The organism is Snodgrassella sp. CFCC 13594, assembly GCF_001590725.1.
In the GTDB taxonomy this organism is placed as follows: domain Bacteria; phylum Pseudomonadota; class Gammaproteobacteria; order Burkholderiales; family Neisseriaceae; genus Snodgrassella.
Genome location: NZ_LQXR01000013.1, coordinates 1 through 57,671, shown reverse-complemented (window position 1 = coordinate 57,671; position 57,671 = coordinate 1). Strand labels below are relative to the sequence as shown.

The window sequence follows — 57,671 nt, the reverse complement described above, 5'->3', positions numbered from 1 at the left end:
AGCCACGCGACACATTGGGCCATGGGGGGCAGCGCACTCAATGCATTAAGGTGTGCGCCTTCTGTGGCCACTTGCTTTTGAATGGCTTGCTCAGACCAATTCATGTGGATAAGCAAATTAAGCCAGCCTTGGTCATCATTTGTGTTGCCTGAAAGGCGAACCAGTGCGTGCAGCAGTAAACAAGAAACCCATTCGTGCCGCAGAGGATCGGCGCTATTTTGTCTGGTTGGGCGCAGTTTACCTTGAAATAAGACACTGGCTTTGCCCCAATCGTGCAACAACGCCGCCACAGCAGTCAGAGATTTGATTAAAGGCAAATGAGGCCAATCATTTTCCCAGTCATTCTTGATTAAATTTACGCGCGTGGTGTTCACGGGAACCCACCCTTCGCTGTTGAAGCGACGCCGATTTCCCACTACCCAAAGCAATTCGCTGCGTTTGCGACTGCGAATCCAGTGGCAAGAAACAGCGGTGTTTTTGGTCACATTTTTGAGCAAAAGGCGCTTCACCGCCATCACACCCTCTTGTGTCATCACGCTTTGCCATGTGTTGTCACCAATGCGGTTGGCAAAGGCATCCAAAACACGGCGGGTGCGGGCCAATGCTTTTTTTTCGCACTGGCTGATGAACGTTACCATCATAATTCACCATCCTTGGTGATTATGTCTGGCCTAGCCTGTTTTTTCACTTGTTCAAACATCCAGTCCAAAGCTTGGTGTTCGGTGAATTTTTGCAGAATTTGTTGGCGAAATTCTTGTTCTTTCATGCCTTCTTGAGCACAGACAAAGGCCCATGGCAAGACGATGGCATCTTTTACCAAGTCGGCCACGTCAAACACCAGCGCACCTCGCGAGTTTTGCCGTGCATGACTGCAAAGCCATGAGGTATGCCCAATACCCAAAGGGTAGTAGCGGCTAAGCCATAGGCTAAATAATTGCCGTGATTGAGAAAATTATTGGCCAAGTCGCCTTCGTCGGGGTTGCGGTTGAAGTTGATGTCGTTGCAGCGTTGCGCCGCCGCTTTGTATAGCAATTTGGTGGTAGCGGCTTCAGCCAGCAATAAATCGCCCACCTTTTGGGTGGTAGGGATTTTGCGTTCAAACTGGCTTAAGGCCGCCTGAATATCGGCATCATCAGGATAAAAGCCTTCGCCTTGCAAATCACGATCAGCCGCCCAAACACGGCGGATATAGGCAATACGGGCCAATTGGAACTGCTTGGCCACTGCCAAACGGTGCTCGGGTTCAAACCAAAATGACAGCCAGCCTTGTACGTATTCGGTGGGGCGGTATTCACTTTGAGGGTTCAGCCATTCGATTTCGCTGCCAGCAAAGAGCGGGGTGCTGCCGCCGCCGCAAAAGCCCACAAGCACTCCGGCACTGGCGAGCATGCGCATGGCTGCCTGAGTAATGGAAGTGCCTGTGCCCAGAAGGATGACAGTGGTGTTGGCAATGGGAATATTCCAGTATTGATTTTCGTTTTTGGCTTCGGTGAGATAAAGCACTCGCCCATCTTTTTGCATCACGCGGCAGTGTTCCAAGTAAAAAAGATTGGCACGCTTGGAATGCAGAATGGCTTTTAAATCGGTGAGCTGCTCCATGTTTTCCCTTTTTTTAATGCCGCTACTGGTTATTGTTTTATCACAATGGTTTAACAGCCATTTGATTTAGCTTAAACATTGCTGCATTGGGTGGTGATGGGTGAAATCATAAGGTAAGTGTGTAGAAAAATCAGCAGCGGATGCCGCTGATTTTGTGTGCGCATTAAGTTACCTGAATGCTGATGTATGCCAAAGCAAGGTTGCAATGCACCTTTTAATCGAGATGAGCAGCGATAGACCAAATAATGATTCATTGCGTCAGCTGTTTCGATCGCTGCGGTATGTTGAACGTAGTTAATTACCATCATCAACATGGCATTTTTTTTTCGGGGGTATTTGATTCCTGATTGCCTTGCCCCATTCAAACCCAGGGCTGATCATGGGCAAGAAATGACCATTTGTTTGCTGAGTGTTGATTGGTGCAATAGCTGATCATGGCTAATTGTAACGTTGATAAGAGTGGCTACATTCACTTGAATGAATGGATACACACGAGGTCGTGATCTTAAAATGGGTTGCGCCAATTGGCAGCGCGGCAGAAGGCCTAGTAGTCTGAACCTGAGTAATAGGATTGAATTTGCTTCAGTATATTTCGGCTGTGGATGCCTTCAGGCAGCCTGAAATCAATCAATAGTCGGGTTAGGCGTAGTGCTTGCTGTTGTGCTCGAGTGGAGCTGAGTGCATGTTGGTTGAGTGCGGTTAATGTCTCACCATGTATGGCTACGCCCGATTCTGCTGAGTTGGGTGGCAAAGAAGCTACGGTATTGAGTGAGATGGGCGGGTGTTCTGCCCGCATCCAATACTGAGTATCGGCATCGATGGCTTGGCCTTGTCCATCTTGACTGATGTCAGGGGCGATGCCTAATGCGTGCAGTAAAGTCCACTCGAAATAGCGTAATGGTGCCCATTGATGGTGCACTGGGGTTTGGCTAATGCTGCGCATCACCTCAAACAAGGCAGTATAGAGGGTAGGCATGGGGTCTTCTCGGGCAGTGAGCTTCTGCACCAGTTCATTGACATATAGGCCGCTGAATAATGCTTGTCCTTGCGGCTGCGGCCAGCCGCCCAACCATTCGGCACGATGCAGGGTTTTTAATTCAGCGCTGCCAAACCAGGATACTAATAGTGGCGTGAACGGGACCAATACACCACGTAGTTCACTTTGGCGTTTGCGCGCGCTGCGCGCAATCATGGCGACGCGGCCGTGGTCGCGGGTAAATAGTTCAACCAGCAAACTGCTTTCGCGCCAAGGGCTGGTGCTGAGTAGGAAAGCAGGTTGGTGGTTAATGCGTTGGTTATGGGTGGTCATGCGGGTGGGCTGTCAGCAAACAATAGCGTCATTATACTGAAACGTCGGGCGTGTTTATGCTTGCTGCCTGAATGTTTGTAAAAAGAACAGGATGGCAGGCAACACGATTTCAGGTTGTTCTTTGAGTACTTCATGAGCGGCGAAAGGCACATTCATGCAGTGGGTGTCTGGTGTGCAGGCTGCCAGCGCCATTAAATCGGGATTGGACAGAAGAAAATCATGTTCTCCGCGGATGGCCAATACAGGTGTTTGTATGCGTTGGATGTTTGCATTGGGGTAGCCAGTGTTGCTGCCGTCCAACCATAGGGTTTTTAAGCTGTCGATGAGGCGGCGCAAATTGGCGTCTGGGTTGGTGTTGAGGTAGTGATCACATTGTTCGGCCATGTGTTGACGCACCGTTGCTTCATCTATGGCTTCGTACATCGGTCGAATGGTGGTGAGATTGTCGATGTGCCAATGGGCACCTATCGTGATGACTTTTTCAATATTGTTGCTGCTGGTTGCCAAGCGATAGGCAACAATGCCGCCATCACTGAATCCCAGCACGCTATAGTGTTGAATATTGAGGAGGCCCAGAATTTTCGCTACGTCATCGGCCATTTGTGCATAGGTGAGTGGAATGGTGCCCAATGTGGATTGTCCTTGGCCACGGCTGTCTATGGCCACAATACGGAATAGCGGTATTAATGTAGGCAAAATAGCCGCGAAATCTTGGCTGGAGCCTAAACCACCATGTAATAAAACCAAGGTAGGGGCGCTGTCATTGCCGAGTATTTGGTAATGTAAGCGGGCGGTGTTGTAGTCGATAAAGCCATTCATCAGGGATGTCCTAGCTGGGAATAATGGTTAATTTTTCTATGCTCTGCTTCAGTATAGGTGCTAGGGACGGATGGCGCACTTGCTAATCTACCATCCATGGGATTTCTCTGCGCTTTACACATAAAAGATTACGGTATTATGAGGTCGTCTATCCGAATTGACCGCGCAAAGAAAAAAGTGGACAATTTTACCTATAACAAAGACTTAGCTTTCAGGCAGCTTGATGGATTGACGGGCTGCCTGAAATCGTTACCAGCCACACACCTGATGACATCATTGGAAAGTTAAAATACACATGAAAGCACCGGAGTTATTGTTGCCTGCGGGCGGTTTGGAGCGCATGCGCGCTGCTTTTGATTATGGCGCTGATGCTGTTTATGCCGGTACTCCGCGCTATTCACTGCGGGCGCGCAACAATGAGTTTGCTCGCTTGCCTGAATTGGAAACCGGCATTAATGAAGCACATGCGCGTGGAAAGAAATTCTTTTTGGCCAGCAATATTTTGCCACACAATGCCAAATTGAAAACGTATCTGGCTGATATGGAGCCGATTATTGCCATGAAACCGGATGCGCTGATTATGGCTGATCCGGGATTAATCATGAAAGTGCGTGAAAAATGGCCGGAAGTGCCCATTCATTTATCGGTTCAGGCCAATACCACCAATGCTTGGGGAGTGCAATTCTGGCAAAAAATCGGTGTTCAACGCATTATTCTATCGCGCGAATTGAGCATGGATGAAATTGCCGAAATTCGCCAACAATGTCCGGATATGGAGTTGGAAGTGTTTGTGCACGGCGCATTGTGTATTGCGTATTCAGGCCGCTGTTTGTTATCGGGCTATTTTAATCACCGCGATCCCAATCAAGGAACGTGTACCAATGCGTGTCGCTGGGATTACAAAGTACACAATGCCGAAGAAAGTGATGCTGGCGATGCTCAGCTGTTGCAAGGCTTTGATTTTCATCAGGCACAAGCGCAGGCCGATCAAGGCTTTCAAGGACTCAATGGGCAGGAGCGGCACCCCTTGGCCAATAAGGTATATTTGATTGAAGAGGCCAATCGTCCCGGTGAAATGATGCCAATTATGGAAGACGAACATGGCACCTACATCATGAATTCCCGAGATTTACGGGCCATCGAACAGGTCGCCAAATTGGCTGAAATTGGCGTTGATTCATTGAAAATTGAAGGCCGAACTAAGTCTGTGTATTACGTGGCGCGCACGGCACAAGCCTATCGTCATGCGATTGACGATGCGGTGGCTGGCAAACCTTTTGATTATGGTTTATTGGCTGAATTGGAAGGGTTGGCCAATCGGGGTTACACCACTGGCTTTTTGGAGCGCCATCAGACACAAGATTATCAAAATTATTTGGCTGGGCATTCTTTGGCCAAGCAAAGTCAGTATGTGGGCAAGGTCTTGACCGTAGATGCAGCAGGTTGGGCCACTATTGAAGTGAAGAATAAATTCTCAGTGGGCGACCAATTGGAAATTATTCATCCTACCGGGAACCAAGTGATTGAGTTGTCGGGCATGCGCCGTAAAGGGGAAACGGTGGTGGTCGCACCCGGTAATGGCATTGAAGTGCAAATTCCAGAAATGCAAGGTAAAGAACATGCTTTGATTGCGCGTATTTTACCGCAAGCTGCTTAATTGATTTCTTGAAAAAAGGCTGCCTGAATGATTCAGGCAGCCTTTTTTTTCATCGAGAATGCAAGCTGAATATAGAAATCATCTTTCATATTATTGATTGATGCCATTGCACTCAGGTGTGATGGTCGCAATCAGTGGATGATTTCAACTTTATCCACGTCAATGTCTTTGGCACGATAGCGGTGCGTATCCACTTCCCCCCATACTCGAATTTTTTGACCAATGTTGGCGGCTTTACCATGAGGCCAGCGTTTATCATCGATGTCGACCACAATCGTGCCGCTGGCGTCTTTTAATTCATAATGTTCGTGTTTGATTTTTTTGGTTAAAACACCTTCCAACGTCACGTGGCTATCGTTTGGCAATGCTTGAGCAGCTGCGATGCTGATGGGTGTTGTCGGATGTGTAGATTGTGCTTGCGCAAATGCACTGAAACCCAAAATGAGACTGGTTAACATCAAGCCGTGTTTGGCAACAGAAGTTTTGAACATAAGTAATTCTTCTCTATAAGTAAAAAATAATAATCTATCTAGGGTTGACGAGATAATCGTCTTTTAAATGTGGCTGATATACCCTAGCCATTGCGGACATGGTAGCTGAAAATCAACTATTCATACAGCATGAACGTTCAGGTTCGTATGAAAAAAGCATTTTACTCAGCAGAATTGTAGCTGCGGTTATTCAGCATCAAGCTTTGTAAAAATGGGTGAGACCAGCTTAATATGCCGTTGCGTTGAAGTGGTTTAATAGGAGCACGGAAAAGAGAGAGTATTTGTGGCAATGAGGGTGCTATGGGAGTGGAATAATCGTGTGGTATGACGTCATGTGCTATGAAAAAATATTCCGTAACGGTTCACATGAATACTGATTCTAAAAAAGACAGTATAAATGAAATCGTTACGGAACAGGTTTTGCTCATGTATTGATCTCTATAAATCTATTGATTTACAGGCTGTAATACATTTCAAATTCAAGTGGGTGTGGCGCCATGCGGATTTTGCGGACATCGTCTTCTTTCAGTTCGATGTAGCTTTCAATCCAATCTTGGCTGAATACGCCACCGCGAGTCAAGAACTCGTGATCTGCTTTCAATGCTTCCAGGGCTTCTTCCAGAGAGGCGCATACGGTTGGTACCAAAGCATCTTCTTCTGGCGGCAAGTCATACAGGTTTTTGTCTGCAGGGTCTCCCGGGTGAATTTTGTTTTGGATGCCATCCAAGCCAGCCATCATCAAAGCAGCAAAGGCCAGATATGAGTTGGCAGTTGGATCCGGGAAACGGCATTCGATGCGTCGAGCTTTGGCGCTGGGCACATGCGGAATGCGGATAGAAGCCGAACGGTTTTTGGCAGAATAAGCCAATTTAGTTGGTGCCTCGAAATGAGGAACCAAGCGTTTGTATGAATTGGTGGAAGGGTTGGTTAATGCATTTAATGCTTTAGCGTGTTTGATGATGCCACCGATGTAGTACAACGCAGTGTCTGACAAACCAGCGTAGCCATCACCAGCAAACAAGTTTTGACCATCTTTCCAAATTGACTGATGCACGTGCATGCCTGAGCCATTGTCGCCCAAAATGGGTTTGGGCATGAAAGTGGCAGTTTTGCCAAAACTGTGGGCTACATTTTGAACAACGTATTTCATATCCTGAGTCCAGTCAGCGCGACGGGTCAGAGTATTGAAGCGGGTACCGATTTCCATTTGGCCTGCAGTGGCCACTTCATGGTGGTGTACTTCTACAGGAATGCCGATTTCTTCCAACACCAGGGTGCAAGCAGAGCGCAGATCTTGTCCTGAATCCACAGGTGCTACGGGGAAGTAACCGCCTTTAACACCTGGGCGGTGACCAGTATTTTGACCATCGTAAGATTCGCCGCTTGACCAAGCTGCTTCTTCAGAATGAATTTTGTAGCGGGTGCCGCCCATGCCTGTTTCCCATTCCACGCCATCAAAAACGAAGAATTCGGGCTCTGGGCCAAAATAAGCAGTATCACCAATGCCAGATGCTTTTAAATAGGCTTCGGCACGTTTGGCGATAGAGCGAGGATCGCGGTCATAGCCTTGGCCATTGGCAGGATCAATTACGTCACAAGTTAATACCACTGTGGCTTCGTCGTAGAAGGGATCCAAAAACGCGGTGTCGGCATCGGGCTTCAAGGTCATGTCGGAAGCCTGAATGCCTTTCCAACCGGCAATAGACGAACCATCAAACGCTTGGCCGTTTTCAAACCACTCTTCTGGATCTTCTAATAAGATACGAGCAGGTACAGAAACGTGTTGCTGTTTGCCTTTGGTATCGGTGAAACGCAAGTCAAGGAATTTGACTTCGTTTTCTTCAATCATGCTGACTACATCTTTAATGGACATAGATAGACTCCCGTTATGGATATAAAGAGAAAAATGACGCTCTCAGTAAAGGTCTCGCTGATTCTGCCACAATCAAAAGCCGAAAAGAATGCGGCGATGCAAAAAAATCAAATTTATTTGACATGAATATATTAATATATTGATATTTATATTAAATCTTTCATTTCTCTGTTTTTTATATCGAGATTTATGATGTATAAAAACATAATGACGGTAGTACCCATAAATACCTTAGATTATGAGCATGGATGGAGTCTTGCAGACAGATTATGGCTAAGATATGTTTGAGTTTGCTGATCTTCCCAAGCCAATTGGCTTCAGGCCAGGCAAAAAATGTCGTCAGTGTTTGAAATAAAGTGCCAGAGAATTTGCCGATAACAAAAGGAGTCCGCATAATATGGCTCACTTTGTTGCTATTTTGAGATAAGCAAATTTATGAGCTTTTATGCGGTTTTTGGTCACCCGATTGCACACAGCCGTTCCCCACAAATTCATCGGCTGTTTGCTCAACAAGAAGGGCGCGATTTGGTGTATCAAGCTATTTTGGCGCCGTTGGATGATTTTCCCGGTGCTGTTAGGTCATTTTTGGCTGCTGGCGGTGTGGGTGCCAATGTGACGGTGCCGTTCAAAGCACAGGCTTTTGCCATGGCTGATCAATGCACGACTCGGGCACAGGCCGCACACGCGGTGAACACGCTGTTTTGGCACGAAGGTACTTTGCTTGGAGACAATACTGATGGCGTGGGGTTGATTCGCGACATCACTCAATTGCAAGGCATGGACTTACGCGGGAAACGGATTTTGTTATTGGGCGCCGGAGGCGCCGCTCAAGGGGTATTGACCCCTTTGTGGGCGCAACACCCAAAAAGTTTAACTGTGGCCAATCGCACGCTACATAACGCGAAGGTATTACAGGATGCCTTTCCCAGTATTGATTTACGGATATCCACTTTGGGCGACCTAGACGATGATTATGATGTGGTGATTAATGCCACTTCAGGCAGCCTACAAGGCATTGATTTGCCGGTGGCAACCTCTGTTTTGGGCAGGGCGGAGTTCGTTTACGACATGATGTATGCGCCTCAATTAACCCCATTTTTACAAGCGGCACGTCAAGCAGGTTGCCTGAAAGTGGCGGATGGATTGGGCATGCTGGTTGCGCAAGCAGCCGCATCTTATGCCTTGTGGCATGGCTTTGAACCTGATGTGGCCATGGTGGTGGATGCCGTGCGCGCCAATATGGAGCAGGCATGAGTGTGCTGAAATGGGCGTTCGCAGTGCTGCTGTCGGCACTGTTGATCTTCAACGCCTATGTGTATGGCAGTATTTTGGTCTATCGCGCCGTGGCTCCGCACCAAACCATGTTCATGCTGATGCGGATGCACCAATTCAAAACTGAGCGACCAGACGTGGTGTTAAATTACCAGTGGGTTCCCTACAATCGAATCTCCGCCAATCTGAAAAAAGCACTGATCGCCTCCGAGGATGCTCGTTTTGCGGAACACGATGGCTTTGACTGGAATGGAATCCGCACCGCCATTCAAAAAAATAAACGCAATGGGCATGTGGAAGCGGGCGGTTCAACAATTAGCCAGCAGTTGGCCAAAAATCTATTTCTCACCGAAAGCCGTAACTATTTTCGAAAATTGGAAGAAGCTTTGATTACGGCGCTTTTGGAAGCCACTACCGATAAAGACCGTATTTATGCCTTGTATCTCAATGTGATTGAATGGGATTATGGCGTTTTTGGCGCCGAAGCAGCCAGCCAAACGCTCTTCCATCGCGCGGCTGCTCAATTGTCCCCACAGCAAAGTGCACAACTGGCGGCTCGAGTGCCTCGGCCATTGTATTATGCTGAGCACCCCAAAGATCGAGCCATGCGCCACAAAACCAATGTGATTTTGCGGCGCATGGGCTCGGCTGAATTGCCGGATAGTGATTAGCTGGTTTCCTTTACTGCACACCCACAACCTTCATTCCAAACTGATTTGGGCATGGTTAAGCCATTCCTTGATAGCAAGTTTGTGAACCATAATTTATAACGTCGTGTATTTTTCTTGGGTTTTGCACGTTAATCGATTCAGGCAGCCACAAATACATTTTATCTGCCTGAATCGGTTTTCAATCATTATTCAATTGGTGTCATGCTCGTCGACGAAGCTCTTCGAGTTCATCCAGCAATTCTAGAATTAAAGCGGTGGCGCTGGCACTGGCATTGAAGTCACGGTGGATTCGGTAGGCGCGCCGTACCTGAGCCAGATGATAGCCTGAATAATGAGCCTGATGTGGCTCGCCAGATATGGTAATCACATTCTCTTGAATTAAGCTCAATACCCAATCGCTTTGGTCGCCGCAGGCGCGCACCAATTCATTGAAACTCAATTCAACATCCTGATCGTATTGACTCATATTGTGCTCCTTTGATTGTGTTTATGCCTGTTGTTGCGGTTGAAACGAGGCATAGTGCGCAGCCAGCGCAGCCCAAGCGGCTTTGTCGTCATCACTATGGCAAGGAGGGAGGATGATATTGACCAATAAATACAAATCACCCGCTTCCTTGGCCGGAATACCTTTGCCTTTCAGGCGGATTTTTTGACCATTATGGCTGTTGGCCGGTAAGTTGACAGCCAAAGAGCCACTGGGCGTATCAACTTCTATTTTACCGCCTAAGGCGGCTGTCCACGGAGCCACGTTGACACGCTGATACACATCTTTGCGGTTTTGCACAAACAGCATTTCACTGTTGTGAAACTTAATTTTTAAATACAAATCACCTGTTTTGCCGCCGTTCAATCCCGGCAAACCTTGTCCTGACAAGCGGATTTGTTGTTCTTCGGCGATGCTCGGGGAATTTTGACATTCAGCGTTTTGCGTTCATAAGCCATCTGCCCTTGGGTATTCAAAGTAGGCATATCCAAGCTTAGATTACGTTGACCTCCCTGATAGGCTGTCTGAATATCAATGCTCAATTCTGCATGTTGATCTTCGCCTGGAATCGGACCTTGTTGACGCTGTTGGCGAAAGCCGCCTTGCTGATTCGCATTGCCAAACGCTGAAAAAATATCATCAAAACGGAAGTCTCCACTACCAAAGGCACCTCCTTGACCAAAATGACTGGAGTCAAAACCATATTGTTGGCTGTGAAAGCCCTCACGATTGCCACCTGGCTGGCCTTGACCACCACGCCCATACGGATTGGCGAGAAGAGCATCATATTCGGCGCGTTTTTCCGAATCGTGTAAGGTTTCATAAGCCAAGTTGATTTCGCTGGTTTTCTCATCCGCATCGGCGTCTTTACACACATCCGGGTGATATTTTCGCACCAGTTTTCGGTACGCTTTTTTAATGTCATCTGCACTGGCGTTTTTTGTTACACCCAGTACTTGATAATAATTGCGCTCTGCCATGAATAATCCTTCAAGATAAATGACATGAAATTCATATTAATTATGCAGGCAATTCCGAAAAATTAAAGGATTAATTGAGAATAGATGCTGCGGCAATCCTGTTTTGTGTCGATATGATGGATTGTCTTTGTCAAGGACTAATGGGGTGGCAATGAGCAGGTTGCCTGATGAAAGACTCAGCACTTTCCATTCTCTTGACCATAATCAAGTGTTATTCAGCCTGCACAAATGAATGGCATAGCGCTTGATATCGTCAATTTGTGTTTGTTTTTATTCGAATTAACTTAAAAAATTTTCTTTTTATTTCAAATTTGTTAATTTTAATGTTTTCTTATTGCCATAAATGATCATGGTGTTTTTGCTCAAAACCATTGCCGAAAGAGTAGGACGCTGGTACGATTTATTGAGAATACAGCATGTTGCAATGCAATATGCTGCAGGTGAGGCAGTGAGTACAAGCAATCCAACTGCCTTTATGGGCTAGTTGCCTGAATTCATAAAAAATTTGGTGGGTGTTTGAAATGGAATTTCGAATGTGAAATTTAGTTTCGGATGTGAAACCAATATTATTTGTTGGATTTGGCCGGGCCACTTTAATGACAACAATGACACTTAATCAGAACCCGAGGATGTCGCTATGTCTCATGAATTTCAAGATGTCGATCCCATTGAAACCCAAGAGTGGTTGGATGCGTTAAGTTCCGTGATTCAGCAGGAAGGGCCAGAGCGCGCTCATTACCTGTTGGAAAATCTGGTGCGGTATACCCGCCGTCGTGGCATACATATGCCCTTTGACTCCACCACAGCCTATTTGAACACCATTCCCGTAGGTAAGGAAAAAAAATCACCCGGTAATCATGAATTGGAACACCGTATCCGTTCTATTATTCGCTGGAATGCGGCGGCGCTGGTTTTGAATGCGGGTAAGAAAAATTTGGAATTGGGTGGCCATATTGCTTCGTTCCAATCTTGTGCTACTTTGTACGACGTTGGTTTCAATCATTTTTGGCATGGGAAAACCGACGAAAATGAAGGTGATTTGGTCTTTTTCCAAGGGCATAGTGCGCCTGGTTTTTATGCCCGCGCTTATGTGGAAGGTCGCTTAACCGAAGAACAAATGGATAACTTCCGCCAAGAAGTTCATGGCGCAGGATTGTCCTCATACCCGCATCCATGGCTCATGCCCGATTTCTGGCAATTTCCTACTGTGTCTATGGGTTTGGGCCCGTTGCAAGGCATCTATCAGGCTCGATTGCTGAAATATTTGGAATCTCGTGGTCTGACCAAAACCAAAGGCCGCAAAGTGTGGGTATTTTGCGGTGATGGTGAAATGGATGAGCCGGAAAGTTTGGGTGCCATCTCTCTGGCAGCACGTGATGGTTTGGATAATTTGATTTTCGTCATCAATTGTAATTTGCAACGTCTGGATGGCCCGGTTCGCGGCAATGGTAAAATCATTCAAGAATTGGAAGGTGATTTCCGCGGTTCTGGTTGGAATGTATTGAAGGTGATTTGGGGCAGTCGTTGGGATGCCTTGTTGGCTCAAGATACCGACAATCTACTCAAGCAGCGTATGGAAGAGTGTGTCGATGGGGATTACCAGACATATAAATCTCGCGATGGCGCATATGTACGCGAACATTTCTTCAATACCCCGGAATTGAAGGCCATGGTTGCCAATATGTCTGATGAAGAGGTATGGGCGCTTAATCGTGGTGGTCATGATCCACATAAGGTGTATGCCGCTTATTATGAAGCCGTGAATAATGCGCAAGGCCGCCCAACTGTGGTTTTGGCCAAACATTAAAGGGTATGGCATGGGTGCTTCTGGTGAAGGCCAAAATACAGCGCACCAAGCCAAAAAAATGGATGTGGCTTCTCTGAAAAAATTCCGCGACCGCTTCAGCATCCCAGTTACTGATGAGGAAATGGAACACCACTTGCCATTCTTCCGTCCTGCCGAAGACAGTGAAGAAATGAAATACCTGAAAGCGCGTCGTGCAGAATTGGGTGGCTTCTTGCCCGCACGTCATCCAAGTCTAGAAACTTTACCCATTCCAGAGCTGAGTGCCTTTGACGCACAACTCAAAGACAGTGGGGATAGGCAGTTTTCAACCACCATGGCATTTGTGCGTATTTTGAGCACGTTGCTGAAAGACAAACAATTGGGTAAGCGTATTGTGCCGATTGTGCCAGATGAAAGCCGCACTTTTGGTATGGAAGGGCTGTTCCGTCAATACGGGATTTGGAACCCGAAAGGCCAGATTTACACACCCCAGGATCATGACCAGTTGATGTTCTACAAGGAATCCAAAGACGGTCAGATTTTCCAAGAAGGCATCAACGAACCAGGTGCGATGAGTTCTTGGATTGCCGCAGCCACCAGCTACTCCAATAACGATTGTCCGCTGATTCCATTCTTTATCTATTACTCCATGTTTGGCTTCCAGCGCGTGGGTGATTTGGCTTGGGCTGCAGGTGATCAGCGTGCCCGTGGCTTCATGCTGGGTGGCACAGCAGGTCGTACGACGCTGAATGGAGAAGGCCTACAGCATCAAGATGGGCACAGCCATGTTCAGGCTGATTTGATTCCCAACTGTATTTCTTACGACCCTACTTTTGCTTATGAAGTCGCTGTCATTATTCAGGATGGCCTGCGCCGCATGTATGTAGATCACGAAGATGTGTTCTATTATCTGACTTTGATGAACGAAAACTATACCCATCCTGCATTGCCAGAGCGCGAAGGTATTGTTGAGCAAATTCTCAAAGGCATGTATTTGTTTAAAGCTGGCGAAGCGGGCAGCCTGAAAGTGCAGTTGATGGGTTCAGGCGTGATTTTCCAAGAAATTTTGGCCGCTGCAGAATTATTGAAGAAAGATTATGGCGTTGATGCCGACATCTGGAGTGTGCCTTCGTTCAATATGTTGCGACGTGAGGGCATCGAAGTGGAACGCTACAATCGCTTGCACCCGAATGACACCCAAAAAGTGGCTTATGTCACTGAATTGTTGCAAGGTCATGAAGGTCCTGTCATTGCCTCAACCGATTATGTACGTGATTTTGCCGAACGCATCCGTGCGTTTGTACCAAATGACTACATTGTTTTGGGTACCGATGGTTTTGGTCGCAGCGATTCTCGCGATAATCTGCGCGATTTCTTTGAGGTTGATCGTTACCATATTGCCGTGGCGGCCTTGAATGGTTTGGCTGACCAAGGCAAATTGAACAAACAAGTGGTTCAGGATGCCATTAATAAATACGCTATTAATGCGGAAGTGGATCCGAGCTGGAAACGCTGATGTCAGGGCTGCCTGAATCCTTCAGGCAGCCTGTGTGTGCATTTGTCTTTCGCTAACGATGATCAGCAAACAACGGTTTGCTGCTAAAGGACAGAATGATGAGTCAAATCGTAGAAATCAAAGTACCGGACATCGGCGGTCATACCGATGTGGATGTGATTGATGTGGCGGTGAAACCCGGAGATACCATTGCCGTGGACGATACCTTAATCACTTTGGAAACCGACAAAGCCACTATGGACGTGCCGGCTGATGCGGCAGGGGTGGTTAAAGAAGTAAAGGTGAAAGTAGGCGATAAAGTATCGGAGGGGACGGTGATTGTTACCGTGGAAACCGATGCAGCCAGCGCACCTGTTAAGGAAACGGCAGCACCTTCAGCCGAGGCGGCACCGGCCGCATCCATACCAGCGCCTGCTGCTGGCGGGAGTGTAACGTCAATTAACGTGCCGGATATTGGTGGCCATACCGATGTGGATGTGATTGCTGTTGAGGTGAAGCCAGGTGATACCATTGCGGTGGACGACACTCTAATTACTTTGGAAACCGATAAAGCCACTATGGATGTGCCGGCTACGGTGGCTGGTGTGATTAAAGCCGTTCATGTCAAAGTGGGCGACAAAGTATCAGAAGGTACACTCATTGTGGATGTGGCCAACAGTGGCGATGTTGCGCCGGTGGTGTCGAGCAAACCAGAACCTCAGGCTGAAGTGGTGCATGAGGATTTGCCTACCGCCGAAAACAATGAATTGCGTGCGGAAATCAAGAGCCATGTCACTCAAGCATTTGGTGCTACGCCGATTAATGAAGCAGGTTTTGCCAAGGCCCATGCTGGTCCTTCTGTGCGAAAACTGGCGCGTGAATTGGGTGTGGATTTGAGCCTGATTGCGGGCAGTGGTCCCAAAAATCGCATTACGCCAGATGATTTAAAAGGCTTTGTTAAAGGTGCTATGCAGAAATTGTCTTCTTCGCCTGCTGGTGCTGCTTCACTGGGCGGGGGCTTGGATTTGTTGCCATGGCCGAAGATTGATTTCAGTAAATTTGGTGAAGTCGAAGTTCAGCCGCTAAGCCGAATTAAAAAGATTTCTGGCCAAAATCTGGCCCGTAATTGGGTGATGATTCCGCATGTAACGCATCAAAATGATGCCGACATGACTGATCTGGAAGCCTTCCGCAAGCAGCTAAATAAAGAATGGGAACGCGCGGGTATTAAAGTGTCACCGTTGGCCTTTATCATCAAAGCCAGCGTAAAAGCGTTGCAGGATTATCCAGAATTTAACTCTTCTTTGGATGGTGATAATCTGATATTGAAGAAATACATCAATATTGGTTTCGCTGCAGACACGCCCAATGGATTGGTTGTGCCGGTGATCAAAGATGCCGATAAAAAAGGGCTAAAAGAAATCACCCAAGAGTTGGCGGCATTGAGCCAAAAGGCCCGTGATGGCAAGCTCAAACCACAAGAAATGCAAGGCGCATGCTTTACCATTTCTTCTTTGGGCGGCATTGGTGGCACCGGCTTCACGCCGATTGTGAATGCGCCAGAAGTGGCTATTTTGGGTGTGTGTAAATCACAGATCAAGCCTGTATGGAACGGTACTGAATTCGTGCCGCGATTGATGTGTCCACTGTCGCTGTCGTTCGATCATCGTGTGATTGATGGTGCCTCAGGCATGCGCTTCTTGGTTCACATTAGCCAATTACTGGCGGACTTCCGTCGCGTGCTGTTGTAACTGGGTAACAGGCTGCCTGAACATTTCAGGCAGCCTGCATGTTCCATGATTTAGCACGGCGCCTGCTGTGTGGGTGCTGAAGGGTAAAACCATGAGCTTAATAGAATTGAAAGTGCCAGATATTGGCGGCCACGAAAACGTGGACATCATCGCGGTGGAAATCAAACCAGGTGACACGGTGGCTGTTGATGATACCTTGATTACCTTGGAAACCGATAAAGCCACCATGGATGTGCCGGCTGAAGTGGCTGGGGTTGTGAAAGAGGTGTCGGTGAAGGTGGGCGACAAAATTTCCGAAGGCGGTCTGATTGCGGTGGTTGAAGCGGCTGATGCAGGGGCAGAGCCCGCACCCAGCAATGAAAAACCAGCCGCGCCAGCGCCGGCACCCGCTGCCGCACAATTCAGTGGCAGTAGCGATGCTGAATATGATGTGGTGGTGCTGGGCGGTGGCCCTGGCGGCTATTCTGCGGCCTTTGCGGCCGCTGATTTGGGTTTGAAAACCGCTGTGGTGGAACGCTACGCCACTTTGGGTGGCGTGTGCTTGAATGTGGGTTGTATTCCTTCCAAAGCGTTGTTGCACAATGCAGCAGTGATTGACGAAGTAAAGCATTTGGCTGCCAACGGCATTAAATATCCAGAACCAGAAGTCGATATCAATCTTTTGCGCGATTACAAAGATGGGGTGATTGCCAAAATGACTGGTGGTTTGGCCGGTATGGCGAAAGCGCGCAAAGTGGATGTGGTGCGCGGTAATGGTTTGTTTGTTGATCCGCATCACCTGGCCGTGTCTTTGACGCAGGGTGCGGGTTGCGAGGAAACCGGTGAGCGCAAAACCATTGCATTTAAACAGGCCATTATTGCGGCAGGTAGTCGTGTGGTGCATTTGCCGTTTATCCCCGAAGATCCGCGCATCGTGGATTCCACTGGGGCGCTGACCTTGCCGTTTGTCCCAGAAAAAATGTTGATTATCGGCGGCGGCATTATTGGTTTGGAAATGGGGACGGTGTATAGCACTTTGGGTGCCCGTTTGGACGTAGTCGAAATGTTGGATGGTTTGATGCAAGGCGCCGACCGCGATTTGGTCAAAGTATGGCAAAAAATCAACGCCCATCGCTTTGACCAAATCATGACCAGTACCAAAACCACGGCAGTGGATGCCCGCGAAGACGGGATTTATGTCACTTTTGAAGGCGATAATGCCCCTGCTGAGCCACAGCGTTATGATTTGGTGTTGGTGGCAGCGGGTCGTGCGCCCAATGGCAAGCTGATTGATGCGGATAAAGCTGGCGTGGCGGTGACGGATCGGGGCTTTATCGAAGTGGATAAGCAAATGCGCACCAATGTGCCGCATATTTATGCCATCGGCGATATTGTGGGTCAGCCTATGTTGGCACACAAAGCTGTGCATGAAGGGCATGTGGCGGCCGAAAATTGTGCCGGCCATAAAGCGTATTTTGATGCACGCGTGATCCCAGGTGTGGCATATACGGACCCTGAAGTTGCTTGGGTGGGTGTTACTGAAGATCAGCCAAAAAAGACGGTATTAAAATCACCAAAGCAGTGTTTCCATGGGCGGCTTCAGGCCGAGCCGTGGCCAATGGCCGCAGTGAAGGCATGACAAAGCTGATTTTTGATGCCGAAAGCGGCTTGATTATCGGCGGGGCCATTGTGGGTACGAATGCTGGTGATATGATTGGTGAAATCTGTCTGGCGATTGAAATGGGTTGTGATGCCGATGATATTGGCCGCACTATTCATCCACACCCCACGCTGGGCGAAAGCATCGGCATGGCTGCAGAAGTGGCCATGGGTGTGTGCACAGATTTGCCTCCAGTGCGTAAAAAGTAATGAACGCTGGTGGTACCAAGGCTGCCTGAATATATTCAGGCAGCCTTTTTATTGGGCAAAATCGCTGGCTTTTCTTTGTGGAAATACGGCAAGATATTTGTCTGTTTATAAATATTAGTCGCTGTTGAGTGTTTACGTTAGAATGTTGCGGTGCGCAAATAAGCAAAGGGCGTTGCTCTTAGGCTGCGCTTCATTTTGTTTGAGGTGTTTCAGATATGGCCATTGCCGAAAAACGTTCGTTAACTCCTTGGATCGTGGGCACGCTGGTGTTGGTGGTGTCGGTGTTTTTACTGGTTAAGCTCAAACCCATACTCACGCCATTTGTGATCGCCGGTATTCTTGCTTATATTTTGAATCCCATGGTGGATAAGTTGCAAAAATGGCGTGTTATTCGCCCGATTGGCGCCATGCTGGTGATGCTGCTGAGTTTGGGAGTGCTAACAGCCTTGTTGCTGACCATTGTGCCGATGCTGATGGATCAAGTGAGTAATTTATCCGATCGACTGCCTACATTTATCCGTTGGGTGCACAAGCAAGTTGTCCCTTGGGTGAATGAAACCTTTCATGTGCGCATCCTTTGGAATGCAGACTACATGGCCGACTATCTGACCAAATGGGCGCAGCTGCACAACAGCAGCATCAAGGAAGCGGCGTCGAAGGTGGCACCTGTGATTGTGCGCCAAAGTAGCGGCATGTTGATGTTGGCGTCCAATTTGGTGTTGTTGCCGTTCTTGCTGTATTACTTTCTATTGGACTGGCCGCGTTGGACCAGTGGTCTTCGTAAGTTGATGCCACGCCGGGTGCTGCCCACGTATGTGCGTATTGCTGGCAATATGGACCGCGTACTCAGTGAGTTTTTACGTGGTCAGCTGATGGTGATGATTATCATGGGCTTGGTATATGGCGGTGGCTTGATGCTGGTGGGCTTGGAATCTGGGTTTGCCATCGGTATGGTGGCAGGCTTATTGGTATTTGTGCCTTATTTGGGGGCATTCACAGGATTGTTGTTGGCGACCATAGCGGCACTTCTGCAATTTGATGGCTGGAGTGGATTGCTGATGGTTTGGGGGGTATTTGCGGTCGGGCAGTTTTTAGAAAGCTTTTTTGTGACGCCGAAAATTGTGGGTGACCGCATCGGTTTGTCCCCTTTCTGGGTGATTTTCGCTTTAATGGCTTTTGGTCAATTATTGGGCTTTGTGGGCATGTTGTTGGCTTTGCCTTTGGCGGCAATTACCTTGGTATTGGTGCGAGAAGGGATGCAGGCTTATGTGGGCAGCCATTATTATCAAATTGAGCCCCAGCCAGACACGACAACGGTATTGATTGAATCTGAACCCAGTAAACGAATGGATTAAACATTGCCGAATGAGATGTTCAGTGAACAGCATCGTTATCTGCTGAATGTCTTGGGAGAAGATTGCAGGCAGTCAGTGTGTTGGTCAATGAAATGAGGATGGTGTTTCAATAATGGTGATGCCGATACTGTAGGTATGGGCAGAATCAATCAAAGTGAGAAAAATAAAGGAGAATACATGCGTTTACAGAATAAAGTGGCGGTGATTACGGGGGCGGCCAGTGGTATTGGTTTGGCGACAGCAGAAAAATTTTCTGCTGAAGGCGCTAGTGTCGTGATATGTGACATCAATCAAGCCATATTGATGCTGCAGTTGAAAGCATTCTTCACCAAGGTGGAGTAGCAACCGGATATCGAGTGGATGTAACCCAAAAGGAGCAGATTATTGCCATGCGCGATGATGTACTGGCTCAGCAGGGACGCATTGATGTTTTGGTGAATAATGCGGGCATCGTGATGGACGCACAATTGATGAAAATGACCGATGATCAGTTTGATGAGGTAGTGGCCATTAACCTCAAAGGCACCTATAACATGACCCGAGCTCTGGTGGATACAATGGTTGCGCAAGGCCAAGGCGTGATTCTCAATGCAAGTTCTGTAGTGGGCTTGTATGGCAATTTTGGGCAAACCAATTATGCGGCCACCAAATTTGGGGTTATCGGATTTGTGAAAACATGGTCGCGCGAGTTGGGCAAAAAAGGCATCCGCTGCAATGCTGTGTGTCCTGGTTTTGTGGCTACATCGATTTTGAAAGACATGCCGGAAAAAGTGTTGGCAGCGATGGCCGATAAAGTGCCCATGAAACGCTTGGCTGATCCTGCTGAAATTGCCAACGTATATGCTTTTCTTGCCAGTGATGAAGCCAGTTATATTAATGGTGCCGCCATTGAGGTGACCGGTGGCTTGACCCTGTAAACCGAGACTGATAAATTTTCAGGCAGCCTTAGGGCTGCCTGAATGTTTGGGCTGATTCCCAACCCAATGAAATTGAGAAACCATGATGAATGACGATGATCAACAGGTCGTATTGGCGAAATTGAATGCGTGGGCGGCGCAGACGTTATTGCAAACCTTATCCATACAATTCGTGGCAGTGGGTGAGGATTATTTAGTGGCAACTATGCCAGTGGGTCCACAGGTTCATCAGCCGCACGGTATTTTACATGGCGGTGCCAGTGTGGCCTTGGGCGAGAGTGTGGCCTCAACCTTGTCGAATTGGCTGGTTATGGATGAGGGTAAATCAGCAGTGGGTGTTAATATACAAGCCAATCATTTACGTCCGATGCAATCTGGCATAGCGACTTGTAAAGCGGTGATCAAACGCAAAGGGCGCACCATGCATTATTGTGAAATGTCGGTTGTGGACGAGGCAGGGCGGTTGGTATGTGCCATGAGTATGAATAATATGGTGCTGTCACAGCGTTGATGGGTACTGTCGCGAACTGGGTCAATTGCGCGTGAAATCGCTTATAAAGCTTGCATTTGCCTATCGAAGCCTTTAAAATTCTCCGTTTCGTCATTTAGATTAGATTTGTTTTAGGAGACATCTATGGCCAATAGCGCACAAGCCCGTAAGCGCGCTCGTCAGGCACTCAAACTACGTGCCCATAACGCCAGCCTGCGTACTGCTTTTCGCACTGCCGTTAAAAAAGTTTTGAAATCTGTGGAAGCTGGTGATAAAGCCGCTGCCCAAACTGTGTACCGTGATACGGTAAAAGTATTGGATCGGATTGCCGATAAAGGCGTGTTCCATAAGAATAAAGCAGCACGTCATAAAAGCCGTTTGTCTGCCAAAATCAAGGCAATGGCATAATTCACGTATCTGCATAACAGGACATTATCTTGATTGCCAAGATCACCAGGCTGTTCCCTTTGTGGGCAGCCTTAATTGCTTTTTGGGCCTACCAAATGCCGACAGGGTTTGTTGGGTTTAAACCCCATGTGGCCCAATTTTTGATGCTGATCATGTTTACCATGGGCGTTACGCTTCGGGTACAGGATTTTACTCGAGTGTTGCAGCGTCCTGCGCCCATTATCGCTGGACTGGGGCTCCATTATTTAATCATGCCCTTGGCTGCGTGGGCGATTGCTCATGTATTGGGCATGTCGCCAGAGTTACAGGCTGGTATGGTGCTGGTGGGTAGTGTGGCCAGTGGTACGGCGTCGAATGTGATGGTATTTTTGTCTAAAGGCGATGTGGCTTTGTCGGTTACCATCAGCGCGTGTTCGACCTTGATTGGTGTGGTGGCTACGCCGTTGTTGGCGAGGCTGTATATTTCTGCTGATATTCAGGTGCCAGTGATGGGCTTGCTGGTCGAAATTCTGGAAATTGTGGCTTTGCCGATTATGGTGGGCTTATTGGTCAATCACTTTTGCCATGCTGCAGTGGAGAAATTGACACACTATCTGCCGCTGTTATCTATGGTGTGTATTCTTACGGTGTTGGGTACGGTGGTCGCACTGAGCCATGATTCCATTACTTCAGTAGGCTATGTGGTGGTGATTGGGGTGATGCTGCACAACTTGATTGGATTACTGGGCGGCTATTGGGGTGGCCGCTTACTTGGCTTCGATAAATCGGTGTGCCGTACTTTGGCGCTGGAAGTGGGCATGCAAAATTCGGGTTTGGCAGCCACATTGGGCACCAAATTTTTTACGCCCATGGCGGCACTTCCCGGTGCCATTTTTTCAGTTTGGCACAATATTTCGGGCTCTCTGCTGGCAGGTTATTGGTCAGGTAAGCCCATTGACAACATAGATAAAAAAAACGCCGCGGTCTTTCTAAGAATGGCATCATCAACAAACGAGCCCCCCGCGGGCTCTTTTTTTCAGGCAGCCTGAGCGGGATTGTTCAATCTTCCGGTAGCCAATCTGACTCGCTGAATTCTGTTGCGCTATCTTGGTTTGGCCAGGCCGCTGCTAAAGCCGTTTGGCTAACTTCTAAATCAAATCCTCGGTAGGCTAAAAAATTCAAGCATTTGTGTTTTTCGAGAAGATTGGTTGGCGCTAGGTGGTATTTTTTACGCAGTACTTGAATGGCCGCCTGGATTTGCTCTGGCTGGCTAGGTAGATATGTTTGGATCAATGCGTCGTCCAAGCCTTTTTGCTTGAGGGCTTGCCTTATTCGGCGGCTACCGTGTTGATTTTTTTTGCTGTGAACATAACTTTCTGCATAGCGGCTGTCTGATTGCCAGTGTTTTTCGGCCAGTTCGTCTAAAAGCACCGTCAACACTTCAGTATTGTCCGCATAAGGCTGCAGCTTGCGCGCCAGTTCTGCTCGGCTTATTTCTTGGCGCGCCAATGTATTTAATGCTCTCTGGCGCAAGCTGATTTCTTTTTTCATGAGCGAATTTGCACATTGCCGTGTGCAGTTAAACCATCATAAATTTGTGGTAAGTGATCAATCACAATATCCGGTTTGGTTTCGGCTTTGCTGCTTAATGCATTCATGTCACCGTATCCCCAAGTGACACCGCAGCTGAGTGCGCCCGCGGCTTTGGCCGCTAAAATATCATTGACTGAGTCACCGACCATCAAAAGCGCATGAATGGGCACGCCCAATACGTCGGCAGCATGCTGCACCGGAAGAGGCGCTGGCTTTTTTTCAGGCAACGTGTCACCGCCGATGATGAGGCTGAATTCGTTGACTAAGCCCAATTGTTGTAGCAATTCGGTGGCCAAACGCTCATTTTTGTTGGTGATCACAGCCAAAGGCAAACCCCGGGTCTTGAACAAGGCCAACGCGGTTTCTACTTGTGGGTAGGGACGGGTATGGGTGGTCAAATGTGAACGGTAATACTCAATAAAGGCCACAAATCCCTTCGACCATTCGGCTTCATCCACCTCTCCATCGCGTGAGCCACTCAATGCTCGGTGTACCATGCGCCCAATCCCATCGCCCACAAATTGGGCCATTGCTGGCTCTGGTAATGCCGGTAAATCAAATAGGCCGCGAACATGGTTCGCAGCGGCACACAAATCTGCCAATGAATCGACCAGCGTGCCATCCAGATCAAAAGCAATGGCGTGAATATCATTCCATTTCATCTTGTTTCCTTGCTTGCTTCGTGAGCCATGGGCTTATTTTATCATGTTGCTATGGTCATCATGCTTCTCTTACTGAAACGATAGCTGCTTGATGTCCAGTGCCGACTCATTTGAATAGAGCCATTACTTGTCTGGTAGATTGCAAGATGGATTCAATAGTATTGAAGTTGCTGGCCTGTCTATTGATCATGGTTGTGGTCAGTGGCTCAAAAGGTTGCCTGAAAGTGGCCATTCTTTTTCTCAAAAACATTTTCACTTTGTGTTTTTTGATGTAAATTAAAGTTAATGTGATGCTGCTGGTGGTCGAGGCTGGTTACATATTTATAAAAGGAGAAACTCATGCAACAAATACGCACCTGGCTAATCTGGGCTGTGGTGGTTCTGGTGGGTGTGGCCTCATTTGCCGCACTGGCCATCAATCGCGGCGAATCCGTAAATGCCATCTGGATGATTACGGCTGCCATCTCGGTTTATGCCATTGCTTATCGTTTTTATAGTTTATACATTGCACAGAAAGTGATGCAGCTTGACCCAAGGCGCATGACGCCAGCCGAACGTCACAATGATGGTCTGGATTATGTCCCCACGCACAAAGGCGTTTTATTTGGTCATCATTTTGCTGCTATTGCCGGCGCTGGGCCATTGGTGGGGCCAGTTTTGGCTGCGCAAATGGGTTATTTGCCCGGCACATTATGGATTATTTTTGGCGTGGTATTTGCCGGTGCAGTACAAGACATGATGGTGTTGTTCGTTTCGATGCGCCGCGATGGCAAGTCGCTTGGCGACATCATTAAACAAGAAATGGGCCCAGTTGCAGGCGTGATTGCTTCCATTGGTATTCTGATGATTATGGTCATCATTATGGCGGTGTTGGCTTTGATTGTGGTGAAAGCATTGACGAACAGCCCTTGGGGCACATTTACCATTGCCATGACCATTCCCATCGCTTTGTTTATGGGGATTTACACGCGCTACATCCGCCCAGGTAAAATTGGTGAAATATCCATTGTGGGCTTTGTGTTGCTGATGGCGTCGATTTATTTTGGTGGCAAAGTGGCTCAATCCGATTGGGCACCTTGGTTTACCCTGACCGGCGTGCAGCTAACATGGGCGCTGGTGATTTACGGTTTTGTGGCGGCTACTTTACCAGTATGGTTGTTGCTCACACCGCGGGATTATCTGTCGACATTCCTGAAAATCGGCACCATTGTGGGCTTAGCGCTGGGAATATTGATTGTGGGCCCTTCTTTGGAAATGCCCGCCATGACCAAATTTATTGATGGTACTGGCCCCGTGTTTTCAGGCGATTTATTTCCATTCTTGTTCATCACCATCGCTTGCGGTGCTGTGTCTGGTTTCCATGCACTGATTTCTTCCGGCACCACACCCAAGATGATTGAAAATGAACGTGATGTGCGCATGATTGGCTATGGTGGCATGCTGATGGAAAGTTTTGTGGCCATCATGGCATTGGCAGCCGCTGCGACGTTGGATCCGGGTATTTATTTTGCTATGAACAGCCCCGCAGCCATATTGGGTACTGATGTTAACCAAGCAGCGCAGGTCATTACGCAAATGGGGTTTGCCGTAACGCCCGATGCCATCAATCAAATGGCTGCAGATGTGGGCGAAACCACTATTCTGTCACGAGCAGGCGGTGCGCCTACTTTGGCCGTAGGTATGGCACACATCATGCACCAATTTTTGGGTGGCAAAGCAATGATGGCGTTTTGGTACCACTTTGCGTTGTTGTTTGAAGCCTTGTTTATCTTAACCGCTGTGGATGCGGGTACGCGTGTGTGCCGCTTCATGATTCAAGACTTAATTGGTATTTTCATCAAACCTTTTGCCAATACTGAGTCTTTGCCAGCCAATTTAATCGGTACTTTTTTAGCAGTGGCCTTATGGGGTTACTTCCTGTATGTGGGCGTAACTGATCCTTTGGGTGGGATTAATTCGTTGTGGCCGCTATTTGGCATTGGTAACCAGATGCTGGCGGGTGTCGCCTTGATTACCGTAGCGGTGGTCTTGGTGAAGATGAAACGCGAACGTTTTGTATGGGTGGCTTTGGCGCCGGCATTGGGTTTGTTGTTTGTGACCGTCACAGCAGGCTTGGAAAAAATCTTTCACAGTAAACCGAGTATTGGTTTTCTGGCCCATGCGCAGAAATACCAAACGGCGATGGCTAATGGGGAAGTTTTGGCACCCGCTAAATCCGTTGGTCAAATGCAGCAGATTGTATTGAATGATTATGTGAATGCTGGATTGACAGTTTTGTTCTTGGTGGTGGTGGTGGTAGTGGGCGTGTATGGTTGGCAGGTGGCTGCTAAAGCACGTAAAACTGGTTTTCCCACGGCTCGTGAGGTGCCGCCCGTGTACCGCGATGAGCAGCCAGCCGTAGTCGCTAATAGTGAGTCTACCCATGGTTAATTGGAGGCCGCGTGTGCAGCACTGGTTATCTTTGCTGCGGCAAACCAGCCATTTGATGGTAGGTGTGCCCGATTACGATAATTACGTGAGTCAGCAACGTCGCCACAATCCGCACGCACCGGTGATGAGTAAGCGCCAATTTTTGGATTATTGCGAAAATCGGCGTTTAAATGGGAAGGGTGGCTCCCGGTGTTGCTGAGTGTGACCCAACAAAAAACCTGCTTTAAAAGCAGGTTTTTTTTGTTTCAGACAACTTTGAATGTTTTATCAGCAAAGCTGATCATTCAGTAGGGCGGTGTCACTCTTGAACATCTGTCTTTTGGTGAATCACTCAAGTGCTGGAAGACCATATATTCACTCAAATTGATCATGCAGTAACGTTCACCATCACAGGCTGCCTGAAACGGTATACGTTGTCATTAGCCTTGTAGGCTTTTTAAACGCTGAGCGGCATCTAAAGCGTAGTAGGTAAGAATGCCATCAGCACCAGCCCGTTTGAATGCCAATAAACTCTCCAAAATGACTTTATCGGCATCTAGCCAGCCATTTTGAATGGCGGCTTGCAGCATGGCGTATTCTCCTGATACTTGATACGCATAAGTGGGTATGCCAAATTCATCTTTAACACGGCGGATGATGTCCAGATAAGGCAACCCTGGTTTAATCATCACCATGTCAGCGCCTTCTTCAATATCCAGTGCCACTTCATGTAGGGCTTCATCACTATTTGCTGGGTCCATTTGGTAGGTGGCTTTATTGCCTTTACCTAAATTGCCAGCGCTGCCAACGGCACTGCGGAATGGGCCGTAAAATGCCGAAGCGTATTTGGCTGAATAAGACATAATGCGGGTATTGATAAACCCGTTGCTTTCCAACGCATCGCGAATGGCGCCAATGCGGCCATCCATCATGTCACTGGGCGAAAGGATATCCACGCCAGCTTCGGCGTGTGAAAGAGATTGCTTGATGATGGCCTCAATGGTTTCATCATTCATGATGTAGCCATTTTCATCTGGTAAACCATCTTGGCCGTGTGTGGTGTATGGATCGAGCGCTTGGTCGGCCATGACGCCCAATTCAGGGAAGTGGGTTTTCAGGGCGCGGATGGCACGTTGAATAATCCCGTTTTCATCCCAAGCAGCGCGGCCATCAGCAGTTTTGACACTGGCATCGGGTACGCCAAATAAATCCAATACAGGTACGCCTAAAGACAAAGCCTGCTCGGCAACTTTCAATAATTCATCGATGGAAAGACGCTCTACGCCGGGCATAGACGGTACAGGCAAACGGCCTTTTTCTTCGTGCACAAATACCGGCAAGATAAAATCATCGGCAGTGAGTGTGTTTTCACGCATTAACCGGCGGGAAAAATCGTCATGGCGCATGCGACGCATGCGACTGCGGGGCATACTGCGAGTAGGGAAATTCATCATGATGTCCTGTGTTAAGCGGTGATGTCGTGGATGGTGGCACCATCGGCAGCATATGCTGCGTTGGTAATAGTCAATAAAGCGCTATTTTAGCGCTTTTGTTTACTGATTTGTGGCCAGGGTTTGTGGGCAGATTTTCAGGCAGCCAATGTTTAGCGCGCGATCTGCGTGGCAACCGCTTGTAGGCCTTGGCCCAGAGATTGCACCATGGCGGCATAGCCATCCCCTTGCTGCGGAGTGTGTACATCAAAATTGTTGCCGCCGCGCTCATTACCCTGCCATTGGCTGTGTCCCGCAATCTGCGTGTAACCATCGTAATGGCCTTGGAAGGCATCAATGTAAATGGTGATCGTGGCGCGTGCCGCAGAAGGCGTAATCGTGTAAGCATAACGGCCATTTTGACGATTGAGTTCATTGGCCAGCGACTTGGCTAAGTCCGCCCGCAAATCATGTGCCCATAGATGGCTTTGCGCCATGTGTATTTGGGTGGATGAGGTTTGATACAACAGGTTATCGGTATTGATACCATCTGCCAGTTCCACGACCACAGCTGCTTGCGGTTTGGTGGCTGCTGGCAGCTGAAACACGCTGTTTGGCAAGCGGTAATATTCAGTTGGCGAGGCAGCACACGCCGTTAATCCCAGCATCAACGTGCAGGTTGCGATGCGAGTATAAACAGAGACAGACATTATCGGCTTCCTTTGGGTATGGGGTCGTGGCCTTGTCGATTGAAAATCAGCGCATTGGGTTGCTGCTGTAAAGTGCGCAAGGTGGGCTGAGCGGCTTTCAATGTGTGGTCTATGCTTTGCAAGGTAGACTGAATATTGCCATACAGGGGCGACTGTGGTGATACGCCTTGCAAAGTTTGGCGCAGTTCAGCCAGTGTTTTCGCCAGTTCATCGGGCAAGCGTTGGGTCTTGTCTTGAGCCAGTAATTTATTGGCACTACCCAAGGTAGCTTGCAACTGCGCCAAGGTACCATTCAATTCACGCACTGACTGATCCAAAGGCAGTTTATTGATTTTGCTGAGCAAGTCGGAGAGTTGATCTTGGATGTGTCCCAATCCACTGCTGCGGGTTGCGATAACCGTTTGATTTTGGTAAGTGGTGCTGGGTCGCAAGGTCGGCGTGCCTGGCGTTGCCTGAGCCAGTTGCACATACAAATTGCCCGTGATCAGGTTGTCACTTTCTAAGGAGGCACTCAAACCGGCGTTTAAGGCTGCCTGAATGTCGCGTCGCCAAATGGCATCATCTTGGGGGTTGGCGTTGATTTCCATGCGCGCTGGCTCAATGCGGATGCGTACCGGTATCCAGCCTTTGCTGAAGAGTTGATGGCTGTCATTGTGCGCGAAGTAGGGAACATCGGCCACTGAGCCGATATTGATGCCCTGATATTCAACTGGTGCGCCAGAACGCAACCCGCGCACAGATTGCTTAAAAAAGGCCACATAGTACAGCGCGCGTGTGCTGGGTTGGCTTTGTAAATCCACATAGCTGTTGTATAGCGTGAATTCAGCATCACTGGAAACCGCACTGCCTTTACCTGCAGCTGGCTCCTTAAATACGATGGCGCCTGAGAGCAGCGCAGGAATGGGCGCAGAATCGATGTGTACACCCCCGCCAGAGGCCTCTATGCGCAAGCCGGTTTGCAACCAAAATTGAACATTTTTGCCAACTAATTGGTTGTAAGGGCTGTTGATATAAATTTGGTAATGAACGGTTTTGTTGGCGGGATTGAAATCGGCCTTTTCGATTTGGCCCACACTGATGTCGCCATACAGAACAGGGCTGCCGGCTACCAGCAGTTTGTCACTGCTGCCAATCAAGCGCAAACGCAAGCCATTCTGTCCAATTGCCGAGGCAGGCGGCAGGTCTGCTACCTGAAAAGTATCTGCCGTTTCTTGGCTGTGCCCAGGCGTGAAGGCAATATAAGAACCAGAAACCAAGGTATTGAGGCCCGTAATCCCACTTTGGTCGATACGGGGTTTAACCACCCAAAATTGAGTGTCTTTGCGTATCATGTCTTTTACATCGGCATTAAGCTGTGCAGTGATGGCCACGCCCTGCTCATTGGCGCGAATTTTAATGGCCGTCACTTTACCTACCGTCACATTCAACACTTTAATTACGGTATTGTTGATTTCAATGCCATCGGCATTGTTCATGTATAGGGTAATTTCAGGCCCAGTATTGCGAATGTGCTGGAACAGCAACCAAGCGCCAGTTAACAAGGCCAACAATGGAATCAACCACACCACCGAGCTGAAAGGTGTGGTGGTTTTGACGGTGGCTTTGGGTGCGGTTTCGGGATGACTCATGATTGGCCTGCAGTAGGTGAAGACGGGTGGGATGATGATGTCCGCATTTTATCCCACATCAAGCGGGGATCGAAATACAAAGCGGATAACATAGTGAGTAGAACCACCAAGCAAAAATACACGCTGGCTGCGCCCGGCGCAACTTTAGCTAGTGGTGTACGGAAAGCAGCCATCAAGATGATGACCACGAAAATATCAATCATCGACCAGCGGCCAACCGATTCGGTAAAACGATACAGCCGCGTTAAACTGGGTAAGCTCAATAAAGGGCGGAAACCAGCAGAATAAATCAAGATCAACATGGCCAGGATCTTCAGAATTGGAATGGCCATGCTGGCGCTGAAAATAATCATGGCAATGACTTTATCGCCACTTTGCCACATGTATTCGATACCGCTAAAAATAGTATTGGCCTGGGTGCCCAAGGGGTTGCTGGTTATCATCATTGGTAGCACGTTGGCTGGAATATACAACATGATGGCGGCCAGCAAACACGCCATACTGACCCGTAAGCTCAATGGTCGCCGGGCATACAATAGTGAGCCACATACCGTGCAAATTTTGCGGTTGGCCGGCTGTTCATAAAGGCATGAGCTACAACTGATGGTGTGTGCAGTGGGAACCAGTGTTGTGGGGTTGCGGCCGGCCAAACGCTGGATTTCATAATAAATCCAATGTTCTGGTACGCTTTGGGCCGTGCGAATCAGTAGAATAGCCAAAATAAAGGTAAGGTAAAACGCGGGGCCGAAAATCACCTGGGCATAGCTGATGATTTTGATGTAGGCCACCAGCGTTGAAATGAAAAAAACATCCACCATCATCCAACCGCGCAAACGGACCATTACTCTAGTGGCATACAGCATTCCCGGTAATGCTTGCTCGGCTTTTAAACCACCATACACATACAAACACAATAAGGTAAATAATACGGGTGTCCCAAATGTCAGCATAAACATCACTTCGGCCAAAAAACCGAAATCTTGGGCAATTAGTACCCGCATCATGCCAGGGATGGTGAGCGTGACATGCAGCCCAGCCAAATCAATTTGAATGTATTGGGTTAAAGCCACGACCACCAACATCATGAGTGAACCGGTTGCATAGGCCAATGGGCCGTTGATGGCGTTGCGCTCAATCCGAACCAAATGTTGGTTGCAGCGCGTACAATGCGCTTCCTCGCCGGGTTGTAATGCCGGCACTGACTGGCGTAGGCCACAGCAGGGGCAATCCACAGGGTGTTGAGGTAAGTGGTAGCCGCTGGTGTTGTCTGCCAGGCGGTTGAGAATGAGCGATTTCATGGTATCTATTTTGTTTCAGGCAGCCTGAATATACGCAATTCAAATGGGTTGGGCAATATTGGCTAAAAGATGGTTGCTAGAATGGCATGGAAACCTTGGGTAATACAGATTGCGTGATTTTCTCAAATCACAGCGATGAGAGATTGAATATTTTGAATCGCCCATTTTTTCTAATTTCATTTTTGGCACAAATTTGGAACAGCCTGTTTTTTACGAAAATGACAAACAAAAAAATACAGCCCTAACGGGCTGTATTTAATGTGTTTCTTTGGTCGGAGTGAAAGGATTCGAACCTTCGACCCCTTGCACCCCATGCAAGTGCGCTACCAGACTGCGCCACACTCCGACTCGGAAAGACGCAGATTATAGAAGAAGCATTCCTATTTAGCAAGTGCACTTTCAAGGCTGCGCAACAGCTTTTGCAGTTGGGCGCGCGCATCTTCGGCATCAATGGCGGGATTGCCATCGGCATCGGTTTGGTTGCGAGTGAAGCCATTGATGTAAGGTGCAAAGCTATCCCGCAATTGACGCACTTTAATCACGTCTAAGCGCGTATAACGATTGCCACCATAGCCAATAACGGCACCATGAGCATGCTGCCAAGCGGCAAATTGCTCGGCACTGATGTCGGCCAATTGGCACAGTTCATCCAGTGTGAAATAGCGTTTGGCCGGGATGGGCGGCAGTTCGTTATGCGTGTTTGCCATTGTAGTGATCCACCATGCCTTTGAGTTTTTGCGATGCGTGAAAGGTTACCACACGCCGTGCAGAAATGGGCACTTCTTCACCGGTTTTGGGGTTGCGGCCAGGGCGCTGTGCTTTGTCGCGCAATTGGAAATTGCCGAAACCGGAAATTTTGATTTCTTCGCCGCGTTCTAAAGTATTGCGGATTTCTTCAAAAAACAGCTCCACAATTTCTTTGGCATCGTTTTTGGTCATGCCCGCTACCTTGTCTACCAGAATGTCGGCCAGTTCGGCTTTGGTTAAAGTCATACCCTGTTACTCTCTTTAAAATAAGCGCGTATTATCGCTAAAAAAATTCATGTATTCAAGCGCGTATCGCCAATTTGCGCGCTCAGTGAATGCAAATAGGTGGTTTAGGCGCGTAATTGGGCGCCGATGGTGGCTGCTGCAGTGATGAGTTTTTGCATGGTTGCATCCACTTCTGCGTCGGTAAGCGTGTGTGTCATGTCTTGCAGCAAGACCTTAATGGCCATACTCTTGTGACCATCTGGCACGCCTTGGCCGCGGTACACATCAAATATATCCAAGTGTTGCACGTGTGCATTAGCCGCTTGTGATAAGGCATCAAGCAATTGTTGACCCAATACCGCTTCAGGCAATACGAATGCCAAATCACGGCGTACTGGCTGAAACTTGGATATTGGTTGGTGATGGACTTTGGTGGCGGTTAATACGGTATCTAAATCCAGCTCAAACAGCATGGGCGCTTGAGGCAGGTCGTATTTATGCTGCCAGTTGGGGTGTAATTCCCCTAAGACACCCACTACGTGGTTGTCGATCAGCAGCTCAGCAGTACGGCCTGGGTGCAATGCAGGATGTTGGGCTGCCTGAAAGCGGACATTGGTTTTGTCGAGAAGTGCTAAGACATCACTTTTGATATCGTAAAAATCAAGGGGGCGGCTGGGCGTTCCCCATTGTTCTGGTAGTGCTGTGCCATAGGCCAAGCCGGCCACTTTTTTGGTCTGGATGTAAGTGCCATTACTGTGTTTGTGAAATACCCGTGCGACCTCAAATAAGCGTGCGCGCTCTTGTTTGCGATTGAGGTTATTTTGCAAAATTTGAATCAGGCCGCCAAATAAAGTGGATCGCATGACATTCATTTGGCTGGCAATGGGGTTTTGTAGACGAATAGGATGATGGTTGTTGGCAAAATCGGCTTCCCAGGCTTCTTCCACAAACGCATAGCTCACTACTTCTTGATAGCCACTCATGGCCAATTGGTGGTAGACCGAAAACAGCGGTTTCTGTGTTTCAGGCAGCCGTGTCATTGCCAAAGTGCCGCTGGTGTGGTTGCCAGGGATTCGGTCATAACCATACACGCGGCCAATTTCTTCAATCAAATCAGCTTCGATCTCAATGTCGAAACGGAAACTGGGTGCAGTGACTTCAAAGCCATCAAAGGTAGGTACCGGAGACAAACCCAAGTGGTCCAGTATGGTGTGGATTTGTTCGGCGGCAATGGGAACCCCCAATACTTTGGCCACGCGCTCGGTGCGCACGCTGACTTTGTGCGCCGCTGGTAATTCGCCCAAGGCTTCGGTCACTGGACCCACGGTGCCCCCGCAAATTTCGGTAATCAGCGAGGTGGCGCGTGCCAAAGCGGCTTGCTGCAATTGATAATCCACGCCGCGTTCATAGCGAAATGAAGAATCAGAGCCAAATCCATATTGACGCGATTTGCCGGCAATGCGTGCAGGTGCAAACCAGGCACACTCTAAAACCACATTTTGTGTATCACCATCAACAGCGCTGGCTGTACCGCCCATTAATCCGGCAATGCTCAATACTTGCTTTTCGTCAGCCACCACTAAGGTATCGTCTACCAGGGTAACGGTTTTGTCGTTGAGGCAAGCCAAGGTTTCGCCATTTTGGGCGCGGCGTACGATTAAGCTGCCTGAAAGTTTATCGGCATCAAATACGTGCATGGGCTGGCCCAATTCCAGCATCACGTAATTACCAATGTCTACCAATGCGCTCACACTACGTAAGCCACTGCGTTCCAGCCGTTGACGTAGCCAAAAAGGCGTTTTGGCCTGTGCATGGACACCGTGAAGCACCCGAGTTAGGAACCGGCCACAGTCTTTCGGTGCATCAATGCGCACGGGTTGTATGGCGTTGATGGAGGCGGTTACGTCTTCGATGGCAATAGGTTGGATGGGCTTTTGCGTGAGTGCGCCTACTTCTCGCGCGATGCCTTTGATGCTCAGGCAATCTGCGCGATTGGGGGTGATTTTTAACGTTAACAACGCATCATCTAAATCCAAATAATCACGAATGTCGGTGCCCACAGTAGCGCTTGTTGGCAAAATCATTAAGCCGTCTACATCTTCAGGCAGCCCCAGCTCGCGTGCGGAACAGAGCATGCCGTTGGAAACTTGCCCGCGCATTTTAGTGGGTTTAATTTTGAAATCACCTGGCAGTTTTGCGCCGGGCAAGGCACACGGGATCTTGATGCCGGGTGCTACATTAGGTGCTCCGCAAACAATCTGAATCAATTCACCGGTGCCTGCGTCCACTTGGGTCACATTTAAGCGGTCGGCATCAGGGTGCTTTTCCACCGATTTAACTTCCGCGACCACCACCCTGTAAACGCGGGCGCGGCGGGCAAGGTATCTTCGACTTCTAAGCCTGCCATTGTCAGCAAATGAGCCAATTCTGTGGCGGATAATTCGGGATTCACCCAAGTATGTAACCAATGTTGAGAAAATTGCATGATGTTCTCGAAACTCTTTTAATGAAGGTGATGTTGCCTGAATTATTTGAATTGCTTTAAGAAATTCAAATCATTATCAAAAAACAGGCGCAAGTCATTGACGCCATAGCGCAGCATGGCGAAGCGGTCTAGGCCAATACCAAAGGCGAAGCCGGTGTATTTTTCTGGGTCGATATTGACATTTTTCAGTACATTGGGATGAACCATGCCGCAGCCGCCCACTTCCAGCCAACCGCGTTCACCCATGATGTCGATTTCGGCGGAAGGTTCTGTAAATGGGAAGAAAGAAGGGCGGAAGCGAACTTGTAAATCATCTCGCTCAAAAAAACGGCGGATGAAATCAGTGAACACCGCTTTTAGATCAGCCATGGTCACACCTTCTTCTACCCATAGCCCTTCAGCTTGGTGAAACATAGGGGAATGAGTGGCATCAGAATCAACACGATACACGCGACCTGGCGCAATAATGCGGATGGGCGGCTCTTTTTTGTCGAGCATATAGCGGATTTGAATGGGCGAAGTATGGGTACGCAAAACGTCGCCATTTTCCACATAAAATGTATCCTGCATGGCGCGTGCAGGGTGATTTTCGGGGATGTTTAGGGCTTGGAAATTGTGGAAATCATCTTCGATTTCTGGGCCGTCGGCAACGTCAAAGCCCATCCCATGAAATAAAGTCACAATCCGCTGTAACGTTAAGGTAACTGGGTGCAACCCGCCTACGGATTGGCCGCGACCAGGTAAGGTGACATCCAAAGCTTCTGCCGTCAATTGCGCTTGCAGTTTAGCCTCATTCAGTGCATCGCGTTTGGTGTTAAAGGCTGCCTGAAATTGGTTTTTGCATTCATTAATGTGGGCGCCCACGGTTTTGCGTTCATCGGGGGGCATTTGTCCCAAGCTTTTGAGCAAGGCATTTAGTTCGCCGGTTTTGCCCAAATACCGAGCTTTAACCAATTCCAATGCTTGCAAGTCGTCGGCCGCGCCCACGGCAGCAATGCCTTCAGCGGCGATGCGGTTGGCGTTTTCCATCATGGTGGTTGTCTTTATTGAGAAAGTGAAAACAAAAAAGGTGTGCTGGGGCAAAGCAGCTGAATTTCAGCAGTTTTGCCGCAACACACAAAACCCTTCTGCTGTTGGCAAAAAGTGGCTGTATTTTAACGCGAAAACACACATAAATACAGTGCTTATGTGTTGATGGCACCTTGCGCGCGCCCATAAAAAAAGGAAACCGCAGTTTCCTTTTTAATTGGTTAATACAGGTTTTAAGCCAGTGCAGCCTTGGCCTGGTTAGCCAATTGAGTAAAGGCTGCTTTATCGAATACAGCCAAATCGGCCAATACCTTGCGGTCGATTTCAATGGTGGCTTTTTTCAGGCCATTCATAAATTTGCTGTAAGACAAACCGTTTTCACGAGCGGCCGCGTTAATACGCACAATCCACAATTGACGGAATTGACGTTTGCGTTGACGACGGTCACGGTAGGCATATTGACCGGCTTTCATCACCGCTTGTTTGGCAACGCGGTAGACGTTCTTGCGACGACCACGGTAGCCTTTGGCTAAAGCTAATACTTTTTTATGACGAGCACGTGCGGTAACACCGCGTTTTACGCGAGGCATGGTTTAAACTCCTTAAGCGTAGGGTAACATTTTAGAAACAGACACCATATTGGTTTCGTGCACCATGGAGGTGCCACGCAATTGGCGTTTGCTTTTGGTGGTTTTTTTGGTGAGAATGTGACGCTTGAACGCATGCGCGCGCTTCACACCACCGTTACCCAATACTTTGAAGCGTTTTTTGGCGCTCGATTTGGATTTCATTTTCGGCATGGGAAAACTCCATTTGTTGTTTGATTTGGCGTAAGGTGGTTCTATAGATGAACGCTTAAATACCCAGACACCACGGTTTTTACCGCAATATTCCTGCAACTCCGCACCATGCGGTTAATGTGCGAAGCGAAAGATTGTATCAGCTTTGCCAATGCAAAACAAGTTTCAGGCAGCCTGATTTATGTGGGCTGCCTGAAACAGTATTGCGTGGTGCGGCTTATTTTTTCTTGGGGCCAATCATCATCACCATTTGGCGGCCTTCCATTTTCGGGAATTGCTCAACGGCACCCACTTCGGTCAAATCAGCTTGAATGCGTTTCAGCAATTCTGCGCCCAAATGTTGGTGTGCCATTTCGCGGCCACGGAAGCGCAAGGTGACTTTGACTTTGTCGCCGTCACCCAAAAAGCGGGTGATGTTGCGCATTTTGATGTTGTAGTCGCCATCATCGGTACCGGGACGGAATTTGATTTCTTTCACCTGTACCTGTTTTTGTTTTTTGCGTGCTTCGTCGCGCTTCTTGGATTGTTCGTATTTGTATTTGCCGAAATCCATGAGTTTGCAAACGGGCGGAGTGGCAGTGGGAGCGATTTCCACCAAGTCCACATCGTGTTCTTCTGATAACTTAATGGCTTCTTGAATGGAAACCACGCCCAGCTGTTCACCAGCGGGACCAATTAAACGCACTTCTTTAACGGTGATTTCACCGTTGATGCGTGCTTCGCGTTCTTGTGCGATGACCGTACTCCTTATTTGGGTTAATGAAGTGACAAAGTTTGTTGTTTCAGATGAGCAATGAAATCATCCATGCCCAACTGGCCCAAATCTTCGCCGCCGCGTTGGCGGACAGCAACCTTGTTCTCTTGTTTTTCTTTGTCGCCAATCACAATTTGATAGGGCAGACGCTGCAAACTGTGTTCGCGGATTTTGTAGCCGATTTTTTCATTGCGCAAGTCCAATTGCACGCGGAAGCCTTCTGCGGTAAGGCGCTGGGCAATGGCGCGGCAATAGTCGGCTTGAGCTTCAGTGATGTTCATGATCACCATTTGTGTGGGAGCAAGCCACAAAGGGAAAGCACCGGCGTAGTGTTCAATTAAGATGCCAATAAAGCGTTCCATCGAACCCAGAATGGCGCGATGCAGCATCACAGGGCGCGCACGACCATTGTCTTCGGTTACATACTCGGCATCCAACCGTTCAGGCAGCACGAAATCTAATTGAATGGTGCCGCACTGCCATGAACGGCCCAAGGCATCTTTAATGTGGTATTCCACTTTGGGACCGTAGAATGCGCCTTCACCCGGTAATTCTTCCCAAGTGACGCCGCAAGCAGTGAGTGCGTCGCGCAAGCCTTGTTCTGCCTTATCCCAAATGGCGTCTGAACCCGCGCGCTTTTCGGGGCGCAGCGACAGCTTCACAGAAACATCATGGAATTCAAATTGGGTATAAATGCGCATCACCAATTCGTTGAATGCACGCGCTTCCGAGACAATTTGGTCTTCCGTGCAGAAAATATGCGCATCGTCTTGGGTGAATCCGCGCACGCGCATTAAGCCATGTAATGCGCCTGATGGCTCGTTGCGGTGGCAAGAGCCGAATTCGGCCAATCGCATGGGTAAATCACGGTATGAGCGCAAACCTTGATTGAAAATTTGGATATGTCCTGGACAGTTCATCGGTTTAACGGCATAGACACGTTTTTCTGATTCGGTGATGAACATGTTTTCTTGGTAATTGGCCCAGTGTCCTGATTTTTCCCACAGGCTACGATCCATGATCATTGGTGTTTTGACTTCTTGGTAGCCTGCGGCGGTGAGCTCATTGCGCATGTGTTGTTCAATAGTTTGCCACAAAGACCAGCCTTTTGGGTGCCAAAAAATCATGCCAGGCGCTTCGTCTTGCAAATGGAATAAATCCAGTTGTTTACCCAGTTTGCGGTGATCGCGTTTTTCAGCTTCTTCAATACGCTGGATGTAGGCTTTTAAATCGTCTTTATTGGCCCATGCAGTGCCATAAATACGTTGTAGCTGTTCGTTGTTGGCATCTCCGCGCCAGTATGCACCGGAAAGCTTGGTAAGCTTGAAATTTTTCAAAAAACGGGTGTTGGGGACGTGTGGGCCGCGACACATGTCTACGTATTCTTGGTGGAAATACAAACCCATGGCTGTTTCGTTAGGCATGTCTTCAATCAAGCGTAGCTTGTAGTCTTCATGTCGCGCTTGGAAAATCTGAATCACTTCCGCGCGCGGGGTCATTTTTTTAACCACGTCATAATTTTGCGCAATTAATTCTTTCATGCGCTTTTCAATGGCCGCAATATCTTCGGGCGTAAAAGGGCGTTCGTATTGAATGTCGTAATAAAAACCATCTTCAATGACGGGGCCAATCACCATCTGGGCGCTGGGGTAGAGCTGCTTGACTGCATGACCAACCAAATGTGCGCAGGAGTGGCGAATGATGTCTACGCCTTCTTTGTCGTTGGCGGTAATGATGGACACGTGCGCATCCGCCATGATGGGATCGCATGTGTCTACCAGTTTGCCATTAACTTTACCGGCAATGGCGGCTTTGGCTAAGCCCGCACCGATGGAAGCAGCCACCGCAGCAACAGTTACGGGTGCTTCAAATTGACGGACAGAGCCGTCGGGCAAGGTGATGTTTAACATGCAAACTCCGACATTCAAAACCGAATGCATTCAGGCAGCCTAAATGCGCTGTAGCGCCACTCTGGGATAGCGTGGCTTTCGTCTCCATGGTTTGATTTTGTGGTGCAGCAACCCGCACTACGTCAAATGGACGAAAGTGTCTATTTTAGCTGATTTGAATTTTGCTTGGCAAGGCAAGTTCGGTTTGTGTGTCACACCCAAGCCACGGCTTTCCGTTATAATAGCGCGCTCAAATGAAAATACTTGTCGCTTTATGTTGAACTTTACCCTACACACCACTGATGGCCATGCGCGCCGCGGTACTTTGCAATTAAACCACGGCACCGTAGAAACACCGGTATTCATGCCGGTTGGAACTTATGGTGCGGTGAAGGCCATGTCCCCTCGCAATTTGACCGATATTGAAGCGCAAATTATTTTGGGTAACACCTTCCACCTGTGGCTGCGGCCTGGGTTGGATGTGATTCGTGAATTTGGCGGCTTACACGATTTTATTGGCTGGCAGAAACCGATGTTGACCGACTCCGGCGGTTTCCAGGTGTTTTCATTGGCCCAAATGCGCAAGCTTACTGAAGAAGGTTGCACGTTTAAAAGCCCGCTCAATGGGGATAAGTTATTTTTATCGCCAGAAATCTCTATGCAGATTCAAACAGTATTGAATTCAGACATTGTTATGCAGCTTGATGAATGTCCGGATGGCAATGTGGATAAGGCTGCTGCCAGGGCTTCATTGCAGATGAGCTTGCGTTGGGCCGAGCGTTCTAAAAATGAATTTGAACGTCTGAATAATCCCAACGCCTTATTTGGGATTGTACAAGGAGCAATGTTTGAGGATTTGCGCGAAGAATCATTGGCTGGGCTAGAGGCCATCGATTTTCCTGGGTTGGCCATCGGTGGCTTGTCTGTGGGGGAACCAAAGCCTGAAATGTACCGCATGTTGCGCGCAGTCGGGCCGATTTTGCCCGCACATAAACCGCATTATTTGATGGGGGTGGGGACGCCCGAAGATTTGGTATTTGGTGTGGCCAACGGCATTGATATGTTTGATTGCGTGATGCCCACACGCAATGCACGTAACGGATGGCTGTTTACCCGTTTTGGTGATGTTAAAATCAAGAATGCGGCGCACAAACATGATGCCAGGCCTTTGGATGAAGGCTGTGATTGTTATACTTGTCGCCACTTCAGTCGTGCTTATTTGCATCATTTACACCGAGTAGGTGAAATTTTGGGTGCGCAGTTGAATACCATCCACAATTTGCGCTATTACCAAGTGTTGATGGCGGAAATGCGCGAAGCGATCGCGGAACACCGATTTGCGGCGTTTCAGACGCAATTCCATGAAAACCGAGCGCGCGGTGCGCAATAGTCCCGTATCGATTGCGCTACAATAGCACTTTATTATTATCAGGCTGCCTGAAACACGAAGCGAGACCGAATTTATGGCCTTTACCATCTTGGGGTTGGATCACATCTTATTGCGCATTGAAGACAAAGACAGCATGCTGGATTTTTATTTAAATGTGTTGGGTTGTACACGCGAACGCGAGCTGGGTAATTTGGGGTTGATTCAATTGCGTGCTGGCAATAGTTTGATTGATTTGGTACCAATAGGCTCACCTTTGGGACGCAGCGATCGCGGGACGCCTCTGCAAAAGCACGCCAATTTGGATCATCTATGTCTGCGCATCGAACCTTTTAATGAAGACGCCATCCGCCAGCATTTTGCTGAATATGGCTATGACATTGAACCCAGTGCCATCCGCTATGGCGCAGACGGATTCGGGGCATCGATTTATGTGCATGATCCCGAGGGTAATACTGTGGAATTAAAAGGACCACCTCAAGCCGCATCTGAACCTGACTGAATAAAGCTGGGGTTGGTCAACAATCATTGCAAGGATATGCATCATGACAGAAAAAACCTGGTCTGGCCGTTTTCATGAGCCGGTGAGTGAGTTGGTGAAACAATACACGGGCTCTATTGATTTTGATAAGCGCTTGGCGCCGTGGGATATCCAAGGCTCATTAGCGCATGCGCAGATGTTGACAGAGGCAGGGGTGCTCAGTGCCGATGACTTGGCGGCCATCAAGCAAGGCATGGCGGAAATTTTGGCGGAAATCAAGACGGGTGAACTGCCTTGGTCTCTGGATTTGGAAGATGTTCATATGAACATTGAGCACCGCCTGACCGATAAAATCGGAGATGCTGGTAAGCGTTTGCATACTGGTCGTAGCCGCAATGATCAAGTGGCCACCGATATTCGATTGTGGCTGCGTGATGAGATCAGTGAAATTGCACACTTGATTCAAGCCGTTCAATCTGCCTTAGTTGACTTGGCTGATGCCAACCACGATGTGGTGATGCCGGGATTCACGCACATGCAAGTTGCGCAGCCTGTGAGCTTCGGCCACCATATGCTCGCCTATGTGGAAATGCTGGGACGTGATTATGAGCGCATGGTGGATTGCCGGCACCGTGTTAATCGCATGCCTTTAGGGGCTGCTGCATTGGCTGGTACCACTTATCCCATTAACCGAGAAACCACAGCCCAATTATTGGGCTTTGAAGACATTTGCCAAAACTCTTTGGATGCCGTATCTGACCGTGATTTTGCTATTGAGTTTACTGCGGCAGCATCGATTCTGATGATTCATTTTTCGCGCCTGAGTGAAGAATTGATTTACTGGATGAGCCCACGTTTTGCCTTCATTGATATTGCTGACCGTTTCTGCACGGGCTCAAGCATCATGCCGCAGAAGAAAAATCCGGATGTGCCAGAATTGGTGCGCGGTAAAACAGGGCGGGTGGTTGGTCATTTGATGGGTCTGATTACGCTAATGAAGTCTCAACCGTTGGCTTATAACAAAGACAATCAAGAAGACAAAGAGCCCTTGTTTGACACAGTGGATACATTGATCGATACCTTGCGTATTTATGCTGACATGATGCGTGGTGTCACCGTGAAACCAGAAAACATGCGGGCTGCGGTGATGCAAGGGTTTGCCACTGCCACCGACTTGGCCGACTATTTGGTGAAAAAAGGGTTACCGTTTCGCGATAGCCATGAAGTGGTGGCGCGTGCCGTGCGCCATGCCGAAGACATGAAGGTGGACTTAAGCGATTTACCCTTGAAAACGCTGCAATCATTCTCCAATTTGATTGATGAGGATGTGTATCAGGTGTTGACCCCAGAAGGCAGCTTAAATGCCCGCAATCATCTGGGTGGGACTGCGCCGGCGCAAGTGCGTGCTCAAATAGCCCGTTGGCGCGACGTGTTAAGTCATCATCAAGCTTAAATATTATTTATTTTGGTTCTTGGTAGGCTGCCTGAACATTCAGGCAGCCTCTTTTTATCTGGCTACTTTGTCGCAGACTGATAAACTCGATCTATTCAAAGAGGGTGATCAATATTGACCTTGACGGCTGAAGCCAGCCTGATCTCGGTAGCCGAAAAATCAATTTGTATTGGTGAAGCCGATTTAGCCGATATGAGGGAATAGGGTTTTGATGCCTGCCACGATAATTTCAACAGCGATGGCGGCCAAGAGCAAGCCCATTACGCGATTAAGGATTTTCATGCCGGTTTCACCCAGCACTTGGCTGACTGTGGCCGCCGCACACAGCGTGAAATAGCAGATTAAACTGATAATGAGGGTGGCGGCTAAAATAGCCAATGTATGAAGGTAGCCTTTGCTGCTGGATGCATAAATCATGACGGTGGATATCCCGCCTGGACCAATGATCATGGGCATGGCCAAAGGCACCACCGCAATGCTGGTCAGATCCGAAGGTTTATTGATATTTAAATCGCTGGCCTGTTTGCTGACTTCGGGTTTTGCTGGGTTGGCATTGCCACCAATCAGCGATAAAGAGATTAAGAAAACCAATACGCCGCCAGCAATTTGAAAAGCGCCGATGGAAATGCCAAGTGCCCGCAAAATCAATTGACCAGTCAACGTCACCACCACCATGATGACAAATACGCTCATGGAACAAATTTTGGCCACACGGCGGCGCTCTCGTCCGCTTAAATCGGCTGTTAAATCCAAGTAAAGGCTTAACGCGGCCAACGGGTTAATCAATACCAGAAAGGCCAATAAGATTTTGGTTACTTCAAAGCTCATGATGAAACCCTATCATCCAGCATCAATGGTTTATTGGCGGCGTTGGTTGCTGATACTCATTAAGATGGCAATAATGACCATGATGGTGAGGGTGGCGGTACCGCCATAGCTTACCAATGGTAAAGGCACACCCACCACGGGCAAGATACCACTGACCATACCCATGTTCACAAAAGCATAGCAAAATAAAGTCATGGTCATGGCTCCGGCCAAGGTTCGGCTGTAGAGCGAGCGGGCATGCAACGTGATGTACAGACCTCGCCCCAAAATTAAGGTATAGACGGCCACCAGCAAAATGTTACCAATTAAGCCAAATTCTTCACCAAATACTGCAAAAATGAAGTCAGTAGTGGATTCCGGTATGTAGTCTAGATGGGTTTGCGAACCGCCCAGCCAACCTTTGCCCCAGATGCCACCGGAACCAATGGCGGTCATGGATTGCAAAATGTGATAACCCGCACCAAGCCGATCTTTGGTAGGATCCAGCAATGTGAGTACGCGGGTGCGCTGGTAATCGTGCATGCCATATGACCACACTAAAGGCAATGCGGCAACAAAACCAATAATTGATGCAATGATGACCTTCCAAGGCAGGCCTGCGAAAAATATCACGAACAGGCCCGATGCCATGATCAATGTTGCGGTACCCAAGTCAGGCTGTTTTAGAATCAAACCCACGGGAATAACAATCAGCACCAACGCAATGGCATAGTGATACCAGCGCAAATTCAGCTCGTAGCGCTGAAAAAACCAGGCCACCATCATGGGTACGGCAATTTTCATGATTTCTGACGGTTGAATGCGAGCGATGCCCAAATTCAGCCAGCGGGTCGATCCATTCACGGTGATGCCGAAAAAATGTACGCCAACCAGCATAACTACGCCCAAAGCATACAGGGGTAAGGCAAAATTACTCAGAATCTGTGGCGGTGTTTTGGCAATCAGCCACAAGAGTGCGAAACTCAGTACAGTGTGTAGGGTTTTGTTTTCCAATTGACCAAAATCTTGGCCATCAGCGGAATACAACAAAAACAAACTCATTACATAAATAATCAGCATGGCATAAAACAGCCATACATCCATGGGGGCCCAAAGGCGTTGCCACAACTGCTTAAACCAATGTAAATCAGCACTCATGGTTGAACTCCTGATGCCATGTTTGGACGGAATGCGCGCAACAGTGGCGGAATAGCTGCCTGCATGTGTTGGGCATGTTGTGCCGCATCCATTAACGCATCATTGGTTAAATCATTGGTCAAAGCTGAATTATCTGGGGCAGGGATAGCATTGGCTTCGAGTTTATTTAATTTCAATAAATAGAAGTCGGCCAGCTGCCGTGCCACTGGGGCTGCTGTAGCACCCCAACCACCATTTTCCAGTAAAACCGCAATGGCAATTTTGGGATTTTCGACTGGTGCAAAAGCAATAAACCAGGCATGGTCGCGATGCTGGACGGCCAGTGCGCCGGCGTTATAGCGCGCCCCTTGTTTGATTTGCACAACTTGTGCCGTACCTGTTTTCCCGCCCATGCTGTATTGCAAGCCAGCCCCAACTGCCCGGGCGGTACCACCCGGTTGCAGAACTTTATGCATGGCTTGTTTGACGTATTCGAAATTGGCCTTTTTAAAAGGCAATGTGCGGACTGGTTTGGGGTCGATAACAGTCATGGTGCGTGTGCTGTGATCCAATAGTTCTTTCACCAAATGCGGGCGGTAGACTACGCCATTGTTGGCTAAAATGGCGGTGGCAAAGGCCATCTGCATCGGTGTGTAGGCATTGTAACCTTGACCGATGCTCATGCTGACCACGTCTGCTGGCTGCCAGATGCGCACCGCTGGTTTTGATTTGGCAAAGCGTTTTTCTTTCCATTGGCGTGAAGGCAATACACCTTGGTATTCATGGTTTAAGTCGATACCAGTGGGGTGGCCCAAGCCGAATTGGGCCAAATAAGGTGAAATTTTATCTACGCCCATTTGGTAGCCCAACCGATAAAAAAAAGTATCAGAAGACACTTGGATGGCTTTGCTTAAATTGGCCATGCCATGACCGCTGCGCACGGAATCGCGGAATTGGTGCGTGCTACCAGGGATGCTCCAAGCCCCAGGAGAAGGCAATACGGTATTAAAACCGATGGACCCACTTTCTAGTGCGGCCATGCTCATAAATGGCTTGAATGTCGAGCCAGGGGGGTACAGCCCTTGGATGGCGCGATTAATCAGTGGGTGTTGCCAGTCTTCATTTAGCGATTTCCACGTATCTGAATCGATGCCATCAATGAATAAATTGGGGTTGTAACTGGGTTTGGATACCATCGCCAATACGCCGCCAGTTTGCGGATCTATTGCCACAATGGCGCCTCGACGATTACCCAATAATCGGTCTGCTTCTTGTTGCATGCGGATGTCCATGGATAACCGCAAAGTGTTGCCTGATATGGCAGGCACGGTTTTGAGCGTGCGTACGATGCGGCCTTGCGCATCTTTTTCGACTTCTTGATAGCCAGGCGTGCCATGCAGTTGGCGCTCATAGAAATCTTCTAAACCCATCTTACCGATGTGGGTACTGCCGCGATATAGAGAAGTCAAGTTGTCCTTATCCAAGGCTTGCATGTCCTTGTCACTGATACGTCCGATGTAACCCAATACATGAGCCATCAGAGAGCCATATGGGTAATCACGGAAGGTCCGAGCATTGATTTCCACACCGGGGAAGCGATATAGCTGGGCGGCCAGTCGACTGGCCTCTTCCATGGTGAGCTTGAGCTTAAGGGGGACCTTATCGTAGGAGCGGAAATCGGCACGGAACTTTTGGAATCGTTTTAAATCAGCCGGACTGATGTTTACATAGGCACGTAAGGCAGTGATGGTCTCATCCAGCTTTCCCGGTACCTGATTGGGGATGATTTCCAGTGAATAGGCAGGGTAGTTGTGCGCCAATACCACGCCATTAACATCGACAATTTCGCCGCGTACAGGCGGCGTTGGAATCAATGAAATGCGATTATCTGTGGCTGCAGCCACATAATCTTCATATTTGATCACTTGTAAATAGACAAAGCGCCCGATGAGTACTCCGAAGCAGATCAGTATCAAGGCAAAGGCCACCATAACTCGCAAGCCATGGTCGGCGCGGCGACCTGATTTTGGCCTGTTGTTTTTGGTGCGAAACTGCAGGGTTTTCATAGGCGGTGAGACTGTGAAAGATACAGCATCAGTTTATTGAGTAGTGGCCACAGTAAGGCGCTGGTAAACGGCGCCACCAATAGGCTCCAGCCAGCAAATTGATGGCTCTGGAAGAATGTCACCACGATCAAAATACATTGAATCAGCAATAATGTACCCAAGATCGCTAAGGATTGGAGACCAAAGGGATAGAGGCTGACTTGGCGTTGATTTTGTAGGATTACATAGACTGCTATGGTATAGGCCAAAGCATGTTCACCCAAAGGTGTGCCCAAACCGATGTCCATTAGGATCCCTAAAAAAAATGCCACGCCTATACCGATGTTTTGGGGACGATAGAGCGCCCAATACAACATCAGCAGCGCAGTGCATTCAGGCAGCCAACTGTTTATTGGTTCAGGGATGGGGATAAGATCAATAAATAAAGCCAACAATAGACTCAGCGCAATATGGCGCTTGCGAGTGTGGCGGTGAATGTTGTCAAAATCAGTCATTGTATGGCTGGCGCGGAAGCAGCTGGTGCTGGTTGGTGTGTTGGGATGGCGGCTTTTTGTGGAATCACCATGACAAATCGACTGCTGAGTAAATTGGCCACAGGGGTTAGCTGTGTTTTGTAATAAGGTGAGCCATTGCCTTTTTGCACAGCGCTGATGGTGGCAATAGGAATGCCAGCTGGGTAGATGCTGTCCATGCCCGATGTGATCAGCAAGTCTTGATTTTGTAAGCTGGCATCGCTGGGAAAATAACGCAAATCCAAACCGCCTGAGCGTCCATAAACCAGAGTACGCACGCCGGTTCTGGCTACCATAGCGGGAATAACAGCTTGGCTATTGGTGCTCAATGAAACCTCTGCGCTGAATGCTTGCACTGACGAAATTTGCCCAATTAAACCGTGCTCATCGGTGACTGGATCGCCCATCCTTACTTGATCACGGCTGCCCTTATCAATGGTGAATCGCTCGGCAAGCGGATTGGTACCAGTAGAAATGATTTGCGCGATTTTTGCCTGTGGCAACGCATCCTGGTTCAGTTTTTGCAATTTCAGCAAAGTGGTGGATTCTTGCAGTATCACTTGTTTTTGTTGTAATTGCAGTTGTAACTGGGCATTTTGTGTTTTCAATTGGGCATTTTGTTGCAGCAAATCATGCTGGTTGCGCAGATAATTAGCGCTGTGTTGCGCCCAACGCACAGGTTGATTGGCCAACCATTGCACTGGGTAGAGTGCGTTGGCGGTATAAGACTTGGCTTTTTGAATGGCGTCATAGCGGTTATCCAGCAACAACAGCGCCACGGCAGCTAAAGTGAAAATCACCAATTTGCTGGTTGGGCGCAGTCCGTGCTGGATAAAGTTTAAAGAAGGCTCAGCCATAAGGGCACTGTCTTGAGGATATTATGGATTGGAAACAAACACCGAATTGAGCTTGCCCACCATGTCCAGAGCAGTGCCTGAACCGCGCGCCACACAGGTCAATGGATCTTCCGCAATCATGACGGGTAAGCCGGTTTCTTCAGAAAGTAAACGGTCTATGCCTTTCAATAAAGCGCCACCACCAGTCAATACCAAACCGCGATCGGCAATATCTGCGCCCAGTTCGGGTGGTGTTTGCTCCAGTGCATTTTTAACCGCCTGAACAATTTGATTTAAAGGTTCAGTTAAGGCTTCTAAAACTTCATTGGAGCTGATGGTGAACGCTCGAGGGATCCCTTCGGCAAGGTTGCGGCCTTTGACTTCGATTTCTTTGACTTCCATACCGGGGAAGGCGGAGCCAATTGATTTCTTGATTTCTTCAGCGGTTGCTTCACCAATCAACATGCCATAATTACGGCGAACATAATTGATGATGGCATCATCAAAAGCATCGCCGCCGACGCGGATGGAATGAGAGTAAACCACACCCGAGAGAGAAATGACACCCACCTCAGTGGTGCCGCCACCGATATCAACCACCATGGAGCCAGTGGGTTCTTGAATGGGTAAACCTGCACCAATGGCTGCTGCCATCGGTTCTTCAATTAAGTTGACAGTCGATGCGCCAGCAGCCAAAGCGGAATCACGAATGGCTTTGCGTTCGACTTGTGTTGAACCACAAGGAACGCAAATCACAATCCGTGGCGCGGCGGCAAAGCGGCTGTTATTTACTTTTTTAATGAATTGCTTGAGCATTTTTTCAGTGACATTGAAGTCGGCAATCACCCCGTCTTTCATCGGGCGGATGGCTTGAATGCTGCCGGGTGTACGGCCAAGCATTTTTTTGGCTTCGGTACCCACGGCCAGCATGGCGCTTTTGCCATTGGGGGAGTCATTTTGTACGGCCACCACAGAAGGTTCATTGAGAACAATACCTTTGTTTTTAATGAAAATTAAGGTATTGGCGGTGCCTAAATCAATGGCCAAGTCGTTGGAGAAATACTGAGTCAAGAAGCGGAACATGAGTCATCCTAGTGCTGAAATTCAATACAACCGGGCTAAGTAGTCAGGTTATGCGCACCGTGGGATGGGTGAAATCGGCGCGCCATCAAATGGGGTTTTCGGTTATAATTCGGCGCAATGTGCTAACCAAATGAGAACGCGCAATGATACCCCAGTTTGCGTGTTTTGCTAAACCATATTTAAGGATTTTTGATGGCTTTAACATTAGTTGATGTTGAGAAGATAGCGCGTTTGTCGCGATTGCATCTGTCCGAAGCCGAACGCGAAAGTACCTTGACTGAGCTGAATCATATTTTTGCGCTGGTGGAAAAAATGCAGGCGGTGGATACAGAAGGAATCGAGCCCATGGCTCATCCACATGAAGTGGCTTTGCGTTTGCGTGCCGATGTCGTCACCGAACACGATGACCATGTGGCGTTGCAGTCAGTTGCACCGTTGGTAGACAAAGACCTGTATTTGGTACCTAAGGTTATTGAATAGTCAGTATATGGTGGGTTTAACGTCACCAGTGTTGATGAATGAAAGTGCGATGGTGGCGCTTCATTTATTTTTAATCTCGGTCAATACACAGCGTGTTCAGGTTGCCTGAATGTCGCATAGCCAGAAAATTATGAATACAACATACACTTTGAAACAATGCAGTGATTTGCTGCAGGCTAAGAAAATCAGTGCCACGGAATTGGCGCAGGATTATCTCCAATACATTGAAGCCGAGAATGCGGCCCTCAATGCTTTTATTCTTACCCAGTCAGATCAAACACTGGCTGAAGCCAAAGCGGCGGATACGCGTTTGGCAGCAGGTACGGGCAGTTTGTTAACTGGGGTACCGATTGCTTATAAAGATATTTTTTGCCAGCAAGGTTGGCGCAGTGCTTGTGCGAGCAACATGTTGGACAGCTTTGTGTCGCCTTATACTGCCACGGTGGTCCAAAATTTGTTGGATGCCGGGATGGTGACGTTGGGCCGAACCAATATGGATGAATTTGCCATGGGTTCAACCACCGAAACCTCTTTTTATGGGGTAACCCGCAACCCGTGGCAACAGACCCATGTTCCGGGCGGCTCATCCGGTGGTTCCGCCGCAGCGGTGGCGGCGCGTTTGACGCCTGCTGCTTTGGGCTCTGATACTGGGGGATCCATTCGTCAACCCGCTTCACATTGCGGCATCACTGGTTTAAAACCCACTTATGGCCGCGTCAGTCGTTTTGGTATGGTGGCGTATGCATCGAGTTTTGACCAAGCTGGACCGATGGCGCAAACGGCCGAAGATTGTGCTTTGTTGCTCAATGCCATGGTGAGCTTTGATGAGCGGGATTCGACCAGTTTGGCGTACCAAGCTGAAGATTTTGGCCGCGATTTGAGTCAGCCGCTTAACGGTTTAAAAGTAGGTTTGCCGCAAGAATACTTTGGCGACGGCTTGGCGCCTGATGTGCGGATAGCGATTGAACAAGTCATTGAGCTGCTCAAGAAGCAAGGCGCACAGGTGGTGGATGTGCACTTGCCACAGACGGAGTTGTCGATTCCTGCTTATTATGTGCTGGCATCGGCCGAAGCCAGTACCAATCTGTCGCGCTATGATGGCGTGCGCTATGGTCATCGTGCGGCTGAGTTTCATAATTTGGATGAGATGTATAGCAACAGCAGGGCCGAAGGTTTTGGCAGTGAAGTCAAACGACGGATCATGATTGGTACTTATGTGTTGTCGCATGGCTACTATGATGCTTATTATTTGAAAGCACAAAAACTGCGTCGATTGGTGGCCAATGATTTTCAGGCAGCCTTTCAGCAGTGTGATGTGATTTTGGGGCCAGTGGCACCCACGGCAGCGCCTGAGTTGGGCAGCCACGTGACCGATCCTGTGCAAATGTATTTGTCGGATATTTATACCGTGTCTTTGAATCTGGCTGGCTTGCCTGGCATGTCTTTGCCTGCTGGCTTTGCACAAAACGGTTTGCCGGTGGGGGTGCAGCTCATCGGTAATTACTTCAGTGAACACCGTTTGCTGAATGTGGCCCACCAGATTCAGCAAAACAGCGATTGGCATCAAGCCGCGCCACCTGTGCCCGATGCACGTTAAGGGTTGTTTCGACTAAAACTATTCAAAGACAGTTGTGCAGGTGCTTTTCAGGCAACCTGCACGTAGGAAAGAAAGAGTGTTATGACTTGGGAAACCGTCATTGGATTGGAAATCCACGTTCAATTGAACACAAAATCCAAAATTTTCAGTGGCGCATCTACGGCGTTTGGGGCATCACCCAATGCACACGCTTGTGTGGTGGATTGCGCTATGCCGGGTGCGTTGCCGGTACTGAATAAAGAGGTGGTGAATAAAGGCATTAAACTGGGTTTGGCATTGGGCTCTACCATTAATCGCAAAAATGTATTTGACCGTAAAAATTATTTTTATCCGGATTTGCCCAAAGGCTATCAGATCAGCCAGATGGATTACCCCATTGTGGAGCATGGTCAATTGGAAATTGTGGTGGGTGATGAGGTGAAAACCATCAATGTGACCCGCGCGCACATGGAAGAAGATGCGGGTAAATCCGTACACGATGCGTTTGAACATTATACTGGCATTGACTTGAATCGTGCTGGTACACCTTTGCTGGAAATTGTGTCTGAGCCGGAAATGCGCTCTGCTGCAGATGCAGTGGCCTATGCTAAGACCATGCATGGATTGGTGACTTGGCTGGATATTTGTGATGGCAATATGGCAGAAGGCTCTTTCCGAATGGATGCCAATGTGTCGGTTCGGCCAAAGGGTCAGGCTGAGTTTGGTACCCGTTGTGAAATCAAAAACCTCAATTCGTTTCGGTTTTTGGAGCAGGCCATCCATTATGAAGTGGCGCGTCAAATTGAGCTGATTGAAGATGGCGGGCGAGTGATTCAACAGACGCGTTTGTTTGATCCGGATAAAGGCGAAACGAGGGCGATGCGCAGCAAAGAAGATGCGCATGACTACCGCTATTTCCCGGATCCAGATTTATTGCCAGTCATCATTACGGATGAAATGTTTGCGTCCGCCAAAGCGACGATGCCAGAATTGCCTGCTGAGATGGCGGCGCGATTTATCCGAGATTATGGTGTATCAGATTACGATGCGCGCCTGCTCACAGCCAGTCGCATTCAGGCAACTTATTTCGAAACAGCAACGCAGTTGTGTGGGCAGGGTAAACTGGTGGCCAATTGGATGCATGGTGAATTGGCAGCGACATTGAATAAAGACGGTCTGGAAATAGCCGATAGCCCGATTGAAGCTGAGCGTTTGGCGGGATTGGTGGCGCGGATTGCAGACAACACTTTGAGCAATAAGCTGGCTAAACAGGTATTCGAAGCAATGTGGGCCAGTGATTTGACTGCTGATGTCATCATTGAACGCGATGGCTTGAAGCAAATGACGGATACAGGTGCGATTGAAAAAATCATTGATGAAGTGTTGACGCTTAATCAGAAATCAGTGGATGAATTCAAGGCTGGTAAAGACAAAGCCTTTAATGCGCTGGTGGGCCAAGTGATGAAGGCTTCACGTGGTAAAGCCAATCCGCAGCAGGTGCAAGAGTTACTCAAAGCCAAACTGGCTTGATGTCGGGTTTCGGGTGGTTCAGGTTGCCTGAACCATGAAATAGGGTATTGGCCTTGTGGACCAAAATAGTGATGGGATTATCCATGAAAAAATATGGGATGGTGGTGTTCAGCTTATTGTTGGCTGCTTGTGGATTTCACCTCAAAGGAACCGTGGCGTTGGATGCGCCGATGCCTTATCAAATATGGTCGGTGCAAGGTGGAGCCTTACAAAATGCGCTCACCAACACTTTGCGACGCCAACCTGGCGTACAAATACGCGATAACGATGCTGAGGTAGTGGTCAAAGTGTTGAATGTGGATCAGCGCAAAACAGAGTCAGCTGTGAATCAGAGCGGCAGCACCAGTGAATATTTGCTTGATTTGAATGTCAGCGTACAGGTATACCGCAATGGACAACCTTTGGGTGACACCATGTTGGTAAATGTACAGCGCCATATGGATTATGCAGACAGTATGGTGTTGGGTAAGCAGGAGGAAGAACAGACCATCTGGCGTGAAATGCGCCAGGATGCAGCCGAGCAAATTGTGCGTCGCTTAAATTATTTGCCAACTCCCCAATAATGGCCAGTCTGTCAACGCATCAGCTAGATGAAAGTTTGGCTGGCGGGCTACATTCGGCGTATTTGCTGCATGGCGAAGAGGATCTACTGCGCGTAGAAGCGCTGGACGCATTGCGATCTGCAGCCAAACAGCATGGCTATGACAACCGCGAAGTATTCACCGTAGACAATGGCTTTGATTGGTCTGCTTTGATGGGAGCGGCTCAGTCGGCGGGTTTGTTTGCCGATAAAAAATTATTGGAAATTCATATTCCCAATGGTAAGCCTGGTAAAGAAGGGGGCGAAGCCCTAGTTCAACTGGCGCACAGGCTACCTGAAGACACTTGTGTGGTGTTGGTGCTACCCAAATTGGAGAAGGCGCAGGCGCAAAGCAAATGGTTTGGTGCTTGGGCAAAAGTGGCTACGGTGGTGGAGGCAAAAGCCGTTTCCCTGGCAGCATTGCCGCAATGGATAGAAACGAGATTGGCGCGCGATGGTTTGGCTATTGAAAGCGATGCCTTGCGTTTGTTTGCCGATAAAGTTGAAGGTAATTTGCTGGCTGCCAAGCAAGAAATTGATAAATTGGCTTTACTTTTGCCCGCAGGGCACTTGGTGAGTGTGGCCGATGCCGAAGCAGCAGTGGCCAATGTGGCGCGGTTTGATGTGTTTCAATTGGCGGCTGCATGGATGAATGGCGATGCAGCTCGCGTGGTGCGGTTGCTGGATGGTTTAGCGGCCGAAGGCAGCGAACCCGTGTTGTTGCTTTGGGCGATCAGCGAAGATATACGCACTTTGATTCGTTTGCTCGCAGCGCTCAAACAAGGTCAGAATGTGGGCCAGTTGCGCAACAGTTTGCGTCTGTGGGGCGAAAAACAAACTTGGGCGCCTCAAGCTGCGCGCCGCATTGGTGTGCCGCGTTTACTCTTGGCGCTGCAAACCTGTGCGCGCATTGATCGCCAAATTAAAGGGGCTGAAGAGGGTGATGCTTGGGCTGAAACCCGGCATTTACTGCTGTCTTTGGCTGCCTGAAACAGGATTTTTGACATGAGCATCAAAACCGTAGACAAAAGCGTGATTGTGTTGCACAGCGCCGAACACATGTTTGACTTGGTCAATACCGTGGAAGACTACCCGCGCTTTTTGCCGTGGTGCAGCGGTACTGACATTATCAAGCGCGAAGGTGATGTGTTGGAAGCGATGGTGCACATGGACTACATGAAAATGCGCCAGTCATTTACCACGCGCAACCATAATACGCGGCCTACCGACATCAGCATGTCTTTGCTCAACGGCCCTTTTAAATCTTTAAGTGGCCATTGGCACTTTGCGCCCATAGACGATTTGGGTTGTAAAATTGATTTTCGGTTGCAATATGAGTTTGCCAGTGCGGTGCTGTCGGCGCTGATTGGCCCCGTATTCAATCGCATTGCCACCACATTGGTGGATGCATTTATTCAAGAAGCAGATCGGCGCTATGACGAATAAACACATTCCGGTGGAGTTAGCCTATGCCACAGCGGATCGTCAATATTTATGGCAGGGCCAAGTGCCTGTGGGTACCACGGCACGTGGGTTACTCACCCGCGAAGAGGTGACCGCGTATTTTGCCGATATCAATCTAGTGGCATTGCCTTTGGGCGTGTGCGGTAAAAAAATAGCAGATGATGTGGTTCTGCAATCTTGGGATCGGGTGGAGTTGTATCGGCCATTGCTCATTGATCCCAAGGAAAATCGCCGCCGTCGTGCTCGTCAAAAATAAATTCAGGCAGCCTCATGCTGCCGATTTCAGGAATCACAAAATATGTCAACGCTGAAACTGATTGTGGGCTTGGGTAACCCTGGCGCCGAGTATGAACACACACGACACAATGCTGGCTTCGATTTTGTGGATGAATTGGCGTGGCATTGGAAAGCCCATTTTAAAGACGAAAAGAAATTTTTTGGGCAGGTGGCGCGGGCTGCTTTGTCAACGGGGGATGTGTGGCTGTTGAAGCCCGATACCTATATGAATAAATCGGGTACGGCAGTCAAAGCGCTGGCCGCTTTTTACAAAATACAGCCCAGTGAAATTTTGGTGGTGCACGATGAAATGGATATTCCGTGTGGTTGGGTTAAATTTAAGAAAGGTGGCGGGAATGGCGGTCACAATGGCTTAAAAGACATTCAAGCGCAATTGGGATCAGCTGATTTTTACCGTTTGCGGTTGGGCATTGATCACCCTGCTGAACGTGCACAAGTGGTGAATTATGTTTTGCATAAGCCGCGCTTGGCAGAGCGGGAGCAGATAGAAGATGCCATGAGCAAATCACTGACAGTGATGCCCCTGATTTTGGCTGATGAATTTTCAGCTGCCCAGCAGATTTTGCACAGTAAATAAGCACAAAATAAAGGATGGCCATGAAATACCGGGATTTGCGCGAATTCATTGTTGCGCTGGAAACACAAGGCAAGCTCAAACGCATTCAGGCAGCCGTGTCGCCGAATCTGGAAATCACCGAGATTGCTGACCGGGTATTGCGTGCTGAAGGGCCTGCTTTATTGTTTGAAAATCCTGTGTGCAATAATCAACGCTATGATTTTCCGGTGCTGGCCAATTTATTCGGCACCCCTGGGCGCGTGGCCATGGGCATGGGCGCAGAAAGCATTAGCCAGCTACGTGAAATTGGCCGAACCTTGGCTTATTTGAAGGAGCCTGAGCCGCCTAAGGGTATTAAAGATGCTTTTGCTAAGCTGCCATTATTGAAAGACTTGTGGAGTATGGCACCGCATGTGGTGAAAAAAGCGCCTTGTCAGGAAATTGTGTGGGCAGGGGATGAGGTGGATTTAACCCGTTTGCCGATTCAGCATTGTTGGCCTGATGATGTGGCGCCGCTGGTGACCTGGGGTCTAACCGTGACGCGTGGGCCGAATAAAAAACGCCAAAATCTCGGTATTTACCGTCAGCAGTTGTTGGGTAAAAATAAGCTGATTATGCGCTGGTTGGCGCATCGTGGTGGCGCCTTGGACTTTCAAGCGCACAAAGCAGCTTACCCGGGCCAGCCTTATCCGGTTGCTGTGGTATTGGGGTGTGATCCGGCCACCATCTTGGGTGCGGTGACGCCCGTACCGGATACCTTAAGCGAATATCAGTTCGCTGGATTATTGCGGGGGTCACGTACGGAGTTGGTGCGCTGTATCGGCAACGATTTGCAGGTGCCAGCGCGCGCCGAAATTGTGTTGGAAGGCGTGATATATCCAGATGAAACGGCGCTGGAAGGTCCGTATGGAGATCATACAGGTTACTACAATGAGCAAGACTACTTCCCTGTATTCACGGTTGAGCGCATTACCATGCGTGAAAATGCGATTTATCACAGCACCTATACAGGCAAACCGCCCGATGAACCGGCAGTTTTGGGTGTAGCTTTGAATGAGGTATTTGTGCCTTTGCTGCAAAAGCAATTTCCGGAAATCACCGATTTCTACTTGCCGCCGGAAGGATGCTCTTACCGCATGGCGATCGTCAGCATCAAAAAACAATATGCTGGCCATGCTAAGCGTGTCATGATGGGCTGTTGGAGCTATTTGCGTCAGTTTATGTACACCAAATTTATTGTGGTGGTGGACGAGGATATTAATATCCGCGATTGGCAAGAAGTCATCTGGGCCATTACCACTCGCATGGATCCGGTGCGCGATACCACGTTGATCGACCATACGCCAATTGATTATTTGGATTTTGCCAGCCCAGTGAGCGGCTTGGGGGGCAAAATGGGATTGGATGCCACCCATAAATGGCCGGGTGAAACCCAACGTGAGTGGGGACGTGTGATCCAGAAAGATCCTGCTGTGGTGGCCAAAATAGATGCATTGTGGTCGCAGTTGGGCCTTTAATGCATGGCATTTCAAGCAGCCTAAAGAAGGGCTGTATGCATGAGCACATGCGTGCTCGCAACTCACTAGACAGAACAATGGGTGTGACGTGGCACAAATACAGCGGCGTAAGCGCGATATATGGACTTTGAGGGCCTGCGTGATGTTGTTGGTTGGGTGTCAGAGCCTGCCTTCTTTGCAAAACAGGCCTACATCAGTACACGTGTCAGCGCAGCTCCCATCTACTTTGGCTACCGCCCACGATGCACTGGTGGCCGCCCATGCGCCTTTGTCGGGGATATACCCTTTGGACGATGGACAAGAGGCGTTTATTGCACGTATGGCTTTGGCGCGTGCCGCTCAGCGCAGCTTGGATGTGCAATATTATATTTGGCGCAACGATACCTCCGGCCAGTTGCTGCTGCATGAGCTCATCCGCGCCGCGCACCGTGGCGTGCGCGTGCGCCTGCTGTTGGACGACAACAATACCGCGGGTATGGATAAGGTGTTGCTGTCGCTGAGTCGAGAACCCAATATTCAGATTCGCTTATTCAATCCGTTTGTTAACCGCCATTGGCGGGCGCTGGGCTACCTTACTGATTTTGCACGGTTGAATCGGCGTATGCACAATAAATCCATGACTGCCGATAATCAAGCCACTATTGTGGGTGGTCGCAATGTAGGTGATGAGTATTTCGATATCGGCAGCGGCACCTTGTTTGTGGATTTGGATGTGTTGGCCGTGGGCCCGGTTGTCGAGCAGGTATCAGCCGATTTTGACCGCTATTGGAACAGTCATTCTGCTTATCCTTTTCGCAGCATTGTCTCGCCTCATCAGCCCGCCACGGTCGTCACGAATGACATGGCTTATGACCGCAAAAAATTCAGTCAATTGCGTGCCATTGCTTATCAAAATGCTTATGCCCAAGATGATTTTATGACGCAACTGACTTCAGGCAGCCTAGCTTATGAATGGGCATCGGTACAGTTGGTGAGTGATGATCCGGCTAAAGCCTTGGGTAAGTCGACTCAGTTGCCTGAAAGCAGGCTGCCTGAATCCCAGCCGCATTCGGTTGTTTCTGAGACT

At 48.7% G+C, this 57,671-nt stretch carries 50 protein-coding genes, 1 tRNA gene and 5 pseudogenes (1 of these 56 running past the window's edge); 26 read left to right on the top strand and 30 right to left on the bottom strand.

Annotated features, from left to right (window positions below; genetic code table 11):
- The 5 genes from A2F46_RS12610 to A2F46_RS08540 form a co-directional block, all read right to left on the bottom strand.
- Positions 1 to 641 carry the 5' end (the start) of an HD domain-containing protein gene (locus A2F46_RS12610; RefSeq protein ID WP_197457616.1) on the bottom strand. It extends 715 nt beyond the left edge of the window, so only the first 641 of its 1,356 coding nucleotides appear in the window; the start codon lies at positions 639 to 641; its stop codon lies off the left edge, out of view.
- Positions 638 to 829 (bottom strand): hypothetical protein, encoded by a 192-nt coding sequence (locus A2F46_RS13035; protein WP_231867755.1) that lies wholly within the window; start codon positions 827 to 829, stop codon positions 638 to 640. Before A2F46_RS13035 ends, A2F46_RS12610 begins: the two co-directional genes overlap by 4 nt.
- A complete protein-coding gene (gene cas1f / locus A2F46_RS08555; RefSeq protein ID WP_231867754.1) occupies positions 814 to 1,599 on the bottom strand; it encodes a type I-F CRISPR-associated endonuclease Cas1f in 786 nt (261 codons plus the stop codon). The genes A2F46_RS13035 and cas1f overlap by 16 nt, the downstream gene beginning before the upstream one ends.
- A gap of 544 nt (positions 1,600 to 2,143) precedes the next feature.
- Entirely contained in the window at positions 2,144 to 2,908 is a 765-nt protein-coding gene (gene recO, locus A2F46_RS08545) for a DNA repair protein RecO (protein WP_066569283.1), read from the bottom strand.
- 54 nt (positions 2,909 to 2,962) lie between these two features.
- Complete coding sequence (locus A2F46_RS08540) at positions 2,963 to 3,727, bottom strand: alpha/beta fold hydrolase (protein WP_231867753.1); 765 nt, start codon at positions 3,725 to 3,727, stop codon at positions 2,963 to 2,965.
- A 295-nt stretch (positions 3,728 to 4,022) separates the two neighbouring features.
- Between A2F46_RS08540 and yegQ the strand changes: the two genes are divergently transcribed.
- The gene (yegQ, locus tag A2F46_RS08535) at positions 4,023 to 5,384 is read left to right on the top strand and encodes a tRNA 5-hydroxyuridine modification protein YegQ (protein ID WP_066569276.1); all 1,362 of its coding nucleotides are present in this window, start codon (positions 4,023 to 4,025) and stop codon (positions 5,382 to 5,384) included.
- Between the two features lie 131 nt (positions 5,385 to 5,515).
- Here the strand turns inward: yegQ and A2F46_RS08530 are convergent, their stop codons facing one another.
- Both A2F46_RS08530 and glnA read right to left on the bottom strand, forming a co-directional pair.
- On the bottom strand, positions 5,516 to 5,875 hold the full coding sequence (locus A2F46_RS08530) for a NirD/YgiW/YdeI family stress tolerance protein (RefSeq protein WP_066569273.1): 360 nt from the start codon (positions 5,873 to 5,875) through the stop codon (positions 5,516 to 5,518).
- A 454-nt stretch (positions 5,876 to 6,329) separates the two neighbouring features.
- Positions 6,330 to 7,748 carry a type I glutamate--ammonia ligase gene (gene glnA, locus A2F46_RS08525; protein WP_066569271.1) on the bottom strand — a complete coding sequence of 473 codons (1,419 nt, stop codon included), beginning with the start codon at positions 7,746 to 7,748 and terminating at the stop codon, positions 6,330 to 6,332.
- 435 nt (positions 7,749 to 8,183) lie between these two features.
- Here glnA and aroE point away from each other — a divergent pair, with 435 nt between their 5' ends.
- Both aroE and mtgA read left to right on the top strand, forming a co-directional pair.
- Complete coding sequence (gene aroE, locus A2F46_RS08520; RefSeq protein ID WP_066569269.1) at positions 8,184 to 9,002, top strand: shikimate dehydrogenase; 819 nt, start codon at positions 8,184 to 8,186, stop codon at positions 9,000 to 9,002.
- Complete coding sequence (gene mtgA, locus A2F46_RS08515) at positions 8,999 to 9,691, top strand: monofunctional biosynthetic peptidoglycan transglycosylase (RefSeq protein WP_066569264.1); 693 nt, start codon at positions 8,999 to 9,001, stop codon at positions 9,689 to 9,691. The genes aroE and mtgA overlap by 4 nt, the downstream gene beginning before the upstream one ends.
- A gap of 199 nt (positions 9,692 to 9,890) precedes the next feature.
- Here the strand turns inward: mtgA and A2F46_RS08510 are convergent, their stop codons facing one another.
- Both A2F46_RS08510 and A2F46_RS08505 read right to left on the bottom strand, forming a co-directional pair.
- Complete coding sequence (locus A2F46_RS08510; RefSeq protein ID WP_066569263.1) at positions 9,891 to 10,157, bottom strand: chaperone modulator CbpM; 267 nt, start codon at positions 10,155 to 10,157, stop codon at positions 9,891 to 9,893.
- A 21-nt stretch (positions 10,158 to 10,178) separates the two neighbouring features.
- Positions 10,179 to 11,155 (bottom strand): annotated as a pseudogene (locus A2F46_RS08505) (DnaJ C-terminal domain-containing protein).
- 637 nt (positions 11,156 to 11,792) lie between these two features.
- Between A2F46_RS08505 and aceE the strand changes: the two are divergent.
- The 8 genes and pseudogenes from aceE (at position 11,793) to A2F46_RS08465 (ending at position 22,233) form a co-directional block, all read left to right on the top strand.
- Positions 11,793 to 14,457, top strand: a pseudogene (gene aceE, locus A2F46_RS08500) (pyruvate dehydrogenase (acetyl-transferring), homodimeric type).
- A 98-nt stretch (positions 14,458 to 14,555) separates the two neighbouring features.
- Positions 14,556 to 16,187: a dihydrolipoyllysine-residue acetyltransferase gene (aceF, locus tag A2F46_RS08495; protein ID WP_066569261.1), complete on the top strand. Its 1,632-nt coding sequence runs from the start codon at positions 14,556 to 14,558 to the stop codon at positions 16,185 to 16,187.
- Positions 16,188 to 16,278: 91 nt separating this feature from the next.
- Positions 16,279 to 18,035: pseudogene (gene lpdA, locus A2F46_RS08490) on the top strand (dihydrolipoyl dehydrogenase).
- 215 nt (positions 18,036 to 18,250) lie between these two features.
- Positions 18,251 to 19,390 carry an AI-2E family transporter gene (locus A2F46_RS08485; RefSeq protein ID WP_066569258.1) on the top strand — a complete coding sequence of 380 codons (1,140 nt, stop codon included), beginning with the start codon at positions 18,251 to 18,253 and terminating at the stop codon, positions 19,388 to 19,390.
- Positions 19,391 to 19,525: 135 nt separating this feature from the next.
- Positions 19,526 to 20,307, top strand: a pseudogene (fabG, locus tag A2F46_RS08480) (3-oxoacyl-ACP reductase FabG).
- 82 nt (positions 20,308 to 20,389) lie between these two features.
- Positions 20,390 to 20,818, top strand: coding sequence for a PaaI family thioesterase (locus A2F46_RS08475; RefSeq protein ID WP_197457615.1), 429 nt, complete (start codon positions 20,390 to 20,392; stop codon positions 20,816 to 20,818).
- Positions 20,819 to 20,941: 123 nt separating this feature from the next.
- Positions 20,942 to 21,205 (top strand): 30S ribosomal protein S20, encoded by a 264-nt coding sequence (gene rpsT, locus A2F46_RS08470; protein ID WP_066569253.1) that lies wholly within the window; start codon positions 20,942 to 20,944, stop codon positions 21,203 to 21,205.
- A 29-nt stretch (positions 21,206 to 21,234) separates the two neighbouring features.
- The gene (locus A2F46_RS08465; protein WP_082783639.1) at positions 21,235 to 22,233 is read left to right on the top strand and encodes a bile acid:sodium symporter family protein; all 999 of its coding nucleotides are present in this window, start codon (positions 21,235 to 21,237) and stop codon (positions 22,231 to 22,233) included.
- Positions 22,234 to 22,243: 10 nt separating this feature from the next.
- On the opposite strand, the gene recX is transcribed toward A2F46_RS08465, so the two are convergent.
- Together recX and A2F46_RS08455 are read right to left on the bottom strand one after the other, a co-directional pair.
- Positions 22,244 to 22,735, bottom strand: coding sequence for a recombination regulator RecX (gene recX / locus A2F46_RS08460; RefSeq protein ID WP_066569251.1), 492 nt, complete (start codon positions 22,733 to 22,735; stop codon positions 22,244 to 22,246).
- A complete protein-coding gene (locus tag A2F46_RS08455; RefSeq protein WP_066569249.1) occupies positions 22,732 to 23,439 on the bottom strand; it encodes a phosphoglycolate phosphatase in 708 nt (235 codons plus the stop codon). Before A2F46_RS08455 ends, recX begins: the two co-directional genes overlap by 4 nt.
- 339 nt (positions 23,440 to 23,778) lie before the next feature.
- Here A2F46_RS08455 and A2F46_RS08450 point away from each other — a divergent pair, with 339 nt between their 5' ends.
- Positions 23,779 to 25,869: a carbon starvation CstA family protein gene (locus A2F46_RS08450; RefSeq protein ID WP_066569247.1), complete on the top strand. Its 2,091-nt coding sequence runs from the start codon at positions 23,779 to 23,781 to the stop codon at positions 25,867 to 25,869.
- Complete coding sequence (locus A2F46_RS08445; RefSeq protein WP_066569244.1) at positions 25,862 to 26,068, top strand: CstA-like transporter-associated (seleno)protein; 207 nt, start codon at positions 25,862 to 25,864, stop codon at positions 26,066 to 26,068. The genes A2F46_RS08450 and A2F46_RS08445 overlap by 8 nt, the downstream gene beginning before the upstream one ends.
- A 220-nt stretch (positions 26,069 to 26,288) precedes the next feature.
- Here the strand turns inward: A2F46_RS08445 and hemB are convergent, their stop codons facing one another.
- The 13 genes and pseudogenes from hemB to thrS form a co-directional block, all read right to left on the bottom strand.
- The gene (gene hemB, locus A2F46_RS08440) at positions 26,289 to 27,299 is read right to left on the bottom strand and encodes a porphobilinogen synthase (protein ID WP_066569241.1); all 1,011 of its coding nucleotides are present in this window, start codon (positions 27,297 to 27,299) and stop codon (positions 26,289 to 26,291) included.
- Between the two features lie 152 nt (positions 27,300 to 27,451).
- Positions 27,452 to 27,988 (bottom strand): membrane integrity-associated transporter subunit PqiC, encoded by a 537-nt coding sequence (locus A2F46_RS08435; protein ID WP_066569238.1) that lies wholly within the window; start codon positions 27,986 to 27,988, stop codon positions 27,452 to 27,454.
- Entirely contained in the window at positions 27,988 to 29,616 is a 1,629-nt protein-coding gene (gene pqiB, locus A2F46_RS08430) for an intermembrane transport protein PqiB (RefSeq protein WP_066569236.1), read from the bottom strand. The genes A2F46_RS08435 and pqiB overlap by 1 nt, the downstream gene beginning before the upstream one ends.
- Positions 29,613 to 30,914: a paraquat-inducible protein A gene (locus A2F46_RS08425; RefSeq protein ID WP_066569234.1), complete on the bottom strand. Its 1,302-nt coding sequence runs from the start codon at positions 30,912 to 30,914 to the stop codon at positions 29,613 to 29,615. Before A2F46_RS08425 ends, pqiB begins: the two co-directional genes overlap by 4 nt.
- A 269-nt stretch (positions 30,915 to 31,183) precedes the next feature.
- A tRNA-Pro gene (locus tag A2F46_RS08420) sits at positions 31,184 to 31,260 on the bottom strand.
- Positions 31,261 to 31,294: 34 nt separating this feature from the next.
- Positions 31,295 to 31,621, bottom strand: a complete 327-nt coding sequence (locus A2F46_RS08415; RefSeq protein ID WP_066569226.1) for a hypothetical protein — start codon at positions 31,619 to 31,621, stop codon at positions 31,295 to 31,297.
- On the bottom strand, positions 31,605 to 31,907 hold the full coding sequence (locus A2F46_RS08410) for an integration host factor subunit alpha (protein WP_066569223.1): 303 nt from the start codon (positions 31,905 to 31,907) through the stop codon (positions 31,605 to 31,607). Before A2F46_RS08410 ends, A2F46_RS08415 begins: the two co-directional genes overlap by 17 nt.
- 104 nt (positions 31,908 to 32,011) lie before the next feature.
- Positions 32,012 to 34,371 (bottom strand): annotated as a pseudogene (pheT, locus tag A2F46_RS08405) (phenylalanine--tRNA ligase subunit beta).
- 42 nt (positions 34,372 to 34,413) lie between these two features.
- Positions 34,414 to 35,400: a phenylalanine--tRNA ligase subunit alpha gene (gene pheS, locus A2F46_RS08400; RefSeq protein ID WP_066569310.1), complete on the bottom strand. Its 987-nt coding sequence runs from the start codon at positions 35,398 to 35,400 to the stop codon at positions 34,414 to 34,416.
- A gap of 233 nt (positions 35,401 to 35,633) precedes the next feature.
- A complete protein-coding gene (gene rplT, locus A2F46_RS08395; RefSeq protein ID WP_066569220.1) occupies positions 35,634 to 35,990 on the bottom strand; it encodes a 50S ribosomal protein L20 in 357 nt (118 codons plus the stop codon).
- Positions 35,991 to 36,002: 12 nt separating this feature from the next.
- On the bottom strand, positions 36,003 to 36,200 hold the full coding sequence (rpmI, locus tag A2F46_RS08390) for a 50S ribosomal protein L35 (protein ID WP_066569217.1): 198 nt from the start codon (positions 36,198 to 36,200) through the stop codon (positions 36,003 to 36,005).
- 217 nt (positions 36,201 to 36,417) lie between these two features.
- Positions 36,418 to 36,936: a translation initiation factor IF-3 gene (infC, locus tag A2F46_RS08385; protein WP_197457619.1), complete on the bottom strand. Its 519-nt coding sequence runs from the start codon at positions 36,934 to 36,936 to the stop codon at positions 36,418 to 36,420.
- A 20-nt stretch (positions 36,937 to 36,956) separates the two neighbouring features.
- A complete protein-coding gene (thrS, locus tag A2F46_RS08380; RefSeq protein WP_066569308.1) occupies positions 36,957 to 38,864 on the bottom strand; it encodes a threonine--tRNA ligase in 1,908 nt (635 codons plus the stop codon).
- A 253-nt stretch (positions 38,865 to 39,117) separates the two neighbouring features.
- On the opposite strand from thrS, the gene tgt reads away from it, so the two are divergent.
- The 3 genes from tgt (at position 39,118) to argH (ending at position 42,164) form a co-directional block, all read left to right on the top strand.
- Positions 39,118 to 40,233 carry a tRNA guanosine(34) transglycosylase Tgt gene (gene tgt, locus A2F46_RS08375; protein WP_066569213.1) on the top strand — a complete coding sequence of 372 codons (1,116 nt, stop codon included), beginning with the start codon at positions 39,118 to 39,120 and terminating at the stop codon, positions 40,231 to 40,233.
- Positions 40,234 to 40,306: 73 nt separating this feature from the next.
- Positions 40,307 to 40,732, top strand: a complete 426-nt coding sequence (locus A2F46_RS08370) for a VOC family protein (RefSeq protein ID WP_066569211.1) — start codon at positions 40,307 to 40,309, stop codon at positions 40,730 to 40,732.
- A gap of 40 nt (positions 40,733 to 40,772) precedes the next feature.
- Entirely contained in the window at positions 40,773 to 42,164 is a 1,392-nt protein-coding gene (gene argH, locus A2F46_RS08365; protein ID WP_197457618.1) for an argininosuccinate lyase, read from the top strand.
- 183 nt (positions 42,165 to 42,347) lie between these two features.
- Here argH and A2F46_RS08360 read toward each other — a convergent pair whose 3' ends face one another.
- Genes A2F46_RS08360 through A2F46_RS08335 form a run of 6 tightly spaced genes read right to left on the bottom strand, consistent with a single transcriptional unit; the run spans position 42,348 to position 48,605 of the window.
- Positions 42,348 to 42,992, bottom strand: a complete 645-nt coding sequence (locus A2F46_RS08360) for a MarC family protein (RefSeq protein ID WP_066569202.1) — start codon at positions 42,990 to 42,992, stop codon at positions 42,348 to 42,350.
- Between the two features lie 30 nt (positions 42,993 to 43,022).
- Positions 43,023 to 44,129 carry a rod shape-determining protein RodA gene (rodA, locus tag A2F46_RS08355; RefSeq protein WP_066569200.1) on the bottom strand — a complete coding sequence of 369 codons (1,107 nt, stop codon included), beginning with the start codon at positions 44,127 to 44,129 and terminating at the stop codon, positions 43,023 to 43,025.
- Positions 44,126 to 46,174, bottom strand: coding sequence for a penicillin-binding protein 2 (mrdA, locus tag A2F46_RS08350; protein WP_066569197.1), 2,049 nt, complete (start codon positions 46,172 to 46,174; stop codon positions 44,126 to 44,128). The genes rodA and mrdA overlap by 4 nt, the downstream gene beginning before the upstream one ends.
- Positions 46,171 to 46,668 (bottom strand): rod shape-determining protein MreD, encoded by a 498-nt coding sequence (gene mreD, locus A2F46_RS08345; RefSeq protein WP_066569194.1) that lies wholly within the window; start codon positions 46,666 to 46,668, stop codon positions 46,171 to 46,173. The genes mrdA and mreD overlap by 4 nt, the downstream gene beginning before the upstream one ends.
- Positions 46,665 to 47,543 (bottom strand): rod shape-determining protein MreC, encoded by an 879-nt coding sequence (mreC, locus tag A2F46_RS08340; protein WP_066569191.1) that lies wholly within the window; start codon positions 47,541 to 47,543, stop codon positions 46,665 to 46,667. The genes mreD and mreC overlap by 4 nt, the downstream gene beginning before the upstream one ends.
- Positions 47,544 to 47,564: 21 nt before the next feature.
- Complete coding sequence (locus A2F46_RS08335; RefSeq protein WP_066569185.1) at positions 47,565 to 48,605, bottom strand: rod shape-determining protein; 1,041 nt, start codon at positions 48,603 to 48,605, stop codon at positions 47,565 to 47,567.
- Between the two features lie 192 nt (positions 48,606 to 48,797).
- Between A2F46_RS08335 and gatC the strand changes: the two genes are divergently transcribed.
- The 10 genes from gatC to A2F46_RS08285 all read left to right on the top strand — a co-directional run.
- Positions 48,798 to 49,085: an Asp-tRNA(Asn)/Glu-tRNA(Gln) amidotransferase subunit GatC gene (gene gatC / locus A2F46_RS08330; protein WP_066569182.1), complete on the top strand. Its 288-nt coding sequence runs from the start codon at positions 48,798 to 48,800 to the stop codon at positions 49,083 to 49,085.
- 130 nt (positions 49,086 to 49,215) lie between these two features.
- Positions 49,216 to 50,682, top strand: a complete 1,467-nt coding sequence (gene gatA / locus A2F46_RS08325; protein ID WP_066569305.1) for an Asp-tRNA(Asn)/Glu-tRNA(Gln) amidotransferase subunit GatA — start codon at positions 49,216 to 49,218, stop codon at positions 50,680 to 50,682.
- Positions 50,683 to 50,763: 81 nt separating this feature from the next.
- Positions 50,764 to 52,191: an Asp-tRNA(Asn)/Glu-tRNA(Gln) amidotransferase subunit GatB gene (gatB, locus tag A2F46_RS08320; protein WP_066569174.1), complete on the top strand. Its 1,428-nt coding sequence runs from the start codon at positions 50,764 to 50,766 to the stop codon at positions 52,189 to 52,191.
- 83 nt (positions 52,192 to 52,274) lie between these two features.
- Positions 52,275 to 52,754, top strand: a complete 480-nt coding sequence (gene lptE / locus A2F46_RS08315) for an LPS assembly lipoprotein LptE (RefSeq protein WP_066569302.1) — start codon at positions 52,275 to 52,277, stop codon at positions 52,752 to 52,754.
- Positions 52,754 to 53,761, top strand: a complete 1,008-nt coding sequence (holA, locus tag A2F46_RS08310) for a DNA polymerase III subunit delta (RefSeq protein ID WP_066569164.1) — start codon at positions 52,754 to 52,756, stop codon at positions 53,759 to 53,761. The genes lptE and holA overlap by 1 nt, the downstream gene beginning before the upstream one ends.
- A 15-nt stretch (positions 53,762 to 53,776) precedes the next feature.
- On the top strand, positions 53,777 to 54,217 hold the full coding sequence (locus tag A2F46_RS08305; protein ID WP_156471606.1) for a type II toxin-antitoxin system RatA family toxin: 441 nt from the start codon (positions 53,777 to 53,779) through the stop codon (positions 54,215 to 54,217).
- Complete coding sequence (locus tag A2F46_RS08300) at positions 54,207 to 54,491, top strand: RnfH family protein (RefSeq protein WP_066569161.1); 285 nt, start codon at positions 54,207 to 54,209, stop codon at positions 54,489 to 54,491. Before A2F46_RS08305 ends, A2F46_RS08300 begins: the two co-directional genes overlap by 11 nt.
- Positions 54,492 to 54,533: 42 nt before the next feature.
- A complete protein-coding gene (pth, locus tag A2F46_RS08295) occupies positions 54,534 to 55,109 on the top strand; it encodes an aminoacyl-tRNA hydrolase (protein WP_066569158.1) in 576 nt (191 codons plus the stop codon).
- Positions 55,110 to 55,129: 20 nt separating this feature from the next.
- A complete protein-coding gene (gene ubiD, locus A2F46_RS08290) occupies positions 55,130 to 56,605 on the top strand; it encodes a 4-hydroxy-3-polyprenylbenzoate decarboxylase (protein ID WP_066569155.1) in 1,476 nt (491 codons plus the stop codon).
- Positions 56,606 to 56,807: 202 nt separating this feature from the next.
- On the top strand, positions 56,808 to 57,671 hold an 864-nt coding region (locus A2F46_RS08285; RefSeq protein ID WP_231867752.1), incomplete at its 3' end, for a phospholipase D-like domain-containing protein.

Bases quoted from the DNA above. Each gene is read 5' to 3' on its own strand.
- cas1f (WP_231867754.1), bottom strand. From the start codon at position 1,599: ATGGAGCAGCTCACCGATTTAAAAGCCATTCTGCATTCCAAGCGTGCC.
- recO (WP_066569283.1), bottom strand. From the start codon at position 2,908: ATGACCACCCATAACCAACGCATTAACCACCAACCTGCTTTCCTACTC.
- A2F46_RS08540 (WP_231867753.1), bottom strand. From the start codon at position 3,727: ATGAATGGCTTTATCGACTACAACACCGCCCGCTTACATTACCAAATA.
- yegQ (WP_066569276.1), top strand. From the start codon at position 4,023: ATGAAAGCACCGGAGTTATTGTTGCCTGCGGGCGGTTTGGAGCGCATG.
- A2F46_RS08530 (WP_066569273.1), bottom strand. From the start codon at position 5,875: ATGTTCAAAACTTCTGTTGCCAAACACGGCTTGATGTTAACCAGTCTC.
- glnA (WP_066569271.1), bottom strand. From the start codon at position 7,748: ATGTCCATTAAAGATGTAGTCAGCATGATTGAAGAAAACGAAGTCAAA.
- aroE (WP_066569269.1), top strand. From the start codon at position 8,184: ATGAGCTTTTATGCGGTTTTTGGTCACCCGATTGCACACAGCCGTTCC.
- mtgA (WP_066569264.1), top strand. From the start codon at position 8,999: ATGAGTGTGCTGAAATGGGCGTTCGCAGTGCTGCTGTCGGCACTGTTG.
- A2F46_RS08510 (WP_066569263.1), bottom strand. From the start codon at position 10,157: ATGAGTCAATACGATCAGGATGTTGAATTGAGTTTCAATGAATTGGTG.
- aceF (WP_066569261.1), top strand. From the start codon at position 14,556: ATGAGTCAAATCGTAGAAATCAAAGTACCGGACATCGGCGGTCATACC.
- A2F46_RS08485 (WP_066569258.1), top strand. From the start codon at position 18,251: ATGGCCATTGCCGAAAAACGTTCGTTAACTCCTTGGATCGTGGGCACG.
- A2F46_RS08475 (WP_197457615.1), top strand. From the start codon at position 20,390: ATGATGAATGACGATGATCAACAGGTCGTATTGGCGAAATTGAATGCG.
- rpsT (WP_066569253.1), top strand. From the start codon at position 20,942: ATGGCCAATAGCGCACAAGCCCGTAAGCGCGCTCGTCAGGCACTCAAA.
- recX (WP_066569251.1), bottom strand. From the start codon at position 22,735: ATGAAAAAAGAAATCAGCTTGCGCCAGAGAGCATTAAATACATTGGCG.
- A2F46_RS08455 (WP_066569249.1), bottom strand. From the start codon at position 23,439: ATGAAATGGAATGATATTCACGCCATTGCTTTTGATCTGGATGGCACG.
- A2F46_RS08450 (WP_066569247.1), top strand. From the start codon at position 23,779: ATGCAACAAATACGCACCTGGCTAATCTGGGCTGTGGTGGTTCTGGTG.
- A2F46_RS08445 (WP_066569244.1), top strand. From the start codon at position 25,862: ATGGTTAATTGGAGGCCGCGTGTGCAGCACTGGTTATCTTTGCTGCGG.
- hemB (WP_066569241.1), bottom strand. From the start codon at position 27,299: ATGAATTTCCCTACTCGCAGTATGCCCCGCAGTCGCATGCGTCGCATG.
- A2F46_RS08435 (WP_066569238.1), bottom strand. From the start codon at position 27,988: ATGTCTGTCTCTGTTTATACTCGCATCGCAACCTGCACGTTGATGCTG.
- pqiB (WP_066569236.1), bottom strand. From the start codon at position 29,616: ATGAGTCATCCCGAAACCGCACCCAAAGCCACCGTCAAAACCACCACA.
- A2F46_RS08425 (WP_066569234.1), bottom strand. From the start codon at position 30,914: ATGAAATCGCTCATTCTCAACCGCCTGGCAGACAACACCAGCGGCTAC.
- A2F46_RS08415 (WP_066569226.1), bottom strand. From the start codon at position 31,621: ATGGCAAACACGCATAACGAACTGCCGCCCATCCCGGCCAAACGCTAT.
- A2F46_RS08410 (WP_066569223.1), bottom strand. From the start codon at position 31,907: ATGACTTTAACCAAAGCCGAACTGGCCGACATTCTGGTAGACAAGGTA.
- pheS (WP_066569310.1), bottom strand. From the start codon at position 35,400: ATGGAAAACGCCAACCGCATCGCCGCTGAAGGCATTGCTGCCGTGGGC.
- rplT (WP_066569220.1), bottom strand. From the start codon at position 35,990: ATGCCTCGCGTAAAACGCGGTGTTACCGCACGTGCTCGTCATAAAAAA.
- rpmI (WP_066569217.1), bottom strand. From the start codon at position 36,200: ATGCCGAAAATGAAATCCAAATCGAGCGCCAAAAAACGCTTCAAAGTA.
- thrS (WP_066569308.1), bottom strand. From the start codon at position 38,864: ATGTTAAACATCACCTTGCCCGACGGCTCTGTCCGTCAATTTGAAGCA.
- tgt (WP_066569213.1), top strand. From the start codon at position 39,118: ATGTTGAACTTTACCCTACACACCACTGATGGCCATGCGCGCCGCGGT.
- A2F46_RS08370 (WP_066569211.1), top strand. From the start codon at position 40,307: ATGGCCTTTACCATCTTGGGGTTGGATCACATCTTATTGCGCATTGAA.
- A2F46_RS08360 (WP_066569202.1), bottom strand. From the start codon at position 42,992: ATGAGCTTTGAAGTAACCAAAATCTTATTGGCCTTTCTGGTATTGATT.
- rodA (WP_066569200.1), bottom strand. From the start codon at position 44,129: ATGAGTGCTGATTTACATTGGTTTAAGCAGTTGTGGCAACGCCTTTGG.
- mrdA (WP_066569197.1), bottom strand. From the start codon at position 46,174: ATGAAAACCCTGCAGTTTCGCACCAAAAACAACAGGCCAAAATCAGGT.
- mreD (WP_066569194.1), bottom strand. From the start codon at position 46,668: ATGACTGATTTTGACAACATTCACCGCCACACTCGCAAGCGCCATATT.
- mreC (WP_066569191.1), bottom strand. From the start codon at position 47,543: ATGGCTGAGCCTTCTTTAAACTTTATCCAGCACGGACTGCGCCCAACC.
- A2F46_RS08335 (WP_066569185.1), bottom strand. From the start codon at position 48,605: ATGTTCCGCTTCTTGACTCAGTATTTCTCCAACGACTTGGCCATTGAT.
- gatC (WP_066569182.1), top strand. From the start codon at position 48,798: ATGGCTTTAACATTAGTTGATGTTGAGAAGATAGCGCGTTTGTCGCGA.
- gatA (WP_066569305.1), top strand. From the start codon at position 49,216: ATGAATACAACATACACTTTGAAACAATGCAGTGATTTGCTGCAGGCT.
- gatB (WP_066569174.1), top strand. From the start codon at position 50,764: ATGACTTGGGAAACCGTCATTGGATTGGAAATCCACGTTCAATTGAAC.
- lptE (WP_066569302.1), top strand. From the start codon at position 52,275: ATGAAAAAATATGGGATGGTGGTGTTCAGCTTATTGTTGGCTGCTTGT.
- holA (WP_066569164.1), top strand. From the start codon at position 52,754: ATGGCCAGTCTGTCAACGCATCAGCTAGATGAAAGTTTGGCTGGCGGG.
- A2F46_RS08305 (WP_156471606.1), top strand. From the start codon at position 53,777: ATGAGCATCAAAACCGTAGACAAAAGCGTGATTGTGTTGCACAGCGCC.
- A2F46_RS08300 (WP_066569161.1), top strand. From the start codon at position 54,207: ATGACGAATAAACACATTCCGGTGGAGTTAGCCTATGCCACAGCGGAT.
- pth (WP_066569158.1), top strand. From the start codon at position 54,534: ATGTCAACGCTGAAACTGATTGTGGGCTTGGGTAACCCTGGCGCCGAG.
- ubiD (WP_066569155.1), top strand. From the start codon at position 55,130: ATGAAATACCGGGATTTGCGCGAATTCATTGTTGCGCTGGAAACACAA.